The organism is Streptomyces sp. 135, from assembly GCF_020026305.1.
GTDB lineage: Bacteria > Actinomycetota > Actinomycetes > Streptomycetales > Streptomycetaceae > Streptomyces.
The window spans coordinates 4,546,542-4,601,228 of sequence record NZ_CP075691.1 but is presented as its reverse complement, the minus strand read 5'-3'; the positions used below and the strand labels follow the sequence as shown (position 1 = coordinate 4,601,228).

The window sequence follows — 54,687 nt, the reverse complement described above, 5'->3', positions numbered from 1 at the left end:
TGATGCGGGCGAGCGGTGACATCCCTCAAAGCTAAGACAGTCCGACCGCCCCGAAGCGGGCCCTCCGTCATGCCGTTGGTCACAAGGACGCGAGCGGACGACGTACGAGCACACGAGCGGAGGGAAGCACTCCGGGGAGTGCTTCCCTCCGTGACCTGCCGGCCTGCCGGCCTGCGGACCCGCTGACGTCAGTGGCGCGGGCCCTGCTTCCGGTCGCGCCACGACTCGCCCTTCATGCCGCCGCGCTCGCCCTTGACGCCCTTGACGCCCTTGACGTCGTCGTCGAACTCGATCTGCTCCTTGCGGACGGTGTCCGAGACCTCGCGGGTCTCCGTGACCCTCTCCGTCTCCAGGTGTACGCGTTCGACGGGCACGGTCTCCTTGCTCACCACGGGCCGCTCGGCGTGCAGGGTCACCTCGGTCTCGGCCTCGCCGATGTCGCCGCGCACCCGCTCGCCCTCACGGATCGGCTCCCGTACGACACGGACCTCCTCGTGGGAGACGGGGACGGACGTCGTGACGTCCTCGTTCACGACCGTCTTCCGCAGCCGGGCGTGCCCGACCTCTTGCTCCTCCGTGCCGATCCGCAGCCGCTCCTCGGAGCGCACCAGCTCTTCCTGGGCCTTCTCGTCCCTGCCCATCCCGGCGCGGGTGGCGAACTCCCGCTTGCCCGCACCGGCGCCCACGCCGGTCCCGGCCGCTCCGGCCGCCCCGGTGAGCGGGTGCTCCTGGGTGCCCGCGGTCCCTGTGCCGGTGCCGGTCGGCGCCATGCCGGGCGTGGTGCCGGGCCGGGCAAGACCGTAGTGGGCGTAGAGCTCATGCTCCTGGCCAGGGTCGAGGTGCTGGTCGGCATCCACCCGCGGGGCCTCCTTCACGGCCTCCTTGGTGGCCGTGACATGCAGGTCGTCTCCCCGCAGGCGCGCTCCCGCCAGTGGCACGAAGCTCTCCTTCATGCCGAACAGGCCGGTTTTCACGGTCACCCACTCGGGGCGGCCGCTGCGGTCGTCGAGGTAGACCCGTTCGATGCTGCCGATCTTCTCGCCGGTCCGGTCGTAGGCTGTCAGGCCCTTGAGCGCATCGGGGTTGGTGAAGGCCTCGCCCTGCGTCATGGGTGATCACTCCCTTGGAGCATGCGACGGGCAGAAACCAATCCGCCACGGGACGACGCACGCCTCATGTCCATCGCGCGCCGCCGGGGCCCGGCCCGCAAGGCGAGGAATCACGGAGCGGAATCACGGGGCGTACGGGGAAGACCCGGCAGGGCTTTGGCCGTGCCGGGCCCGGGGGCGGTCCGGGGGCCCGCATCCGCCGGGCGCCGATAGGGCCATTCGGGTGAACGCGTGGCCAGTACACCCACCCGGGATCCCGCTCAGGCCGGAGGACGCCGGCTCTGGAGGGCGCGGGCCAGGCGGGGCCCGAGGCTCTGCTTGAGGCGGCGCAGGGAGGGGAGCCGGCCGACGGTCTGGTCCAGGTGGTAGTAGAGCTGGGGCGGCACGTAGGGCAGCAGCGGGGAGTGGCGCTGGCCGAGCAGCGCGAACATCTGGCGGGGCTCCAGGCCGATGTACCGGGGCAGGTTCTCGTACCACTGGGCGCTGTGCCGGGCCGCGCTCTGCACCGAGAGGAGGGCCTGCTTGCGTTCCCGTTCGTAGCGCGCGAGAGCGGCCGGGAGCCCGGCCGGGCCGGTGGATCCCAGCGTCCGGGACAGGCAGACGGCGTCCCGCAGGGCGAGGCTCGTACCGGCCCCGATCGAGTAGTGCGTGGTGTGCGCGGCGTCGCCGATCAGCGCGAGGTTGCCGTGGGACCAGGCCTCGTTGGTGACGGTCGGGAAGGCCTGCCACTGGGCGTGGCTCTCGATGTCGGTGCGGCCGAGGAGCGCATGGCCGTCGAGCATCTCGGCGAAGAGGCTCTCCAGCAGGCGCAGGGCGTCGCCGTGGTCGAGCCGGTCGAGGCCGAGGCCGGTCCAGGTGGCCTCGGAGCACTCCACCACGCAGGTGCTGTGCTCGCCGCTGTAGCCGTACGCGTAGCACCAGATCCAGCCGTGCGCGGTCTCCACGAAGGCGAAGGTGAACGCCGTGAAGACGCGGGTCGTGGCGAGCCAGATGAAGCGGTTCGCGCCGGTGGTCACGCGGGTCCCGAAGTGGGCGGCGCTCTGCGTGCGGAGCCTGCTGTGCGCGCCGTCGCCCGCGACGACGAGGTCCGCGTCCGGCAGCTCCTCGCGGCCGCCGATCTCGACGCCGTACTCCAGGCGGACGCCCAGCTCCCGGGCGCGGTCGGCGAGGATGGTCCGCAGGCGGTGGCGTCCGATGGCGTGGCCCACGTCGCCGTCGTGGGCGGTGGTCCTGTCGCCCACGTACGCGAAGCCGCCGCGCCAGCTCACGGAGTGCTCGGCGATGGCGCGCGCGGACTCGGGGTCGTGGCCGCGGAGCTCCTCCAGGAGGTCCGGCCAGTACGTGACGCCCCAGCCGTAGACGGCGCCGGCCGCGTGCCTCTCGTGGACGGTGACCTCGTGGGCCGGTTCCCGCAGCTTGACGAGGATGGCCAGGTACAGGGAGGCGGGGCCTCCACCGACGCAATCGATCTTCACGCCGACCAACGTAGGCGCCGCCAGCCGCATTACAGCTGAACGGCGGCGCTGTGTCGCCCCCTGCCGAGGTCCGCCTCCCCCACTCAGGTGAGCGGCCGCCCCTGTCACCCTCCGCGACTGAATAGCGATCATGGGTGACATCTGGGCAGGATCATCCCGTCTCGGGATACGACGATCACGAGGAGAACGGACGTGTCGGTTCACCTCAGACTGCTGCTGTCGCTGGTCCTGGCCCTCGTCCCACTGCTGGCGTTCAGCCCCGCCGCCGCCGCGCCCACGGGCCCGGGCGGCACGCCCCGCAACATCGTCCACCAGATCGAGTGCGACTGGAAGTACGGCAGGTCCTGCGTCGTGGGCGGCGGCATGTCCTTCATGTGACGGCCGGCCGCCACACGCACCGCACGGAATACGTATCCGATTGCGCCGCCTGGCGTAGTCGGGGCGGCCACGGGATGCGTGCCGGGCCCGCCACAGGTGAGGTGGCGGGCATGGACCACGACATAGAGAAGGCGCCTTCCGCGCCTGTCACGCGCCGCGACGCCCTGCGCGTCGCCGCCGGACTCCTGGCCGTCGGAGCGGTCCCGCTGACCGCGCACCGGGCCGCCGCGTACCCGGGTGACATCGACGTCTGCACGGGTGGGTACGACGCCGAGTACGAGGCGGACCTCGCCATGGCGGAGGCCCTGTTCGAGGCCGAGGAGCACCGGGCCTTCGCCCCCGAGCGGCCGCCCGGCCGGTACACCCTCCCGCTGCGCCGCGGCTTCCGGGTCTCCGCGCGCTACGGCATCCGCGGCGACTGGCTCGCCGGGCACCACACGGGCATCGACCTGGCGGTGCCGACCGGGACGCCCGTGTACGCCGTGGGCGCGGGCGTCGTCGTACTGGCGCGCCGGTCGGGGCAGTACGGCAAGGCAGTGACGGTACGGATGCGCGACGGCCACTACGCCGTCTTCGCCCATCTGTCCCGCATCAAGGTCCGCCAAGGCGCCCGGATCCGCGCGGGGGCGCGCATCGGGAGCAGCGGGGCGACGGGGCGGGCCACCGGGCCCCATCTGCACCTGGAGATACGGGCGCGGCGCGGCTACGGCTCGGACATCGACCCGGTCCGCTATCTGGCCAGAAGAGGGGCGCCCCTCCTCTGACCGCCGACCGCCGATCTCACGCTCAGCCGGTCCAGAAGTCCCACCAGCGCGTCAGGACGAGCACTCCGATCGTGCCCAGGTGCAGCACCGGAAGCGCCCACGTGAACTCGTTCAGGAAGGCGCGCGCTCCGCGCGGGGCGGGCAGGAATCCGCGTCGCACGTTGTGCGACGTCACGTACCAGAACAGGACAGTGGTGGCGGCCCAGGCAAGGCAGCACCACAGGCAGAGCGAATTGATGCGGTACAGGGACTGGAATTGCAGCCACGTGCAGAACGCGACGCCAAAAAGCGCGCCCGCGTTGAACGTCAGCCAGTACCAGCGCGGGAAGCGGGCGCCCGCCAGCACGCTCACCCCGGCGACGATCACGACGGCGTAGGCGGCGAGGCCCAGCATGGGGTTGGGGAATCCGAACGCCGACGCCTGGGCGCTCTTCATGATGTTCCCGCACGCCACCACCGGGTTCATGCTGCACCCCGGCGTGTAGTCCGGGTCCTGGAGGAGCTTGAACTTGTCGAGCGTGATGACCCACGCCGCCAGCAGCCCCGCCGCGCCGGTGGTGACCAGGAGAAAACCGAACCACCGGCCCCCCTCGGGCCGGTGGTCGCCTTCCGGTGGCGTCGCGCCGTCCGCGCGGTGCGCCCCGGCTGCCTGGCGCGGAACGCGGCGCGGCAGGTCGGTGGTGCTCATCAGCGCGGTTCCGTTCCGGGCGCGGTCGCATCGGAGGGGTGCTGTTCACCGGCTGCTGAGGTCATGGAGGGAACGGTATAGACGCCGCGGGGCCGGTCCGGCTCCGTTGTCACCCATGTGGCCGATCCCTGGCCCGTCATCACACGATGGGGTCACACTGGGCGGGCCGGATACACCCGCCGGTCGAACTTACCTTCGTACGCTCCGTGTTGGCGTACGGACGGGGACACGCGCAAGGGCCGGCCTGTGGAAGAGGTGACCGGCCCTTGCGTCGCCCGGCCGCGGAGGGCCGGACGATGGCACGCGGATCGTTCTCCCCTTTCCGGCCGGGGCGATACACCGGGGAAAGGGAATGGCCGCGGGTTACGAGGCGGCGGGAAGCCCGCCGATGAGCTTCGTGGGGCCGCCAGTGGTGTTCATGCGGCCCGCGGCGTCCGAGACGGTGTTGACGACGGACGCGCCCTTCTTGGTGTCGATCAGGTTCGTGTCGCCCGGCTTGGGGTCCAGCAGGGGCTGGGTGGCGAGGGACTCGACTTCGCTGGTCAGGCGGGTGGGCGTCAGGTCGCCGGCGAAGGCGGGCGCGGCGGAACCGGCGATGGCGATCGAACCGGCGAGGACGGCAGCAGCCTTCAGGGCCTTCATCATGTTCCTTTCTTCGGCAACGCGTGTCGCCTATGGGGGCACCGTTCAGGCATCGATTGCCTGGCGTCTCACTTCACCGGGCCCAACGAGCACGGGCGAGTACGGAAACCCCCGGGTCCACAAACTTCCGCCGACCCCACTCGAATGAAGAAGACAAGGAACACGTCCCATTCTCATATCAACTGCCCGCCGGGAAAGGCCCTCAGGGTTTGGCGGCCTCGGGCACGGCCGGGGTCTGCGGCAGGGTTGTGGTCGGCAGGCCCTGGGACTCGGGTGCCTTCGGCAGTGGCGGCAGACCCGCCAGGTTGGGTGCGGGCATGTCGCCGACGAGCAGGGTGGCGGCGGTCATGTTGACGATGCCGGTGATGACCGTGGGTGCCTGTGCCCGGACGGCCGCGGCGTCGCCCGCCCCGGCGGCCCTGAGCAGCTTGGCGTCCGCCTTCTGGAGCGCGGCCAGGGCGCTCGCCCTGGGGTCGGCCGGCGCCTTGGTGTCGCGGGGGACGCTGCCGGCGGGCTGCTCGGGCAGCTGGACGACGGCGGGGTCGGCCGGGGCCACGGGCGTCTTCGTACGGGCGGCGGCCACCGCCCGCTTCATGGCCTCCCTGTGCTTCCTGACGTCCTCGGGGGAGAGCTTGTTGCCCGGCGCCTTGAGCACCGCGGTGAGCAGTTCCGTGGCCGGGGTGATGACCCCCGCGGCGTCGTGGAGCTGCTTGGCCTGGGCCAGCATCGTCTCCGGGGCCGGGGCGGGCGCACGGTGCTCGGTCAGGGTCTCGTCGTCGCGGGGTGTGTCGTCGCCGGAGAGGGCGATGGCGGTGCCGGCCGTGCCGAGGAGCAGCGTCGCGCACAGGGCGGAGGTCGCGATACGCCGTACGGGCAGAGCGCGCATAGGTGAGTCCCTTTCGGTGGTGCTTCGGATCTTGTGATCACCGTGGAAGCGGTGCACGCGGCCCGCAACCGAAGGACTCCGGTACGTGCTGCACGGCTCCGGGGCCGGGGCGCGTTCGCGCAGGTGGCTCCCGGGATGTGACGGGTGGTCGGCCGCTCGCGCCACCGGCCCCCATTCGGGGCACCGGGAGGCCTGTCGCCGCCCCCGGCACGCCGAACGGCCGCCCCCGCCGAGGCGGGGACGGCCGTTCGGTGACGACCTGTCAGACGTTGGCGCAGGCGTTGCCGAACGCCGGGTTCAGCAGAGCGATGACGTTCACGGTGTTGCCGCAGACGTTCGCGGGCACGTGGACCGGCACCTGGACGACGTTGCCGGAGACCACACCGGGGGAGTGGACGGCGGTGCCCTGCGCGCCGGCGTCGGCGGTGGCGACGCCCGCGCCCGCGGCCATCGCGGCGGCGGCGACGGCGGACAGGGCGAGGGCCTTGGTGGTACGCGACATGGAGTAGTGCTCCTTGTGAGGGTGTGCCGTACGGGCCGTGTGCCCGTACGTGGGATCAACTGCCGATCGGCACGGCGAGTTGTGCGCCCGGACGAGTGATGTGCGACAGCTCCGATTGCCGTGGCGGCAGCGCTGGTTGACGCGCCGACGGGGGGCCGTACCAGCTCACGGGGGCGCCTGCCGCACTCACGGCCGCCGGGCCGTTCCCGCCCTTCACGAATCCGACACACGTACGCGGGTTGACGGAGCGGCACCGCGCAGCCGTTACAGTTGCCCTCCTGAATCCGGCATTTCAGTCATATGTGTCGGACCATCGCATTCAATGCCAACCTCTCATCTCCGCTGTGGTCAGAGCTCTTCACACTTCGGAAGGCCAACGCCGTCATGCGCCACTCCCCGGGCCCGCGTCGCGTGTTCGTCACCGACTCCAGGGAGTTGCGCATGCCCCTGCCGCCGGCACCCCTCTCGCCACGGATCCTGCACGTCAGCCAGCCCGTGGACGGCGGTGTGGCACGGGTCGTCGTCGATCTCGCCCGCGCCCAGGCGGCGGCGGGCATGGACGTCCACGTGGCCTGCCCGCACGAGGGCTTCCTGCCCCGGGCGCTGAGCGGCGCCCCCGGCGGCGTGCGCGGCCACCCCTGGTCGGCGTCGCGCTCCCCCGGTCCCCGCCTGCGCGCCGAGGTCCGGGAGCTGAGCCGCGTCATCGACGCCGTACGGCCGACACTTGTCCACGCCCACAGCGCCAAGGCCGGGCTCGCCGCCCGGCTCGCCCTGCGCGGGCGGATCCCGACCGTCTTCCAGCCGCACGCCTGGTCCTTCGAGGCGGTCGGCGGGGCCACCGCCCTCCTGGCCCGGCTCTGGGAGCGGCACGCGGCCGGCTGGGCGACGCGCATCGTCTGCGTCAGCGAGGCCGAACGGCTCACCGGCGTCCGCGCGGGCGTCGACGGCTCCTTCTCGGTGGTCCCCAACGGCGTGGACGTCGACCGCTTCGGGCCCGGCGCGCCGCACGCGGCCCGCGCGCGGCTGCTGCCCGCATCCTTCGCGGGCGTCCCCCTCGTGGTGTGCGTCGGCAGGCTGTGCCGGCAGAAGGGTCAGGACGTCCTGCTGTGCGCCTGGGCCTCGGTGACCGAGCGGGTGCCCGGCGCCCGCCTGGTGCTCGTGGGGGACGGACCCGATGCCGCCCGGCTGCGCGCGGCGGCGGCCCCGTCCGTGGTGTTCGCCGGGGCCGCGCGGGACGCCGCCGACTGGTACCGGGCGGCCGACGTGGTGGTGCTGCCCTCCCGGTGGGAGGGCATGGCGCTGGCCCCGCTTGAGGCCATGGCCTGCGCCCGGCCGGTCGTCGTCGCCGATGTGGACGGCGCCCGGGAGAGCCTGCCGCCCGACGGCCGCGCGCACGCGCTCGTACCGCCGGAGGACCCCGCCGCGCTGGGCCGGGCCCTGGTCACGCTGCTGCGGGACGGGGAGCTGCGCGACGCGCTCGGCCGCCGAGGCCGCCGGCATGTCCTGGACCACCACGACGCGCGGCACGCCTCGGCCGCGATCGGCGTGGTGTACCGCGAGCTTCTGGGAGCGGAGCCCACCGAGGCCGCCGAGGCTCCCGACGCCCCCGACTACAGGGAGTGCACCACCCCGTGAGTGCGGAACGAACCGTCGCCTCCTCGTCAGGTCAGTCCCGGCGGGACACCCAGGCCCCGCCCGGCTCCTTCGTCGTCGCCCCCCGGGGAGCGGTGGGCGCGCGCGCCGACGCCCGCCCGCGGCCCCCCTCCCGCCGTCGGCGCCCGGTCGTCGCCCTGGTGGCCGCCGACTGCGCGGGGGCGCTGCTCGCGCCGCTCCTCCTCGACGATCCGGGGGCGTACGTGGCGCTGGCGCCGCTGCTGCTCGCCGTCGTCCTCGCCCTGAACGCGCAGGGGCGGCTGTACGCGTACACCGCGCTGCCCGCCACGCTCGACGAGGTGCCTTCGCTCGCCGGGCGGGTCGCGCTCGGCTGGGCCCTCACCGCCGTCCTCGCCCCGGCCCTGCCCGCCCCGGTGCCGCCGCTCCCCCTGTCCACGCTGGCCACGCTCGGCGCGGCCCAGTGTCTGCTGGCCGTCGCCGGGCGAGCCCTGGTGCACTGGCGGCGGCGGGCGAGCGCCGCGCGAAGACCCCGGCCGGTGCTCGTGCTCGGGCCGGGCGGTGAGGCGCGGGCCGTGGCGGCCGCGCTGCTGCGGCGTCCCCGCTGCGGGATGCGGCCGGTGGGCGTGGTGAGCGAGGCCGAGCGGCGAACCGACCACGAGACGGCCGGGGCGGCGGGGTCCGAAGCGGCGGGTGACGCCGCGGAGCCACCCGACGGGTCCGCCCCCGAACTGCCCGTGCTCGGCACCGAGGACGAACTCCACCGGGCCGTCATCCAGAACGACGTACGCACTGTGCTGCTGCTCACCGGCCGCGGCCCCGCGCTCGCGGGCATGGTGCCGGTGCTCGGCGGCCTCGGCTGCGACCTGTGGGAGATCGACCCGCGCCCCGCCGAGGCCCTGCCGCGGCAGGACGCCAGGCAGCGCGTCGCCGGGTTCGCCTGCCGTCCGCTGGCGTTCGCAGGGCACCGCGGGACGAGCTTCGGCAAGCGGCTGCTGGACGTCACGGTGGCGGGGGTGCTGCTCCTCGCGGCCGCCCCGGTGCTGCTGGTCTGCGCGCTGGTGCTGCGGACCGTGGAAGGGCCCGGCGTGATCTTCCGGCAGGAACGTGTCGGCAAGGACGGGCGGCTTTTCACCCTGCTGAAGTTCCGCACCCACCGGCCCGCCGACTCCCAGGAGGCGGCCACCCGGTGGAGCGTCGCGGACGAGCACCGCATGAACGCCTTCTGCCGCTTCCTGCGCAGCACCTCGCTGGACGAGCTGCCACAGCTGTGGAACGTCCTGCGCGGCGACATGAGCCTCGTCGGACCGCGCCCCGAACGCCCCTTCTTCGTCGAGCGGTTCAGCCAGACCTACCCGGACTACGCGCGGCGGCACCGGATGCCGACCGGTATCACCGGGCTCGCCCAGATCCACGGGCTGCGCGGGGACACCTCCATCGAGGACCGGTGCCGCTTCGACAACGCCTACATCGACAGCTGGACCTTCTGGCAGGACATGTGCATCCTGCTGCGCACCCTCGGCTGTCTCGTCCGCCGCACGGGGAGCTGAGCGCGGTGACCCCACGCGACGTCGTCCTGCGCGAGCTCGGGCGCAGCGCCCCGGTCCTGCCGGTGGTCCTGGTGATCGCGCTGCTCGCGCTGCCCGTGCCGGAATCCGGTGGCGAGGCGTCGGGCGGCGGCGGGACCGGGACGGTGGCCGACGCGGCCTCGGCCCTCCTCGTCGGCCTCTGCGCCGTCCATCTCGCACGCACCCGGCGGCGCCCGCTGAGCCGGACGGCCGCCGTGCTCCTCGGACTTCCGGTCGTCGGCGTCACCGTGGCCGCCTGCGGGGCCGCCTCCGCCGCGACCGGCGTCGCCGGGGCCGCGCGCTACCTCCAGATCTTCGTGCTGGTGCCCGCGGCCGTGCTCGTCCTGATCCGCGACGCGCGCCACTTCCGGGTGATCGCCTGGGCGTTCGTGGCGCTGGCGCTGTGGCAGGGCACCATCGGCGTACACCAGAACCTGACCGGCACCGGGGCCTCGTACATGGGCGAGGACATCCGCGCGGTGGGGACGTTCGGCTCCACGGACGTCATGGGGATGGCCACCGTCGTCTCCTACGGGATCGTCTGCGCCCTCGCGCTGGCCTTCCGCCCGCACGCGCCGCGCCAGCGGGGTGCGGCGGCGGTGTGCGCGGCCCTGCTGACCGTGCCGCTCGCCCTGTCCTTCAGCCGCGGGGCGTGGATCGCGACGGCGGCGGCCTGCCTCGGCGTCCTGCTGCTCGCGGGGGCGCGCCGGGCGGGCCGGGTCCTGCTGGCCGGGGGCGCGGCGGCCGTGGTCCTGGTCGCGGGGCTCGGCGTGGGCTCGGCCATGCTCCAGCAACGGCTCAGCAGCATCAGCCAGGTCACCGGGACGCCCGACCAGTCGGTCACCGACCGGTACACGATGTGGGCGGCTTCGGCCGACATGTGGCGCGAGCGGCCGGTGACGGGCGTCGGCCTCAAGGGCTTCCCCAACCACCGCGACAGCCACGCCTCGCTCGCCCTGTCCTCCGGCAGCGACACCGCCGGGGCGGGCAGCGGCTTCGTACGCCAGCCGCTCCTGTCCCCGCACAACATGTACCTGCTCGTGCTCGGCGAGCAGGGGCTGCTCGGTCTCGTCACGCTGGCCGGCGGCTGGGTGGCGCTGCTCGTGTGCGGGCTGCGGCGGTGGAAGCGCCGGTGCGCCCGGCCGGACGGGCCCGGCGGTCCTGAGCTGGACTGCGCGCTGCTGGCCTGCGGACTGCTGATCTGGCAGCTCGTCGACTTCGTGTACGCCGATATCGGCGGGCCCTCGACCGTGCTGACGGCCGTCGCGTTCGGCGTCGCGGCGTGGTGGGCGGTCGGCTCGCCCGCCCGGCCGCAGGAGCACTCGCAGGCGGCGGCAGGCCCGCGCGGGCTGCCGGGGGAGGCGGGCGCGCGATGACGACCGTGCCGCCCTCGGTGGCCGCGGAGCAGGCGCCGCCCCCACCCGGGACGGGGAAACCGGCCGCGAAGAGCGGCGGGTCGTTCCTCGCCAAGGCCTGGCTGGTCACCGCCGCGCTGTCGGTGGCCGGTTCGCTCCTCGGCCTCGTGCGGGACCAGACGCTGGCGCACTTCTTCGGCGCCGGGACCGACACCGACGCCTTCCTCGTCGCGTGGACGATCCCGGAACTGGCGGCGACGCTGCTCATCGAGGACGGCCTGGCCTTCTTCCTCGTACCGGCGTTCAGCCTGGCCCTCGCCCGCCGCGCGGACGACGCCGCCGGGGACCCGGTCCGGGCGCTCGTGCGGGCGTCGCTGCCTCGGATGTCGCTGTGGTTCGCCGCCGCGTCGCTGGTGCTCATGGCGGCGGCGCCGTACGTGGTGGCGCTGCTGGCGCCGGGGCTGCCCGACCGACAGGCCGCCGTGGACTGTACGCGGCTGACCGCCACCTGTGCCTTCACCTTCGGTCTCACCGGTTATTGCAGCGCGGCGCTGCGGGCACACCACCGGTTCGTCGCGCCCGCGACCGTGTACGTCGCCTACAACGCGGCCATCATCACCGCCCTGTTCGTGCTGGCGGCGCCCTGGGGTGTGCGGGCCGCGGCGGCGGGTGTCGCGGTGGGCGGCGCGCTGATGGTGGTCGTACAAGCGCCTTCTCTGTGGCGGGAGTTGAGGCGCGGTCCCGCCGCCGCCCCGGCCACCGAGGGGTCGGTGGCGGCCGCGACGCTCCAGACGGCGATCATCTGGACGGTCCTGCTCTTCGCGCTCTGCCGCCAGTCGCAGGTCCTCATCGAACGCTTCCTGGCCTCGTCGCTGCCCGCCGGGGCCATCTCGCATCTGAACTACGCGCAGAAGGTCGCGCAGATGCCGATGGTCCTCTCCCTGATGCTGTGCACCGTCACCTTCCCGGTGGTCGCCCGCGCGCTGGCGGCCGGGGAGACGGAGCGGGCCAGGGACCGCGTGGAGCGCGACGTCGTCCTCGCGGGCTGCGTGGTGCTGCTCGGCACCGCCGCGGTCATCGCCTCCGCGCCCGCCCTGATCGAACTGCTCTTCCAGCGCGGTGCGTTCACCGCGTGGGACACCGCCGTCACCGCGTCCGTCATGCGCGTCTACGCCCTCGGCCTGCTCGGGCACACGCTGGTGGGCGCGCTCGCCCGCGCCCACTTCTCCCTCGCCAGGACCACCTGGATCCCCTGCTACGCGATGTTCACCGGCATCGTCACCACCGCGGGCATCGGCTTCCTCACCGTCGGCACCTGGGGCGTCCACGGCATCGCCGCGGCCAACGCCACCGGCATCTGCGTCAGCGCGCTGCTCCTGCTGCGCGGCATGGGCCCGGACACCGTGCCCATCAGGACGCGGAGGCTCGCCGGGCAGCTGGGGCGCCTCGTGGCCGCCGCCGGGGGTGCCACGGCACTGGGCGCCCTGTGCGTGGAGCGGGTGGGGCAGCCGGCCCTCGCCGTCCTGGCGTCCGGCGCGGTGGTCACCGTCTCCTTCGTGCTGCTCGGCCTGCTCCTGCGCGCCCAGCCCTGGCCGTCCGCCCTCCGCTCCGTCACAGGAAAGCTGCGTCATGCCCGTTGACCTCACCCCGCCCGCCCCTTCCGCCGAGCCCCTCCCGCGGACCGGGCCGCCCCGGCCGTCCGCGTGGATCGCGATGTACCACTCCGTCGGGGACCCCACCGACGATCCGTACCGCGTCACCGTCTCCCCCGACCGCCTCGCCGCCCAGCTGCGCTGGCTGCGCCACCAGGGCCTGCGCGGGGTGTCGATGCGCCACCTCATGGACGCCTGCGCGCGGGGCGAGGAACGCGGCCTGGTGGGGCTCACCTTCGACGACGGCTACCGCGACTTCGTCGACCTCGCCCTGCCGCTGCTGCGGCACCACGACTGCACGGCCACCCTGTTCGTGCTGCCGGGCCGCCTCGACGGCGACAACGCCTGGGACCCGCTGGGCCCCCGCAAGCCGCTCCTGGGCGCCGACGGCATCCGGCACGCCGCCGCGAGCGGCGTCGAGGTCGCCTCGCACGGGCTGACCCACGTCGACCTCACCACCGCCGACGAGGAGACCCTGCACCGCGAGGTCAGCGGCAGCCGGGCGGCGCTGACCGGCCTGACCGGCACCGAGGTGGGGGGCTTCTGCTATCCGTACGGCCACGTCGACGAGCGGGTGGTCACCGCCGTACGGAACGCCGGGTACCGCTACGCCTGCGCCATCGCGCCCGGCCCGCTCACCGGTCCGTACGCGCTGCCCCGCGTGCACATCGGCCAGAACGACTCGGCCTCGCGCCTGCGCCTGAAGCTGTGGACGAACCGGCTCAGGCACCGCGCCCTGGACCGCTCGGCGGTCACCGGATGAAGGTCCTGCACGTCATCACCGGCCTCGGCGTCGGCGGCGCCGAACAGCAACTGCGCCTGCTGCTGCGCCACCTGCCGGTGCGGTGCGACGTCGTGACGCTGACCGACGCGGGCGCCGTGGCGCGCGGGATCATGGCCGACGGCACGCGCGTGACCGACCTCGGCATGTCCGGCAACCGCGACGTGGCGGCGCTGCCCCGGCTGGCCCGCGTCATCAGGGCCGGCCGGTACGACGCGGTCCACACCCACCTCTACCGCGCCTGCCTGTACGGGCGCCTCGCGGCCCGCCTGGCCGGGGTGCGCGCGGTGGTGGCCACCGAACACTCCCTCGGCGACTCGCAGATGGAAGGCCGGCCGCTCACGGCGGGCGTCCGCGCGCTGTACCTCGCCGGGGAGCGGCTGGGGCGGATGACGGTCGCCGTCTCCCCCGCCGTCGGACAGCGGCTGCACCGCTGGGGCGTGCCACGGCGGCGCATCCGGGTGGTGCCGAACGGCATCGACGTGGACCGCTTCCGGTTCGACCCGGCGGCCCGGGTCCGCACCCGGCGGTGGCTGCACCTGCCCGACTCCGCGTTCGTCATCGGGGGCGTGGGCCGCCTCACCGGCGGCAAGCGTTTCGACGTACTCCTGCACGCGGCGGCCCAACTGCCCGAGGACGTCGCCGTGCTGCTCGTCGGCGCGGGCCCCCAGGAGCAGGAGCTGCGGCAGCTGGCCCACCGCCTCGGCCTCGCCGACCGGGTGCGGTTCGCGGGCGAGGCCGCCCACGACGAGAGCGAGACCGGCGGGAACGGCGCCCCCGCCCTGCCCGCGCTCCTGTCCGCCATGGACGCGCTGGCCTCCCCCTCCCCCGAGGAGGCCTTCGGGCTCGCGCTCGTGGAGGGCCTGGCCTGCGGGCTCCCCGTGCTCTACGCCTCGTGCCCCGCCCTCGACGACCTGCCCGCCGACGCGCGGGCCAACGCCTCGTACCGCCCGAGCGACCCGGACTCCTTCGCGCAGTCCCTCTACGGCCTGCGCGGCGCCCGCCCCCCGCGCCGCTCGGCGCCCCCCTCGGTGGGGCACTACAGCATCGCCCGAAGCGCCGACCAGCTGATGCGCGTCTACGCGTCGGTTGTCTCCGGCCCGACCCTGGAGGTGAATCCTCGATGAGCGACTCCGTGAACGAGCGGTCGCGCGCCGACGCCCTGCGCGCCCGCCTGGCCCGGCTGCCCCGCTGGTGGCCCCTGCCGGCCTGCGCGGCGGCCGGCATCCTGGTGGGCGGCGGGTACGGCGTGTTCCAGACGCCGCAGTACACCGCCACCAGTTACGTCGTCGCCGTACCGCAGGCCAAGGCGGATCCGGCCACGGCGCTGGGGTTCGCCCAGGCGTACGGCCGTGTGGCCGCCCAGGTGGCCGTGCTGGGCGACGCGCAGGTGGAGGCGGGCATGACGGCCGCGGAGCTGCGGGACAGCGTGCAGGTGGCCACCTCCCCCGACGCGCCGATGATCTCGATCTCCGCACGGTCGGGGAAGCCGTCGGCGGCCGCCGTGACCGCGAACGCGGTGGCAAGGTCGCTCGCCACGAACGCCAACCACGCCAAGGACAGCACGCAGGTCAAACTGCTCACGTTCTCCCGGGCCCTTGAGCCCACCGAGCCGTCCTCGCTCTCCACCGGGGTGACGACCCTGGTCGGCGGCTGCGCGGGCGGCCTGCTCGGCGGGCTCGCTCTCCTGGTACGCCCCCGGGGCCGTACGGAGGCGCCCGCCGCCGCCTCGGTCCCCGGACCGGCGTCCGCCCTGGCCCGGAGCGCCACATGAGCACGGCGACGAGCACGGGCACGGCCACGGGTACGGCCACCGGTACGGCCACCGGCAGGGGTCTCCTCGTCACGCGGGTGTGCGCCGACGAGGGCGAGTTCGAGGCGCTGGCCGACCAGTGGGCGCGGCTGCACCGGTCCTGCGAGGCGGCCACGCCGTTCCAGAGCCACGCGTGGCTCTCCTCCTGGTGGCGGTCCTACGGACGGCGCGGGCGGCTGCGGGTGCTCCTGGTCCACGAGGGCGAGCGGCTCGTCGCCGCCGCCCCGATGATGCGGGTGGCCCGACCGCTGCCGGCGCTGAAGCCGCTCGGCGGCGCGATCTCCGACTTCTCGGACGTGCTGGTGGACGGCGACCTGCGCGAGGCCGGGACCGAGGCACTGGTGGCGGGCCTGCGCCCGCTGGCCTCGACCGCGCTGATCGACTTCGGGGAGGTCCGCCCCGGCGCCTGCGTCGAGGCGGTCCACGAACGGTGGCCCGGGCCGAAGCGGGCGCTGGCCGACTCCCCCTGCCTCGAACTTCCCCCGCTGCCCATGGAGGAGCTGCTCCAGCGGCTGCCGACGCCGCGGGCCCAGCGCACCCGCGCCAAGATGCGCAAGCTGGCGGCGCTGGGTGTGCAGGCGCGCACCGTGCCCGCCGAGGAGGTGGAGGCGTCGGTCGAGACCCTGCTGCGCCTGCACGAGTTGCAGTGGCAGGGCCGCAAGGTGACCTCCGAGCACCTTCAGCCGCGGTTCCGCGAGCACCTGCTGCGCTCGATGCGGCCCATGGTCGCGGCCGGTGAGGCGGTGGTGACCGAGTTCCACCTGGACGGCGAGGTGATGGCCGCCGATCTGACGCTGCTCTCCGGCACGCTGGCCGGGGGCTACCTGTACGGCGCGCATCCGCGCCTGCGGGAGCGCAAGGTGGACGTGGCGACGATGCTTCTGAACGCGTGCACCCGCCACACCGGCGGCGAACAGCGGCGCGCGCTGAGCCTGCTGCGCGGCGACGAGCCCTACAAGCACCACTGGCGGCCCGAACCGGTCACCAACCGGCGCTTCCTGCTGGCCCGCAGGCGGACGGCTCCCCTGCTGTCGGCGGCGCTCTGGGACGCGTCGGCCCGGCAGTGGGCGAAGGAACGGATGCGGGAGCGGGAGCGGGAGGCGCGGGACAAGCGGGAGGCGGGCCGTGGCGGCGGGGGCACCTCGTGAGGGCCCGCGCCGCCTGCCGCCGCCTCAGGAGCGCCGCGTCCCCTGCCACCAGTCGAACCGCAGGCACAGCTTCCCGCCCAGCCAGTACTCGACCCAGTCGCCGAGGGCCAGCGGTGAACACTCGGGCGGCGCCACCGGCTCGGTCGGCACAGTGGGCACGGAGGGCACAGTCGGTGTGCTGTCGCGCCCGGAGAGCAGATCGCGGTAGACCGCCGACGCGCCGGGGTTCGCCTTGCACTGCCATACGCCGTGCGGGCAGTAGTCGGTGACGGTGTTGTACAAAGGCTTCTTCTCGTCCATCCATTTCAGCATCCGGCGCATATATTCTTCGTTGTCGCCGTTACGGAAAAGTCCCCATTCCGGATAAGAGATGGGCTTCTTGTGCGCCGCCGCGAAGTCGACGTGGTCCTGGAGCCCGAAGGGCTCCTCGACCTGTTCGTCGAATGACATACCGCGCGGCTGGTCGTACGAGTCCATACCGATGATGTCGACCACGTCGTCACCGGGATAGCACTGCGTCCAAGGAACGGCGTCACGCCCTCTGTTGGGTGTGAAGTCGAACCGAAACCTCTGTCCGGCCACCGAGCGCATCGTGGTGACGATCCTGTTCCAGTACTTCTTCCAGGACTCCGGGTCCGGGCCACAGCGATGGGTGTAGGTCGTGCCGTTCATCTCCCAGCCCGGCACGATCACCGTGTCGGGCACGCCGAGGTCGACCAGGCGTTCGGCGAGCACCCGGAAGTGGTGGTCGAAGCGGCCCGCGGCGCCCTGCCGCAGCAGCCCGGCGACCTCGCGGTCGCTCACCCCCTCCTCGTTGCGTTCGAGCATCGGGACGTTGAGGACGAAGAGCCTGTCGTCCTTCTCCTTGCGCCAGGCGGCCCAGGCCTCCAGGAAGCGCGGGGCGCCCTCGATGTTGCTCCAGCGGTCGCCGGGGAGGTAGGTGTGGCCGACCCGCAGCTCGGCCCCGCCGAGCCACTCGCTGAGCTCGCTCATGCGCGCGACCCCGCGGGGCCCGTAGTCGAGATACGCCCCGAAGGCGGGCGCCTTCTCCGCGGGCGCCTTGTCGGCGGGAGCCGCCGGGAGCGCGGGGATCACCGGGCCCACGGAGGCCACCGGGGGCGGCGGAAGGGCCCCCGACGGATCGCCCTCGCGCGCGATGCCCGTCGTATGCGCCGGGGCGGAGGCGAGGGTCACCGCCGAAACGATCCCGACCGCGAGAAAGACGAACCGTCCACCGCGCCGCCGAAGCCCTGCATCCATAACCGCTCCTCTTTCTCAGCCACCCCGCACTGACACTCCGTCATACTTATTCCTATTACGCCAATCGAGTTTCTAATCCCGCGTTCCGCCACATCGCCCGTATGGACGATCGAGCAGCGAGGTCGAATGTGACTCCCCTGGATACAAGAATTCCCGCGGTCCTCCTGAGAATGGACCGCAATCCCTTCCATCACGGGACGCTGGGCGCCGTACGCTCCCTGGGGCGCGCGGGAGTGCAGGTGCACCTGGTGGCCGACGACCACGAGAGCCCCGTACGCCACTCCCGGCATCTGCACCGGATGCATCGGCCGCCCGCTCCGGGCGCCCCGCTCGCCGAGGTGGCCGCCACGCTGCGCCGGGTCACACGCCACTTCACGGCGCCCGCCGTGCTGATCCCCCTGGACGACGCAGGCGCCCTCGCGATCGGCGCCCTGCACGCCGAGCTGAGCGACCGCTATCTGCTGCCCCGCCCGACCGGCGACACCGCCGAGCGCGTCGCCGACAAGGAGAGCCTGGCGCAGGTGTGCGCGCGGGCCGGGGTCGCGCATCCGACGACACTGGCGCCGGAGTCCGCCGCCGACGCCGTGGGCGCCGTGGCCCGGCTCGGGATCCCCACCGTGGCGAAGTGGAGCCGCCCCTGGCTGCTCCCCCAGGACGCGGGGCTGCGCAGCACCACCCTGATCGGCTCCCCGCACGAGGCGGCGGCCCTGTTCGAGCGCGGGGCCGAGGCCGGCAGCCGCCTGCTGCTCCAGGCCTTCGTGCCCGGCGCCCGGGACGCGGACTGGTTCGTCCACGGATACGCCGGCCGGGGCGGCGTCGTACGCGGCGGCGGCACCGGCCGCAAGCACCGCTCATGGCCGCGCTCGGCGGGCCTGACGGTCAGCGGTGAGTGGGCCCACAACGCCGAACTGTGGTCGTCCGCGCAGCAGTTGATCGCCTTCCTGGGCTACCGGGGCGTGTTCGACCTGGACTTCCGCAGGGACACCGCGACCGGGGCGTTCCACCTCATCGACTTCAACCCGCGCCCCGGCGCCCAGTTCCGCCTCTTCGCCGACGGCGCGGGCACGGACGTGGTGCGCGCGCTGCACCTGGACCTCACGCACCGGCCCCTGCCCTCCCCGCACCCCCTTGAGGGCCGCACCTTCGTGGTGGAGAACTACGCCCCGCTCACCGCGCTGCGCTCCTTGCCCCGGCCCCGGCCCTGGCCGGGCGGGTCGGTGGCGGCACCGCCCGGCGAACTCGCCTGGTACGCGGGCGACGACCCCGCCCCCGGAGCGGCCATGCGCCGCCTGTGGCTGCGCCATGTGACGCGGCGCCTGCGGGACGGCGCGGGCCGCCTCGTGCGCAGGGCGCTCGCGGTCCTCTCCCGCGGGACCGGACCGGGCGGCCACGCCCCCGCCGTCGTGCCCGGCCAGTCGACCCGGGAGCGTGCCGTCACCGACGCGTGACCCGAGCCGTGCCGTGCCCCCACCGGCGGGGGCACGGCCGCGCTGATCGGGTGGAACCACGGCCGCCTCCAGGCGTGGCACGTCCCCGCGCGGTCAGGGGCCCCTACTGTCGCCTCAGGTGACGCGGAGACGGCACCCGGCCCGGCTTCCGTGCATGCGATGGTCCACGGAAGCCGGGCCACCAGGGCCCGGCCGCTCTTCTGAGTGACGTGGCGGGCGAACGGGTGAAGCCCGCGCACCGCGCGGCCCGTCAGGTGGTGCACTGAAAGCGCTTCATGGGACGGACCGGGTCGCTGCACCGCCAGCCGTCGGCAGCCATGCCGTGGGTGAGCGACATTCCCCGACGGGCCGACCGCCCCACCTCCCGCGCCGGCGGGGAAGCGATCGCGTCCAGACTTCCCCGTCGGCGGCTGCCGCTCCGGACAACTCCCCGGCTCACTCATGGCCCCCGCTCACTCAGAGATCCCGCAACGAAAAGCCCCGCCACCTGGCCGGTGTCGGGGCTCTCGTGCGGGGGCGTGCGGTCGGCACGCCCCTCAGGGGCGGTGCGGGCTACTTCCGGGCCGCCGCTGCGGCCCCACGGCGCCGGTAGAGGATCGCGCCGCCGAGCAGCAGCGCGGCACTCGCGGCGGCCGCGCCCAGGAGCGCCTCGTCCGTGCCCGTCTCGGCCAGCACGCCCTCAGGGGCGGCCGCCCGCTCCGGGCGGTCGGGCCGGGGCGTGTGCGGCTCGTGCTCCGGGTTCCGCGGCGGCACCACCTTGGAGGGCTCCTTGGGGCCGGGCTCGGTCCGGGGCCGGGGTTCCGGCTTCGGCTTCGGCTTCGGCTTGGTGGCCTCGGGCGGCGGGCCGTCGTCGTGCCGCGAGGAGACGTTGGCGCACTTGTTGCCCATGGCCGGGTTGGCCACGGACACCACGCCCGCGGTGTTGCCGCAGGCATTGACCGGCACATGGACGGGCGCCTGCACGTTGTTGCCCGACAGGACGCCGGACGACTTGGCCGCCACACCGTGCGCGGTGGCGCCACCGGAGGAGGAGCGGTGCTCGCCCCGGTCCCCGTGCGAGGGGTGGGAGTGGTGCTTCGCGGGCGGCGGCGTCGACACGTTGGCGCACTTGTTGCCCATGGACGGGTTGGCGACGCCGACGCCGTTCACGGTGTTGCCGCAGGCATTCACCGGGACGTGGACGGGCGCCTGCACGTTGTTGCCCGACAGGATGCCGGACGAGCCCACGGCCTTACCGTCCGCTTCGGCGTCCGCGAACGCGGCGGTGCCGGACAGGGACAGGATGCTCGTGGCAGCTGCGGCGGAGAGCATTCCTTTACTGAGAGCCTGTCGCAATTGAGTGGTCTTTCTCTGTGCGATGGGAGCCGGCCCCACGGCCGGGTGCCGCAGGGGGCGGCCGGGACACGACTGGGACAGCCGGGCCCTACGTCAGTCGTTGACGCACTTGTTGCCCATGGCCGGGTTGAAGAGCCCGACGACGTTGATTGTGTTGCCACAGGCGTTCACCGGCACGTGGACGGGCACCTGCACGACGTTGCCGGAGACCACGCCTTCGGAGCCGATGGCTTTGCCCTGCGCCCCGGCGTCCGCGAATGCCGGTGCGCCCATGCCCAGGGCCGCGACGGCACCGGCGACGATCGTCGCGCTCTTCTTCAGCTTCACAGCTTTTCCCTTCTTACGGGTCACGCCTAACCGGCGGCTGCGGCCGGGCGGGGAGTTCCTTTCCCGCACCGTGACCTGAGCTCTGCTTAACGAGTGAAGGGGATAGAGGAAACCGAGCCTTTGACGCACCGGGAAGGTTCACCCGAATGCCACGTGGATTCGTCAGCCACGGGGCCAGGGATCGCGCCCGATCAGGCTGTTCCATTCCGGGTCGGGCCGGCCGGGCACCGTCCGGCCCTGCTCGCACCAGCTCCGGAGCAGGGACCGGTAGAGCGGATCAGTACGGAAATCGGATCGGTAATCCGTACCGTAATTAGTACGGAAATCGGATCGGTAATCGGTGCGGGATTCCGGAGGCCGTCTGCTCGTCGGGATGACACCTTGCCGCTTCCAGGGGCCTGGACGGTCAGCCATAATTCCTCGTTCGACTCATTGAGAGAGGGAGCGTCATTGAGCGTGAGGGCTTCTCCCCCTTTGTTCCTTTCGGTGCCGTGGATGAAACAGCGCCATAGGCCGACCTCGGTAATCCCCGCAGGGGCCCGGCGTGCCGTGGGAGCCGGGAGGTTGGTCCCCGACGCCCCGTTCCGCTGGCCCCTTCCGTACTGTCACCATGCGGAGTCCGGGGTGCAGGGGGAGTCGTTCCCCTTCGGGGCGGGGCGGGAGGCGTACATGACCGAGGTGTTCTTGCGGCGACTGAGCCGTTGGCAGGCGGAGCAGCAGCGCGAGTCCGTCGCCAACCTCTATGTCGAGGCCTATCGGGGGATGGCCGGCGCCGAGTACCGCGACCGGCAGGGGTTCCTGCGGCGCTTCGAACACGACGTGCAGCAGCCCGACTTCGACATGGTCGTCGCCGACTCCGGGGGTCTGGTCGGCTGCCTCTACGGTTACCGCGCGGCGCCCACCGGCGAGTGGTGGGAGGGGTTCCGCGGCATCCTGCCCGCGGGCATCGAGGAGCAGACCGCTTCGGGGCGGGTGTTCCTGCTGAGCGAGCTGATGGTGGCGCCCGTCCGGCGCAGGGCGGGCGTCGCCACCCGCCTGCGGACGCTGCTGCTGACCCGGCACACCGCCGATGCCGTCGTCGCCGTCATCAAGCGGGACGACGACCAGGGGCGGGAGGTGCTGCGGGCCTGGGACTGGGCGAAGCTCGGCGAGTTCGACCCCGGCCGCGAGGGCTGGCTGCGGCCGCCTTCGCCACTGCCGTGAGCCCCGGCCGCGAGCCCCGGCCGCGAGGCGGCTAGCCGGCCTTGCTCGCCTTGAGGGAGTACATGAGCGGGATGCGCGGACGGTCGGCCGGGAAGCGGTAGACGCCGTCGCGGCCTTCGAGCGCCCTGAAGCGGGGGAAGAGCGTCGTGTCGTGCTCGCGCAGGAACTCGATGCGCAGCCCCGCCGCGGCGAGCGCGGAGACGACATCGCCGAGGGGGTGCTGCCACTCGACGCTGCGGTTGTGGACGGTGGGCGGGGCCGTGCCCGTGGCCGCGTCCCCCGCGTCCTTGTCCGAGCAACCGGCGTCCATGTCCGTGTAACCGGCCGGGTCGTCCTCGATCCAGGCGTCGCGCGCGAAGTAGTCGTGCTCGATACGGGAGCCCGTCGCGTCGTCGAGGATGTCGGTGAGCGGGTGGAACTCGGCGAGGTAGAGGAAGCCGCCGGGGGCGACGAGCGAGGCCGCGGTCTCGGCCCAGCGCCGGATGTCGGGGAGCCAGCAGAGCGCGCCCACTCCGGTGTAGACGATGTCGTACGCGGTGTCGGGCACCGCCGTCACGGCGTCGTACACGTCGGCGGCGACGAAGGTGGCCCGCTCGGGGCCGAGGCCCGCTTCGGCGGCGAGCTCGCGGGCCGCTTCGACGGCGCGCCCGGAGAAGTCGAGCCCGACGACGCGGGACGCGCCGTGCCGGGCCCAAGAGAGCGTGTCCATGCCGATGTGGCACTGGAGGTGCAGCAGGGACTTGCCGTGTACGTCGCCCACCTCGGCGCGCTCGAAGTCGCGCAGGGCGCTCTTGCCGGCACGGAAGCCGTCCACGTCGTAGAAGTCGCTCGCGAGGTGCAGCGGGACGCGTTCGTCCCAGCGCCTGCGGTTGGTCTCGCGCCAGTCGGCGGGCATCGGGGAGTACATGGTCGGAAAAGTTATCCACAGGCTGGGGAACCTCGCCAGCGAATTGTGGGCGGGGCCAGGCACTATGGGGGCATGAGCGAGACGGGTGCCGAGAAGGCCACGGGGTCAAGGTCCATGCCGGACTGGGAGAAGCGGTTCAGGGCGCCACGGGTGTCGCTGCCGGACTGGGCCGAGGACGCGCCGCGGCGTTCCCTGTTCGTGTCGAACGCGACGGGGACGTACGAGCTGTACGCCTGGGACAGGGAGACCGGCTCCCAGCGCCAGGTGACCGACAGGGCGAACGGCACGACGGACGGCGTCCTGTCCCCCGACGGCGAGTGGATCTGGTGGTTCAACGACAAGGACGGTGACGAGTTCGGCGTGTGGATGCGCCAGCCCTTCGCCGGCGGCCCGGACGAGCCGGCCGTGCCGGGACTGGACGCCTCCTACCCCGCGGGCCTGGCGCTCGGCAGGGACGGCGGGCCGGTGGTCGTCGGCCGTTCCACGGACGAGGACGGCACGACCATCCATGTCGTCCCGGCCGCCGCCGCGGATCCCGTCGAGGTGTACCGCCACCGTGAGTCGGCGGGCGTGGGAGACATCTCGCACGACGGCACGCTGATCGCCGTGGAGCACACGGAGCACGGCGACGCGATGCACTCCGCGCTCCGCGTGATCAGGCCGGACGGTTCCACGGTCGCCGAGCTGGACGACACCAAGGGCGGCTCGGTCGAGCTGGGCCTCGAGGTGCTCGGCTTCGCGCCGGTCGCCGGGGACACGCGCCTGCTGGTCGGGCACCAGCGGCGCGGCCGCTGGGAGCCGATGGTGTGGGACGTCGCGTCGGGCGAGGAGAGCGACCTCGACCTCGGCCTGCCGGGTGACGTGAGCGCCGAGTGGTATCCGGACGGTTCCGCGCTGCTCGTCGCGCACGGCTTCGAGGCGCGGGGCGAGCTGTTCCGCTACGACCTCGCCTCACGGGAGCTGGAGCGCATCGAGACGCCCGCGGGCTCGGTGTCGGGCGCGACCGCCCGCCCGGACGGCACCGTGGAGTACATGTGGTCGTCGGCCGCCGAGCCGCCGGTCGTGCGGTCGACGTCGGGCGGCGTCGTCCTCGATCCGCCCGGCATGAAGGCGCCGAGGTCCGTCCCGGTGGAGGACGTGTGGGTCGAGGGGCCCGGGGGCCGCGTCCACGCCCTCGTGCAGCGGCCCGCCGGGACTTCCGGGCCGCTCCCCACCGTCTTCGAGGTGCACGGCGGGCCCACATGGCACGACAGCGACTCCTTCGCGGCGGGCCCGGCGGCCTGGGTCGACCACGGGTACGCGGTGGTGCGGGTCAACTACCGCGGCTCGACGGGGTACGGCCGCGAGTGGACGGACGCCCTGAAGCACCGCGTGGGCCTCATCGAGCTGGAGGACATCGCGGCGGTGCGGGAGTGGGCGGTGACGTCGGGTCTCGCCGACCCCGACCGTCTCGTCCTCGCGGGCGGCTCCTGGGGCGGCTATCTCACGCTCCTCGGCCTCGGCACCCAGCCCGAGGCGTGGGCGGTGGGCCTGGCCGCGGTGCCCGTCGCGGATTACGTGACGGCGTACCACGACGAGATGGAGGCCCTCAAGGCCATGGACCGCACGCTGCTCGGCGGCACGCCGGAGGAGGTCCCTGAGCGCTTCGCCGCCTCGTCCCCCCTGACGTACGTGGACCGGGTCAAGGCCCCGGTGTACATCTCGGCGGGCGTCAACGACCCCCGCTGCCCGATCCGCCAGGTCGACAACTACGTGAACCGGCTGGCCGCGCGGGGCGCGGTGCACGAGGTGTACCGGTACGACGCGGGCCACGGTTCACTGGTCGTGGACGAACGGATCAAGCAGGTGGCCCTGGAGCTGGACTTCGCGGCGCGGCACCTTCCGGAGCAGCGGACCTCCTGAACCGCCGCTTCGCCCCACCCGCCCGCGGGCCCGCCTTGGACCGCCGGGCAACGGGCGGGTGGGAGTCGCCGCGGAGCGGCGGAATCCGCGGCGTGAAGCCGCGGAGCCGTCGGCCCGGCGGGCGGCCACCCCCCGCAGGGGCCCTACCCCACGGCTCAGCCCCCCGCAGGAGCCCCGTACCGTGGGGGTGTGTACCGGTTTCTGCTGACGCCCCGCTGGTGGGGGATCAACGTCTTCGTCGTGCTGGCCGTCCCCGTCTGCATCTTCATGGGTTCCTGGCAGCTCGGCCGCTTCGAGGACCGCGTGCAGGACCACGAGTCCGCCAAGGCCCAGGCCCACGAGCGGAGCGCGGACGGCCGGCGGGCCGAGGCCAGGCCCCTCGACGCGCTGCTGCCCGTCGATCAGGACACCTCGGGCGAGCAGGCCACGGCCACCGGCCGGTATGGCAGGCAACTGCTCGTGCCGGACCGGGAGTTGGACGACAAGCGCGGCTTCTACGTCCTGACCCTGCTGCGCACGGACGAGGGCAAGTCGCTCCCCGTGGTCCGCGGCTGGCTCCCCGGTGACGCGAGCGCCGCCAAGGCCCCGGCCGCCCCCAAGGGCGAGGTCACGGTGACGGGCGCGCTCCAGGCCTCCGAGAGCCCGGGGTCCAACGGGGTCAGCGCCGCCGGCGGCCTGCCCCGAGGCCAGCTGGGCGCGATCAGCTCGGCGTCGCTGGTCAATCTCGTACGCGACGACGTGTACGACGCGTGGGTCACGCTCACCGAGGCCGACCCCGGGATGAAGACGGTCCCGGCGGCCGCGCCGAGCAACACAGGCCTGGACCTGAAGGCCTTCCAGAACCTCGGCTACACCGGCGAGTGGTTCGTCTTCGCCGGCTTCGTCGTCTTCATGTGGTTCCGGCTGTTCCGGCGCGAGGCGGAGGTCGCCCGCGACACGCGCCTCGGCCTGCTGCCCGACGCGGCCCAAGCCGCGCCGGAAGCCGCCCCGAAGCCCTAGGGCCTGTCTGACCATTCGCGTCGTCGCCCGGAGGGCGGCCTCGCGGCGTCAGGTGCGTGCTCTCGGCGTGCCGGGCGTAGGGCCTCGTACTGGATGTACTTGGCTCTGCGCCCGGTGCGGCGAGTGGGGGCACCCCCTGCTCGAAGAGCTCGGGGGAGCGTGCATGGCGTCGCGAGGCAGGCGGGCATGGTCAGACAGGACCTAGCGGGGCCCGGCCTCAGGAAGTGGGCAGGATCCCGGTCCGGTAGACCGTGCCCGCGCACGCGTTGGGGACCGTCGCTCCCGCCGAGGGCGAGCCCGCCTCCGCGGTCAGGGTGACCACGACGCTGCCGTCGGCGACCGTGCCGTCCGTCCGTCCCAGCTGGGCCTCCATGCCCTCCGAGCCGCCCTCCGGCGTAGTGCCGCCTCCGCTGGGCGTCGGGTCGGGCGTGGGCTCGCCGCCGGTCGTCGGGCACGCCTCGGACGGCACCCAGGCGAAGCGCACCTCGTACGCCGCGCCGGGCTGGAGGACGATCGTGGCCGCCTCAAGGGAGGGGTCGGGCAGAGCCGTCGCGCCGTCACCGGCCACATGGGTGGCGACGGCGATCTTCGCGGGGTCCGCCGCGCCCTGCGGCGTCGCGCTGACGCCGCCCGCGGTCTGGACGGTGCAGCTGCTGCCGGAGATGTTGGTGACGCGGAAGCTGCCGTAGACCTTGTTGTCGGCCTCCGCCGGGCCCGCGCTGCCGGTGGCGCCGAGCTGGGCCGCGGCGCAGACGGGCGAGGTGGCGGCCTCGGAGGTGTCGGGGTCGGGCGATCCCGTACCGCCGCCGCCCGTGCCGCCCTTGCCCTTGCCTTCCCTCTTGTCCTTCTTGCCCTTCTTGTCCTTCTCCTTGGACTTGCCGGGCTTCTTGCCGGCGTCCTGCCGGCCCTTCTCGGGGTCCTTGCCCTGGCTGGAGCCGCCCTGCGCGTCCTGGCTGTTGCCCGCGATGGAGGGCCGGTCGTCCGAGCCGCCCCGGGAGTTGGTGACGTGCACCAGTGCCGGGACCGCGGTGCCGATGAAGAGCGCCGCCGCGGCGAGGCCGACGACGGCCTGGCGCTTGCGGGCCCTGCGGGCGGGGACCGCGTGCCGCAGATGGTCGAGGGAGCGCTCGCTCGGCTCGATCTCCCGCACGGCCTCCCGCATCATCCGCCGCAGCGCGAGCTCGTCCGAGCCGAGTCCGCCCGGATCGGGTTCGTCGGAGCCGGGTTCGTCGGGGCCGGGTCCGTCCGCCGGCCCGGTGCCGCCCGCGGGGCGAAGCCCGCCGGATCCGTCTTCGGGGCCGTGATTCACGTTTCCGTTCCCGCCATGCTGCTCAGATCCGCCCTGCTCGTCACGCTCGCGCTCGCTCATGCCGGCGCCTCCATGGCGACCCTGAGGGCCGCGATGCCGCGCGAGCCGTACGCCTTGACCGATCCCAGGGATATGCCCAGGGTCTCGGCGACCTGCGCCTCGGTCATGTCGGCGAAGTAGCGCAGCACGAGCACCTCGCGCTGGCGCCGCTGGAGGCCCCGCATCGCCTTGATCAGCTCGTCGCGCTCAAGGAGGTCGTAGGCCCCCTCCTCGGCGCTCGCCATGTCGGGCATCGGCTTGGAGAGCAGCTTGAGCCCGAGGATGCGCCGCCGCAGGGCGGACCGCGAGAGGTTCACGACGGTCTGGCGCAGATAGGCGAGCGTCTTCTCCGGCTCCCGCACGCGCTTGCGCGCCGAGTGGACCCGGATGAACGCCTCCTGCACGACGTCCTCGCAGGAGGCCGTGTCGTCCAGGAGCAGCGCGGCGAGGCCGAGCAGCGACCGGTAGTGGGCGCGGTAGGTCTCGGTGAGATGGTCGACTGTGGTGCCCGCGGTCATCGTGTCGTCAGCGCCCTCACGCTGCGCCGGGATGGCGGCGGGCCGCGCTGCGGGCATGGGCGCGATCACCGGCATACCGCCGGTCGCGCGGGTACGACGAGGGGGACGCAGCGCTGTCGCGCCTCTCGCCTGTACCGCTGTGAAGTCGAGTACCTCTGCCACGCCTGTTGGACACGCTTCCCCCCGTCAGGGTTGTACGAGTCCGGCATCGCGTTTGCGGCGAGTCGCGCGGGCACCGCTTGTGACGATGCATCAAATGCCCCCATGCGTACCAGCTCTTCCCCTATGCCCCATTTATTGCGGCGCTCAGGCCACCCCGAAGGGCGCCCGCTAAAGACGCCCCCCGCCCCGCTGCCGGTTGCAGTGATCGGGCGCGAAATCATCGAACGCGGAGAGGATCCAGTTCAAGCGCCCTTGGCCCCCGAGTTGGACACAGAACTTACACAGACCTCACAGCGGCTCCGGCCCTGGGGCGGCCTACCGCTGCCGGGCCTCAGCCCGCCGTGAACTCCCCGGCCACCAGTTCCGCGATCTGCGCGGTGTTCAGGGCGGCTCCCTTGCGCAGGTTGTCCCCGCACACGAAGAGTTCGAGGGCGGTCGGGTCGTCCAGCGCGCGCCGCACCCGGCCCACCCAGGTCGGATCGGTGCCGACCACGTCCGCGGGCGTCGGGAACTCCCCGGCGGCCGGGTTGTCGAACAGCACGACCCCCGGCGCGGTGGCGAGGATCTCGCGCGCGCGATCGACCGTGACCTCGTCCTCGAAGCGGGCGTGGACGGTCAGGGAGTGCGTCGTGATGACGGGGACGCGTACGCAGGTGGCGGCGACGCGCAGGCCCGGCAGCCCGAGGATCTTGCGTGACTCGTCCCGGACCTTCATCTCCTCGGAGGACCAGCCGTCCTCGCGCAGCGACCCGGCCCACGGCACCACGTTCAGCGCCACGGGCTCCGGGAAGGGCCCCGTGTCGTCGCCGACGGCCCTGCGCACGTCCCCCGGGCTGGTGCCGAGTTCGGTGCCGGTCACGAGTTTCAGCTGGCGCCGCAGCGTCTCCACGCCGTCCCGCCCGGCCCCGCTCACGGCCTGGTACGAGGAGACGATCAGCTCGCGCAGCCCGAACTCGGCGTGCAGCGCGCCGACGGCCACGATCATCGACAGGGTCGTGCAGTTCGGGTTGGCGACGATGCCGCGCGGCCGCACGCGCGCGGCGTGCGGATTGACCTCGGGCACGACGAGCGGCACGTCCGGGTCGAGCCGGAAGGCCGCGGAGTTGTCGACCACGACGACGCCCTTGGACGCGGCGAGCGGCGCCCACTGCGCGGCCACCTCGTCGGGCACGTCGAACATGGCGACGTCGACCCCGTCGAAGACGTCCTCGGACAGGGCAAGGACCTCGACCTGCTCACCGCGCACGGCCAGCTTGCGGCCGGCCGAGCGCGGTGAGGCGACGAGTCGGATCTCGCCCCAGATGTCGGCGTGCTGCGACAGGATCTGGAGCATGACCGTGCCGACGGCCCCGGTCGCTCCGACGACCGCGAGCGTCGGCTTGCGGCTCATCGGCCGGTGCCTCCATAGACCACGGCCTCGTCCGTGTCGGAGTCCAGGCCGAAGGCGGTGTGGACGGCGCGCACGGCCTCGTTCACGTCATCGGCGCGCGTGACGACCGAGATGCGGATCTCGGAGGTCGAGATGAGCTCGATGTTGACGCCCGCGTCGCTGAGCGCCTCGAAGAAGGTCGCGGTGACGCCCGGGTTGGTCTTCATGCCGGCGCCGACCAGGGAGATCTTGGCGATCTGGTCGTCGTAGCGCAGGGAGTCGAAGCCGATGGCCGAGCGGGTCTTCTCCAGGGCGTCGATGGCCTTGCGGCCCTCGGCCTTGGGCAGGGTGAAGGAGATGTCGGTCAGGCCCGTCGAGGCGGCCGACACGTTCTGCACGACCATGTCGATGTTGACCTCGGCGTCCGCGATCGCGCGGAAGATGGCGGCGGCCTCGCCCGGCTTGTCCGGCACGCCGACGACCGTGATCTTGGCCTCGGAGGTGTCGTGCGCGACACCGGAGATGATGGCCTGCTCCACCTTGCGGTCCCCTTGCTCGGAATGTGCGTCGTTGCTGCTGCTGACCCACGTGCCCTGGAGCCCGCTGAAGGACGAGCGCACGTGGATCGGGATGTTGTAACGGCGTGCGTACTCCACACAGCGGTGGAGCAGCACCTTGGACCCGGAGCTGGCGAGCTCCAGCATGTCCTCGAACGAGATCCAGTCGATCTTCCGCGCCTTCTTGACCACACGCGGGTCGGCGGTGAAGACACCGTCCACGTCCGTGTAGATCTCGCAGACCTCGGCGTCGAGGGCGGCGGCGAGGGCGACGGCGGTCGTGTCCGACCCGCCGCGGCCCAGGGTGGTGATGTTCTTGCCCTCCTGGCTGACGCCCTGGAACCCGGCGACGATGGCGATGTTGCCCTCGTCGATCGAGGTCCTGATGCGCCCGGGGGTGACATCGATGATCCGCGCCTTGTTGTGGACGGAGTCGGTGATGACGCCTGCCTGGCTGCCCGTGAACGACTGCGCCTCGTGGCCCAGGTTCTTGATCGCCATGGCGAGCAGCGCCATGGAGATCCGCTCACCCGCGGTCAGCAGCATGTCGAATTCACGCCCGGCAGGGATCGGGGATACCTGCCCGGCAAGATCGATCAACTCATCCGTCGTGTCGCCCATCGCCGACACCACGACAACGACCTGATGGCCGTTCTTCTTGGCGTCGACGATTCTCTTGGCGACCCGCTTGATGCCCTCGGCATCGGCTACGGAGGAGCCTCCGTACTTCTGCACGACAAGGCCCACGTGCGCTCCTCGCTCAATTCCGTTGTGCGGTCGGCTCAGTTTAACGAGCGACCGAAATTCGCCTCGCAGATATCACATCGTGAGATGTCCCGCTCACGAGGTGATCACCACGGGCATACGTTCCCGCTTGTCGGGTCATACGTTCCGGCCGCCCGGCTGGGCACATGCCCGCTGCGGAGCGCTGCACTCCGGAAAGTGGGGCGGGTCACATACCCCTATTTGACCGTCCGCAGGCCCAGCGGCCCCGCGATCTCCTCCGCCATCACCTTGCCCGCCTCCTCGGCGAGCGAGTCCTCCATCAGGTCCTCGTCCGTGTCCAGGCCGTCCAGGTCCTCCAGGGGCTGGTTCAGGCGGACGTGGGCCACCAGGGACTGGAGCGCGCGCAGCGCGGCGGACGCCGTGCCTCCCCAGTTCGAGAAGTACGAGAACTGCCACCACCACAGGGCCTCGGTCGTGCGGCCCGCGCGGTAGTGGGCCAGGCCGTGGGAGAGGTCCGCGACGACGTCCGCGAGGTCGTCCGAGATCCGCGCGGGCACGGGGGCCTTGCGGGGCTCGTAGGGGTCGAAGACCTCGGAGTAGACGTCGATGGGGGCCAGCAGCTCCGCGAGGCGCTCACGGAGGCCGTCCACGTCCTGCTCGGGGCCGAGGTCCGGTTCGTACCGCTCCTCGGGGACGATGTCCTCGTGCGCGCCGAGGCGGCCGCCGGCGAGGAGCAGCTGGGAGACCTCCAGGAGCAGGAAGGGGATCGCCGAGTCCGGCTCGGCGCCCCTCGCGACCTCGCGGACCGAGACGATGAAGCTCTCGATCTGATCGGAGATCTGTACCGCGAAATCGTCCGGATTGTCGGTCACGGTGTTCAGCGTGGCGTCAGACATCTAGGAGTCGTCTCCCCTCGAAAGCGCGGCCCAGGGTGACCTCGTCCGCGTATTCCAGATCTCCCCCGACAGGGAGCCCGCTGGCCAGGCGGGTGACCTTCAGGCCCATGGGCTTGATCATGCGGGCGAGGTACGTCGCCGTCGCCTCGCCCTCCAGGTTCGGGTCGGTGGCCAGGATCAGCTCCGTGACCGTGCCGTCCGCCAGGCGCGCGAGGAGTTCCCGTATGCGCAGATCGTCCGGGCCCACGCCCTCGATGGGGCTGATCGCCCCGCCGAGGACGTGGTACTTCCCGCGGAATTCGCGGGTCCGCTCGATCGCCACGACATCCTTCGGTTCCTCCACGACGCAGATGACCGAGAGGTCGCGGCGCGGGTCGCGGCAGATGTTGCAGAGCTCTTCCTGCGCGACGTTCCCACAGGTCGCGCAGAAGCGGACCTTGTCCTTCACCTCAAGGAGGGCGTGCGCCAGGCGGCGTACGTCCGTGGGCTCCGTCTGGAGGATGTGGAAGGCGATCCGCTGCGCGCTCTTGGGACCGACGCCGGGCAGCCTGCCCAACTCGTCGATGAGGTCCTGAACCACGCCTTCGTACAACGGAACGCCTTTCCTCAAGGTCCGTAAGGGACGGTGCCGACTCTCTACGTACGGTAGATGGCCGAGGGGTTTCTTAGAAGGGAAGGCCCGGGATGCCTCCGCCGCCGAGGCCCTGGGCCAGCGGGCCGAGCTTCTGCTGCTGGAGGGTCTGCGCGTTCTCGTTGGCCGCCTGGACGGCCGCGACCACGAGGTCGGCCAGCGTCTCGGTGTCCTCGGGGTCGACGGCCTTCGGGTCGATCACCAGGGCGCGCAGCTCACCGGAGCCGGTGACCGTCGCCTTGACGAGGCCGCCGCCCGCCTGGCCGTCGACCTCGGTGCGCGCCAGCTCCTCCTGCGCGGTCGCGAGGTCCTGCTGCATCTTCTGGGCCTGCTGGAGCAGCTGCTGCATGTTGGGCTGGCCACCACCGGGGATCACGATCAGCTCCTGGTTTCTCACGGGTGTGATGAGCGGGTACAACGGGCGGGGTATCCGCCTGAAACGAGCCTACGTGGTCGGGGGTGCCGTCGCCCCAGCACTCTTTCGAGTGAGAGTCGCCGTCTTCCTATACCTGATCAAGCACCTCTTCCAGGCGGAAAAGCTGCGAAACCGGGCCCCCGGCCACCCATTGGGCGGTAGGACTTGAGCCAGCCCCATCGGCACGGGATGTCGCGCCGCCGCAGGGAAAAGGCCGCAGTGAACAGCCAGGGAATGTCACGGATCTCGTAGAGGAGTGCCGGGTGAGCCAGCCGGAGATGCAGCCCGAGGGGGTGCCCCCCGAAGGGCAGGGTGCGGGGGCCGGTCCGGGCGGGGGCGGGCAGCGGCTGGGGGACCTGACCGGGCGGGCCTTCCCGCACGGCGACTGGGGCGAGCCCGCCGCGCGGCTCGACGAGCTCTACCGGTGGGTGGAGCGGGGCGCGCTGGACACCGCCGAGTGGTACCTCACCGACCGGGGCTGGAAGCGGCGCGGGGCACGGCTGCTGCGGGCGGGCGCCGCGCTGGGCGCCGTGGGCGCGGGGGTGCTGCCGCTGCTCGACCTGGCGGGGGCCGTGAGCGGCGTCGCCACGTGGGGGTTCGTCTCGCTGCTCGCCGGGGCGGCGTGCATGGGGTGTGACCGGTTCTTCGGGCTCACGTCCGGGTGGATGCGGGACGTGGCGACCGCGCAGGCCGTGCAGCGGCGGCTCCAGGCGCTCCAGTTCGACTGGGCGTCCGAGAGCGTGCGGGAGGTGCTCGGGCCCACGGAGGGCACCGCCGGGGAGGCCGCCGAGCGGTGCCTCGGGGTGCTGCGGAAGTTCTCCGAGGACGTGACGGAGCTGGTGCGGGCGGAGACGTCGGACTGGATGGTGGAGTTCCGGGCGGGGCCCGTGCCGCTGGTCATGCGGGCGGTGGCCCCCGGCGGCCCGGCCCGGGAGACGCCCGCCGCCCCCGGCCGGTTTCCGCTGCCGCCGGGGGCACGGCCGAACATGCCGAGGCAGCGGCCGCCGGAACCGAGGTAGCGGGCCTCTTCCCCGACAGCCGTGACCCTCAGCTGTAGATGATCATCGATCCCTGTGCCAGGCTCCGGGTCGTGGCCGCGTGCAGGCCAAGCCAGACGTGGCGCTCCCTGGCGTAGGGGCTCTCGTCCACAGGGATCGGGGCCGCCGGCTCCTCCAGGGAGGTGGGGGCCGCGGGTGGGGTCGGGGCCACCGGGGGGTTCGCCGGGTCGATGCCGATGGACGGGGCCACGAACTCCAGCTCGCGCAGGAGTGCCTGGGAGGAGCCCAACGGGCCGCCGCCCGCCAGGAGTTCCTCGTTGGACAGCGGCGCGGGGAAGTCCACGGGGACGTACGCACCCGCGTGGTCGTAGTGCCAGACCAGGTGCGACTGCTGGGCCGTGGCGTCGAACATCTCCAGCAACTGTTCGTAGTCGCCGCCCAGTTCGTCGACCGGCGTGACCTCAAGGCCGCAGATGCGCAGGAGGTAGGCGCGGCGCAGGAAGTGCAGCGCGTCGTAGTCGAAGCCCGCGACCGGGGCGACGTCGCCGGACAGGCCCGGCATGTAGGAGAAGACGGGGACCGGCGGGAAACCCGCCTCGTGCAACGCCTTGTCGTAGACGGCGAGTTCTTCCGCGAAGGGGTTGTCGGGACTGTGGCACAACACATCGACGAGCGGGACCAGCCACAGGTCGCAGGCCAAGAAGGACTCCTCGGGTCAGGTCGGACGGTACGTGCGTCGTACGCAGCCGTGCGTTGCCTCGCGTGCAGGCAGCGTAGTCGTGCCCGGGGCGCGCTAGCTGCCCCCGTGCAGGTCCCATACCCACACGCCGTTCACCCACTGTCCCGGGCGGCCGACGAGTGCGTCCACGGTCGTGCGCAGCTGGCCGTCGTTCGGCTGCGGGGGCAGGACGAGGACGCCCGCCTTCCAGAACTTCAGGTCCTCGCGGGCCGCCGCGCGCCAGGCGGGGGTGACCTGCGGGATACGGCCGCTCTCGCTGACCTGGCGCAGGAGGTTCGAGGTGTTGCGGGGCGAGGGGCCGTAGATGCCGACGCGGTCCGGGCCCCAGGGGCCGTTGAAGTAGCCGCCGGGCAGCCGGAAGCCCAGGCCGGCGGTGGTCTGCCAGTGCAGGGCCTCGGCGTGGGCGGCGTCCGGCACGGGGATCGGTACGAGCGTCTCGTCCTTCCCCAGGTGGTCGCGCCAGGTGCCCTGCGCGATGTACGGCGGCACCTCCACGCGGTCCACGGCCTTCAGCGGCGCCGGCACGATCGGCAGCAGGGCGACGGCGACGGCCGCGAGGCCCGCGTACCGGGCGGCGCCCAGACCCTCGTACGCGGGAGCGCCTTCGTACGTGGGAGCGTCGTCGTACGCGGGAGCGGGCCGGGGTGCCAGCAGGCGGGCGAGGGCCAGTGCGAGGAGCATGCCGAGCGCCGGGGCGCACACCATGCCCACACGCGACTCGATGACGGACTCGAAGAGCGGCCGGTCGGAGAGCAGCGCCCACGGTCCCGGCAGGACGACGTCGGTGAGCGGGACGCGGAACTTCTGGCCGAGCGAGAGCAGGGCGGCGCCGAGCACCGTGGCGGCGAGCGCCTTGACCACCGCGTGCTCCCACAGCCGTACGACGACGGCGAAGGTGAGCGCGATGAGTGGCCAGCCGTAGAAGGCGTTCTGCTCGGTGGGGTTCATCGCGAGGGCGTCGGCGGTGTCCTTGCCGCCCGCCAGCGAGCGTTCGGCGAAGGAGAGGAAGGCGAGCGGGCTGTTGTTCGCGTGGTCGCCGTGCAGGACGCTCTTGTAGCTCTGCGGGCCGAAGAACTGCCAGTACAGGGGAAAGGCGACCAGCGGGAGGGTGACCGCGAGGGCGATGCCGAGGCCGCGGGCGAGCGGGCGCCAGGAGGTGCGTGCCACGTCCCGGCGTACGACGGCGTAGGCGGCGGCGAAGAGCAGCATGCCGAGCGCGGCGAGCAGCAGCGGCTCCTCGCCCAGGAAGATCTGGTACGTCGTGCAGAGGCCGAGGACGACGCCGTCGCGGACGACACGGGTGCCCTCGCAGAGCCGCAGCGCCCTGTCGATGATCAGCGGGATCATGAACAGGACGATGAAGTTCGGGTGGGCGTTGGCGTGGCTGATCATCGGGGGCGCGAAGGCGGCGAGGCCCGCTCCGACGGCGGCGGCGCCCCGGTGCGGGACGAGCCGTTTGACGATCAGCCGGTACCAGGCGACGGCGGTGGCGGCGAGGCCGCCGGTCATCGCCACGTTCAGGGCGAGGGCGGGGCCGAAGAGCCAGGTGACGGGGGCGAGGGGGACGGAGAGGCCGAGCATGACCGTGTTGGCCATGAGGTTCACGCCGTCGGGGAAGTTCTGGAGGGTGGTGAACAGCGGGTTGTCGAGATGGCGGACGTTCTCGGCCGTCACCGCGAAGAACCACTCCCACTGGTTCTGGTCCTGCATGGAGTCGATCAGGTAGCGGTGGTCCGGTGACGTCCAGCGGCCCGAGTACAGGGCGAACGACAGGGCCAGGAAGCAGAGCGTGACCAGGAGGTCGGCGCGGCGGACCGCGCGGGCCTTGAGGGCGGTCAGTTCGGCGAGGACCCTCACGTAGTCCAGGGGGCGCACCTTCGAGCCCTCCTGGTGGGACCAGCGCACGGGCACCTCGGCGACCGGCCAGCCCGCCCGGCGGAAGTACTGGAGTATCTCGACGTCTATGCCCCAGCCGCGCAGCCGGGACGCGGCGAAGGCCTCGCGGGCACGGTCGCCGTCGAAGAGCTTGAAGCCGCACTGGGTGTCGCGGATTCCGGGGACGGCGACCGAGCGTATGAGGAAGTTGCCGGTGCGGCCGAGCAGCTCGCGCAGGCGGTGCTGGTGGGCGCCGATGGTCGCGCCGGGGCGGGCGCGGGAGCCGATCGCCGCGGTGGGGCCCTCGGCGAGCGCCTTGTCGAGGTGGCCGAGCTCCTCTATCGGCGCGGCGAGGTCGGCGTCGGTGATCAGGACGCGGCGGCCGTAGGAGGCGAGGACGCCGCGGCGCAGGGCGTGGCCCTTGCCGCGGTTGCGCTCGCCGCGCAGCAGATGGACGCGCGGGTCGGCGGCGGCCGCCTCGGCGGCGATCTCCGCGGTGCGGTCGGTGGAGCCGTCGTCGACCACGATCAGCTCCCAGACGCCTTGGTCCGAGGCGTCCAGGTGCTCCCGGATGGCGTCCAGGGTGGGGCCGAGCCGCCGTTCCTCGTTGTACGCGGGGACGACGACCGTCAGGTCGGTGCCCATGGCGGTGCCGATGTCCGCGCCCACGCGGCTGTCCGTGCTCATGCGGCGGCCAGCCGCTCGATGAGGGACAGGGAGTGCGCGTTGTACTCCTTGACGATGGCGTGGGCGTCCGCCGGGTCGCGGCGCACCAGGGCGTCGACCAGCTCGGTGTGCCGGGACCAGAGCGCCCCGCGCAGGTCACCGCCGCCGCCCTCGCTCCAGCGGCGCAGATGGGTGACGGCGCAGACCCAGGACTTCACGCGCAGGCGGTGCAGGAAGTCGGAGAGGTGGGGGTTGCCGAAGAGGGCGCTCAGCTCGCGCCAGAAGCGGAGGTCGTAGCCGATCAGGACGTTCAGGTCGCCGGCGCAGGCCGCGCGGGCGGCCTCCTCGCCTCGGCGGCGTACGGAGAGCAGGGCGTCGGCCAGGTCGTCGCGGGGCCCGCCCTTCGCCACCTCCGCCACGAGCTCGCGGAACATGCCGTCGGCCACCAGGCCGCGGGCCTCCAGCATGCCGCGGTAGTCGTCCAGCGTGTGCTCGTGGACGCGGAAGCCGCGGTGCTGGTCGGCGTCGAGGAGGCCCTGCGCCGTGAGGTTCACCAGGGCCTCGCGGACCGGGGTCGCGGAGACGCCGTACTGCTCGGCGATCTCCTTGACGGTGAACTCCTGCCCCGGCTCCAGACGGCCGGCCAGGACCTCGTCGCGGAGGGCGTCGGCGATCTGCTGGCGCAGCGTGCTGCGGATGACGGCGGGGCCGTCGGGTCCGGGCATGGTGGTGGGCCTCCCCCGCGGGGTCTGACGTGGTCGTCGCTCGTGGTCGCTTACGAGCACGTCAGACTACGCGGTGAGACCACCACCGGCCCGGCGGCGGCTCTTCCCCGGGGGCCGGGCGGGGGCGGCGGACATGGTCACTCGGGGGCGGACGTGCGCCACGTCCTCCCCCGCAGGGGCAGGCACCGCCCAGCCTGAAGCCGCGCGGGGGCACGGGGGCGGAGGGCCGTGTGCCGACTCGCGGGGGCGGACGTGCGCCACGTCCTCCCCCGCAGGGGCAGGCACCGCCCAGCCTGAGGCGGGCGGGGCGCGGTGCGCACAGGGGCGGACGGGAGCGCGCCGACCCGCAAGGGACCGCCTGCCCCACGCCCTCCCCGCAGGGAGTCAGGGCACCGCCCAGCCTGAGGCGGGCAGGGCGCGGTGCGCACAGGGGCGGACGGGAGCGCGCCGACCCGCGAGGGCGGGCCGACGCCATGTGCTCACCCCCGGGCATCAAAGCCCGCCCAGCACGCGGCGGGGACACGGGGGCCGAGGGGGCCGCGCCCCCTCACGAGACGGAACTACGCCACGTGTTCGTCCGCAGCCGTCAGAGCCTCGTCCAAGGCCGCGAGGCCCTCCTTGGCCTCGGATTCCGTGATGGTGCACGGGGGGACCACGTGCGTGCGGTTCATGTTGATGAACGGCCACAGGCCGTTCTTCTTCGCGGCGGCGCCGAACGCCGCCATGGGGGCGTTCGCCTCGCCCGTGGCGTTGTAGGGCACCAGCGGCTCGCGGGTCTCCCTGTTCCTGACCAGTTCCAGGGCCCAGAACATGCCGACGCCGCGCACCTCGCCGACGCTCGGGTGGCGCTCGGCGAGGTCGGCGAGGCCGGGGCCGATCAGCTCCGCGCCGAGCCGGGCCGCGTTGTCGAGCACGCCCTCGTCCTCCATGACGTGGATCGTGGCGACGGCGGCGGCGCAGGCCAGGGGGTGGCCGGAGTAGGTGAGCCCGCCCGGGTAGGGGCGCCGGGCGAAGGTCTCGGCGACCGCGCCGGATATCGCGACGCCGCCGAGCGGGACGTAACCGGAGTTGACGCCCTTGGCGAAGGTCATCAGGTCCGGTACGACGCCCTCGAAGTGGTCCACGGCGAACCACTTGCCGGTCCGCCCGAAGCCCGCCATGACCTCGTCGAGGATGAAGACGATGCCGTACCGGTCACAGATCTCGCGGACGCCCGCGAGGTAGCCCGGCGGCGGCGTCATGATGCCCGCGGTGCCGGGGATGGTCTCCAGGATGATCGCCGCGACAGTCTGCGGGCCCTCGAAGGCGATGGTGTCCTCCAGGTGCTGGAGGGCACGCTCGCACTCCTGCCGCTCGTTCTCCGCGTAGAAGCGGGAGCGGTAGAGGAACGGCGCCCAGAAGCGGACCACGCCCGCCGAGCCGGTGTCGGAGGCCCAGCGCCGCGGGTCACCGGTGATGTTGATGGCCTGCTGGGTGCCGCCGTGGTACGAGCGGTAGGCGGAGAGCACCTTCGCGCGGCCCGTGTGCAGACGGGCCATGCGGACGGCGTGCTCGACGGCGTCGGCGCCGCCGTTGGTGAAGAAGATCTTGTCCAGGTCGCCGGGGGTCCGCTCGGCGATGAGGCGTGCGGCCTCGGAGCGGGCCTCGACGGCGTAGGCGGGCGCGAACGTCGTCATCGTCGCCGCCTGCTCCTGGATCGCGGCGACGACCTTCGGGTGCTGGTACCCGATGTTGGTGTAGACGAGGCCACTGGTGAAGTCGAGGTAGCGGTTCCCGTCGTAGTCCCAGAAGTACGAGCCCTCGGCGCCGGCGATGGCCGGCGGGTCGATGAGCTCCTGGGCTGACCAGGAGTGGAAGACATGTGCGCGGTCCGCGGCCTTCACGGCGGCGCCGGCCTGCGGGTTCGGCTGAGGGGTCATGGGCCCGAGGGTAAATGTCCGCCCACCGGACACGACATGGGCGTCCTGTCTGGCCTGCGAAGCGGAACCCGACACTGTGTCGCATGGCCGGGGCTTACCGGGGCGGGCAGGTGGCCGTCGCGCGGCGGGCAGCCGGTGGCAGACGCACGGCCAGGCAGTCGGTGGCGACGCATGGCGGGGGCAGCCTGCCGCAGTCGTGACGGAGCGACGGGGGACAGTGGCATGGCGGGGGCGGCCGGCGCGGACATACGGCGGGTCGGTCCGTGGCAGACGCAGCCTGCCGCACTCGCACGGTCGGGGGCCGCCATGGCTTTGCCGAGGGGGGCTCAGTCGTCGTCCCTGTCTGCCGTCACCTTGGCGTGCGGGACGCCGTCCGACGCGCAGCGGATCTCGTACGGCAGGTCGTCCCGCTCGTCGTCGTCACCGGGCTCCGCCTCCAGGCGGGCGACCGCCGCGGGGCCGCGCTCCACGTCGTCGTCGATGTGGAACCCGTCGGCGGGGCTCCAGGAGACGAGGAAGACGGTGCCGTCCGCGCGGCACTCCACGGTCGCCGCGCCGCCGGTGAACCGGACGGTGGACCGCTCGGGAGCGGACGGCTTCCCGGTGGGCTTCCGCGGTGGGGTGGAGTCGCCGCCACGGGACCTCTCCGGTGCCGCTGGTGACTCCGAGGCCTTCGCCAGAGCCCTCCGCACCGCCGCCTCGTCCAGCGGGCGGCTGTGCGCCACGTCGCCCCGGCTGTCCGCCCCCGCCAGCTGCCACGCGCCCAGCGCCCCCGCCGCCGTGCCCACGGCCACCCACGCCGCCGTGACGACGGCGCTCCGCCACTTCCTCATCCCGCCACTGTGCCGCATCGTTTCCTGACGCCCGGTCAAGACCCCGACAAGCCCCCGGCACAGCCCGCATCCCGGCCCTGACTACGGTGGTTGTATGGCGCATCTTCTCGTCGTCGAGGACGACCCCCAGCTCCGCGGCGCGCTGGTACGGGCCCTGCGCGACAAGGGGCACGCGGTGGCCACCGCGCCCAGCGGCATGGCGGGCCTGGACGCCGCCGTCACCAGCAGGCCCGACCTGGTGGTCCTGGACCTGGGCCTGCCGGACGTCGACGGGGCGCAGGTCCTGCGGATGCTGCGCGCGGTCAGCGACGTCCCCGTCATCGTGGCGACCGCCCGGGACGACGAGCCGGAAATGGTGGCCGTCCTGGAGCAGGGCGCCGACGACTACATCGTCAAACCCTTCGGCGCCGCCCAGTTGGACGCCCGCGTCAAGGCGGTCCTGCGGCGGCTCGGCGTGAGCGGGACCGAGGAGCCGCTGTGCGTCGGCGGTCTGCGCGTCGACCCGGCGGCGCGCGAAGTCACCCTGGACGGCGCGCCGATCGACCTGACGCCCCGCGAGTTCGACCTCCTCGCCCACCTCGCCCGCCGCCCCGGCCAGGTCGTCTCCCGCCGCGAACTGCTCGCCGAGGTCTGGCAGCAGCCCCTGGGCGGCGCCGACAAGACGGTGGACGTCCACCTCTCCTGGCTCCGCCGCAAGCTGGGCGAGACGGCACAGCGCCCCCGCTATCTGCACACGATCCGCACGGTGGGCGTGAAGCTGACACCACCGGGCGAGCCGCCTCCGGACGAGCCGCCACCGGACGATCCCGGGGCCCCTGGGGACACGCACTGATGCGCCGCAGCCTCCTCCTCCTGACGGCGGCGACCACGGCGCTCGTCCTCACCGCCCTCCTCGTCCCCCTCACCCTGCTGACCCGCACCCACGCCGCCGACCGCGCCACGGCCGAGGCCACCGCGCGCGCCCAGTGGGTGGCCCATGCCCTCGGGCCCGCGCTGGCCACCGCCGGCGAGCGGGAGACCGCCGAGCAGACGGTGGAGAGCGTCAACGGCCCGGATCTGCCCAGGACTTCGCTGATCCTGGCCGACGGCACGGTCATCGGGCCGCGCGTCCAGAAGGGCGCCGCCGCCACCGCCCCGGTCCGCCTCGCCCGCACCGGCCGTGCCTTCACCTATGAGCCCGAGTCCGGCGGCCGCCTGGTCCTGGTCCCCGTGCAGGGCGCGAAGAACGGCACGGCGGTGGTCCAAGTGACGCTCACCGAGCATCAGTTGTACGCGGGTACGCTCGCCTCCTGGCTGGTCCTCGCGGGCATCGGCGTGGGTCTCGTACTCCTCGGGCTCCTGCTGGCCGACCGGCTCGGCGCCCGGCTGGTCGGCGCCACCCGCCGCCTCGCCGGCACGGCGGACCGGCTGGCCGCGGGCGACCTGACGGCGCGGGCCACCGAGGAGGGACCGCCCGAGCTGCGCCTGATCGCGGGTGAGCTGAACCGCCTCGCGGCCCGCATCGACGGACTGCTCACCGCCGAGCGGGAGAACGCCGCCGATCTCGCCCACCGTCTGCGCACCCCGCTCGCCGCGCTGCGCCTGGACGCGGAGACCCTGCGGGACCCGGACGAGGCGGACCGCATCGCGGCGGACGTCGCCGCCCTTGAGCACAGCGTCGACGAGGTGATCCGCAAGGCGCGGCGCCCCCTGCGCGAGGCCCCGCGCGCGGACCTGGCGGCGGTGACGCGTGAACGGGCCGCCTTCTGGGCGCCCTTGGCCGAGGACCAGAACCGCGCGACCGGCACCACGACGCCCGCCCACGAGGTCCCGGTCCCGGTACCGGCCGACGAACTGGCCGCCGCCCTGGACGCGTTGATCGGCAACGTCCTCGACCACACACCCCACCGCACGCCCTTCACCGTCACGGTCCGCCGCACCGCCTCCGGCGAGGCGGAGCTGACCGTCGCCGACGAGGGCCCCGGCTTCCCCGGCACCGCCTCCCCCGACCGGGGCACCAGCGGCGCGGGCTCCACGGGCCTCGGCCTGGACATCGCCCGCCGCACCGCTCAGGAGGCGAACGGCCGCTTCGAGGCGGCGAGCACGGCCGACGGCGCCCGGGTCACGCTGACGTTCCCTCCCGCACCGGAGACGGGAACCCCGGGCGCGGGAACGCCGTCCGCACCGCCCGCGCCCACTTGTTGATCCCCAGCTCGGGCCGGACCGCCGCGTACCCCCCGCAGTACTTGGTGAACTCCGCCGCCCGCACCCCGAAGCGGTGCAGCACCCGGTCGGCGTCGGTCAGGTGCCCCTTGGTCTTGGTCTCCACGAGGACGAGTCCACTGTCGGCGGCGGCGGCGCGTCCGGTCATCGTGTCCCGTACGACGAGACCGGCATCGCAGGTGATGCGCTGCCCGTCGGCGACGAACGTGGCCCGCTGGTAGTCGGTGACGAGCGAGGCGGTGAGCCCCTCCGGAGCCGCTATCCCGTATGAACCCCTCAGCACCCCGGCCAGGAAGCCCTGCCGCGCCTCGTCCAGGGCGTGGTCCTCGGCTTCGAGCCGCTGGCGGTGCTTGACGGTCTCGCCCCGCCCGCTCTTGAGCTTGATCTCGAACTGCCGCTCCCCGCTGTCCCGGTAGACCCGCTCCCGTATGCGGTAGCGCAGCCGCCTGCCCTGCCGGTGGTCGTGGAAAGTACCGAGGTCAGGGGTGTCGTAGTACGTCGAGTGGTACCGGAACCAGCGCTTCCCGCCGATGCTGAGCGCCCGGAAAGGCCCGCTGGCCCGCCGGGGATCGGTCAGCAGCGCCGCGAAGTCCTCGAAGACCTCCACGGGCACGAGATAGCTGTTGTCGTAGCGGGCGAGCAGCTGCGCCCGGGCGTTCACCTCGTCCAGCGCGATGGGGTGCGCGGCGAGCGCGGCGCGGCCGATGGCGCGTACGGCGGGGTTCACACGGTCTCCTTCGGGTGGCTGGGGGCGATCGTGCGGGACCGGGTCGTGCGTCGTCGTCGCGGTTCCTCGTGGGGACGTCGGGCCGTCTTCCGTAGGAACTCCCCGGACCGTACCGAAGGTTCCGGCTGACGGAAGCGGACTTCCAGGATCATGAGGTCGCGTACGTAGTCGATCTCCCGCACCGTCCAGCCGAGCGGCTCCCCGAGACGCCGCGCCAGCTCCGCGCGGAGGACGGTCTCCTCGCGGTACACGGCGTCCAGCGTGACCACGGCGCGCCGGTCGCAGGCGAAGAGGCGGGGGTGGTCGGCGCCGTACATGACCACGAGCAGCACGGCCGAGAGCCCGGCGGCGACCGGCAGGCTCAGCGCGGGCAGGCCGCAGAGCAGGCCGAGCACCAGGGTGATGAAGTAGTACGCGACTTCCTGGTGCTGCAACGCGTCGGAGCGCAGCCGCACGATCGAGAGCACCCCGAAGAGCCCGAAGCCGAGGGCGAGGCCGCCGTCGCCGCCGACCGTCCCGAGCCCCGCGACGACCGCGAACAGGGCGACGTTCAGGGCGAGATACGCCGGGACCAGCTCGCGCCTGCGGTGCCGCGGATAGAAGACGCCGAAGGTCAGCAGCGCGACGGCGGCCAGGTCGAGCGCGAGGTGGGCGCTGAGGGTCAGTGTGCCGTCCATGACCGGGACGGTAGGGAGGGCCGGGTTAAGGCCGCCCCTGCCGGACGTTAACGAACCTGTCGGGACCGGCCCCCGAACCATTGACAGCATGCTGCCTTTTCGACAGCATGCTTACACACACGCTCGCGTACATCCCTCTCCCGGAGGCACGCATGTCCCGCAAGCCCGTGCACCTGGCCGTCTACGACACCTTCGCCGACTGGGAGACCGGTCACACCACGGCGTGGCTCGCCCGCGTCGGCTACGAGATCCGCACGGTCGGCCCGTCGGCCGCCCCCGTCACCTCCATCGGCGGTCTGCGCGTCCAGCCCGACCTGTCACTGCCCGAACTGCGCCCCGAGGACAGCTCGCTGCTGATCCTGCCGGGCGCGGACCTGTGGGACACGGGCGACGACCTCGCGCCGTTCGCCCGCACGGCCCGCGCGTTCCTCGACGCGGGCGTGCCGGTCGGCGCGATCTGCGGCGCCACGGCGGGGATCGCCCGCGAGGGGCTGCTCGACGACCGGGCGCACACCAGCGCCGCGCCCATGTACCTGGCGGCCTCCGGCTACAAGGGCGGCGAGCGGTACACGGAGGCCGACGCGGTCACCGACGGCGACCTGATCACGGCGGGACCGACCGAGCCGGTCGCGTTCGCGCGGGAGATCTTCGGACGGCTCGGCGACGTTTTCGAGGGCGAGAAGCTCGACGCGTGGTACCGCCTCTTCCACGACTCGGACCCGGCGGCGTACGAGACGCTGAACGCGTAGGCGGGACAAGGGACATGGACGACGACACGCGACGCCACGCCCAGCAGGACCTGCTGAGCCGCGCCGCCCTCACCGTCTTCCGGCTGAACGGCCAGTTCCTCGCGCGGTCCGAGGAGTTGGCGCGGCCGGCGGGACTCACCGCCGCCTGGTGGCAGGTGCTCGGGGCCGTACTGCGCGAGCCGCTGCCGGTGGCGGGGATCGCCCGCGCGATGGGCATCACGCGCCAGAGCGTGCAACGCGTGGCGGACCTCCTCGTGGCCAAGGGCCTCGCCGAGTACGTGCCGAACCCCGCGCACCGCCGCGCCAAACTGCTGCGCCCGACGGAGAGCGGCAGGGCGGCGGTGGCGAGGATCGACCCGGCCCACGCGGAGCTGGCGGGGTGGCTGGCGGCGGTGCTCGGAGAGGCGGAATTCGCCGACGCGGTACGGGTGTTGGAGCGTCTGTCCGAGGTGCTGGACGCGCTCGCGGCCCCGGAAACGGAACCCGCCCCGGCCGCCGGCGCGGAACCTCTTACGGAACCCGTTACGGAACCGTAGAGAGCGGGGCGGCCGCCTCTGTCGTAGTGCCGCACGATCCCGCCGAGATCGAGCAGGCCGCCGCCGAGGACGTACGCCGCGCGGACGCCACGCTCGTCGACCTGCAGGAGCGCGGCCTCGCCGATGACCAGGACGTCGCTCCCGCCGAGATCGAGGCCGCCCGCCTCCATCTCGGCGGGCGGCGCCGCCCTCTGGTGGCACAAGAAGAAATGCCCGGAGCAGCCCGCGTACGTGAGCCGTATCCCCCGATAGACCCCCGTGCGTGGCCCTGAGGAGGGTCGCATACGGGACCGGTGAGCGCAGACAGCCCGTGCGCGGGCCCGTGGGCTGCTGCCGCCCACGGAGGCCGAGTAGACCCCCGAGGCCGGCGCGCACCCCAGCTGGCGGTACTGCCGGGAGTGTGGTGATCCGTTGCCGGTGATGATGGCGGCGGCTGCGGTGTTCTGCTCAAGTCGGTGCAGGTCGTGGCGGTGGCGGAGGGTGAAGCAGGCACACTCACCGCCCTCGCAGCAACCCTCATACGCCACCGCCGAATGACCAAATGAAATGGCCTCTTAGCAGGTCAGCCGACGTTCGGCGCTTTCGTAGGTGGCGAGGTTGGAGTCGACGGCCACGACGGTCTTGTAGGTGTAGGTGCCGGAACCCGTGCAGGTCCACCACGCCATCTTGGTGCCGCTCTCAAGCGGGGTCCAGTCCACTTCCTCCCAGCCGTACCAGCGGTGACGCTGGAGGGAGATGGTGGCATCTGTGCAGCCGCTGCGGGTCTTGCCGGCCTTGCCGATGATCTCGCTGATGCCCTTGTAGGGGGCCGATATGCTGTAGCAGTTCCGGTCCCAGTCCGAGGCGGCGGCCGGAGTGGCCGGCATCAACAGCGTGGCTGCGCAGGCCAGTGCCACGGCGACGGATGACTTTCCGGCGATCCCGAGAGTGCTCATGACAAATGTTCCTGTCTGCGAAAACATGCGGGGTGCGAGATGTGGGAACACTCTTTCACCGGGGTCGAGACAAGATCAAGCCATAGCCTGGGCACCGTCGAACTCATCTGTACTGCGGCGACTTCGCGTCCAGCGTCCCTGCGCGCACCCAGCAAGGCAAGCGTCGCCGGTCTGCGGCGGGGCCGCCGGCCGTCTCACGGATGTGTCACAGATTCCGTCGACGGCTGCGGAGAAAGCGCCCATGATGTGGGCTCTACGTAGGTGAGAACTCGTCTGATGGACCGCGTGGACGGCCCGTAGAGTTCTCAGCCTGTTGCACACCAATGGGGGAGGTCGGTGCGGCGATGGAGAAGCTCGGGCCCGGGGATCCGCAGCGAATCGGCGCGTACCGGCTGCTGGCGCGGCTCGGCGCCGGCGGCATGGGGCAGGTCTATCTCGCGCGGTCCGGCAGGGGCCGCACGGTCGCGGTCAAGCTGGTCCGCGAGGAGCTGGCCGAACAGGAAGAGTTCAGGAACCGCTTCCGGCAGGAAGTGCGGGCCGCGCGGCGGGTCGGTGGCGCCTGGACGGCGCCGGTCCTCGACGCGGACACCGAGGCGGCGATCCCCTGGGTCGCCACGGGGTACGTCGCCGGGCCCTCGCTCCAGAGCGTCGTCTCGCGCGACCACGGGCCGCTGCCGGAACGGTCCGTGAGCATCCTCGGAGCCGGGCTGGCCAACGCCCTCAAGGACATCCACGCGGCGGGCATCGTCCACCGCGACCTCAAGCCGTCGAACGTCCTGGTCACGATCGACGGCCCGCGCGTCATCGACTTCGGCATCGCCCGCGCCCTGGAGACGGTCACCGACGGCGGCCTGACCCGCACCGGCGCGCTGGTCGGCTCGCCGGGCTTCATGGCGCCCGAGCAGGTGCGCGGCGACCGCATCACGCCGGCCTGCGACGTGTTCTGCCTCGGCTCCGTCCTCGCGTACGCGGCGTCGGGCGCGCTGCCCTTCGGTACGGCCAACAGCGGCGTGCACGCCCTGATGTTCCGCATCGCCCAGGAGGAGCCGGACCTGTCGGGGCTCCCCGAGAACCTGGCCGAGCTGATCGCGCTCTGCCTGCGCAAGGACCCCGCGTCCCGGCCCACCCTCGACGACGTCCTGGAGCGGACGGGCGCGCAGGACACCCTCAGCGAGGGCGGCCGCACGCTCGATCCCTGGCTGCCGGGTGCGCTCGTCGCTCAACTGGGGCGCCGCGCCGTGCAGTTGCTGGACACGGAGGACCCGGATGAGGCGGGGGACGCGGGGTCGCCCGCCGGGGGCAAGGGCGAGGGTGCGGTAGCCGTGGCAGGGGCTGGGGCTGCCGCGGCCGGGGCCTCCGCGGGCGGTTCCTCCCAGGGCCCCGAGGACGGCCGCGCCTCGCAGAACGGGGACCCCAGGCGGCCCGGCCCGGACAAGGCGGGCCCCGCGGCCCCCGAAGACCCGCCCACGCCACCGCCGCCGGGAACTCCCGGCGCCGCGCCCCTCGACCACCTGCCCACCATGGTCGCCGGCCAGGCCCCGCCGCCCGCGCCGCCGCCAGGCACCCCCTCGTACGGCTACCCCCAGCACGCCCAGCAGCACCCGCAGCACGCCGCGCACCCTCCGCACTCCCAGCCCGGCGCCTACGGCTACCCCCAGCAGCCCCCGCCCGGCTACGGCCCCACGCCGCCCTACGGCCCCGGCCTCTACACCCCCGTGCCCGCCCCGCCGTCCGAGCCGCCGCCGCGCCGCAGCGGCCGTTCGACCGCCGCGCTGGTCGCCGTCGCGTTGATAGTGGCCATAGGAGCGGGCGGCACCGTCTACGCCGTCATGAACGGCGAGAGCGGCGAGGAGAAGAACGACGCCAGGAACTCCGCGAGCAGCGACCCGTCGGACCCGGACCCCACCTCGCCGACACCGGACCGGACCAGCCAGGACCCGACCAGCCCCGACCCGTCGCCCTCCACCGAGGACGACGCCGAGGAGGGCGCCGTGCCGGACAAGTTCCTGGGCACGTGGTCCGGCGGCCTCGACAACAAGCACGGCCACCACACGCGCCGTCTCACCCTCCAGCAGGGCGAGAAGGGCGACACGACCCTGTCCCTGACGGCGGAGGGACCGCTGGAGACCGGCGGCACCTACCGCTGCGTCTTCCAGGGCAAGCTGGAATCCGCGTCCGACGAACGGCTGCACATCGGCCCCACCGAGATCACGGTCGGCGAGCCCATGTCGGCCTGCACCCCCGGCGAGCCCAGCGTCGTGACGATCCTCGGCAACGGCAAGCTGCGCCGCGCGAACACGGACGGCAGGGGCGAGTTGACGTACGACAAGGCCGGCTGAACACCGGTCCGGCCGAACCGGCCGAACCGGCTGAACCCGCGGCGAACAACGTCCGACGGTCCGGCGAAGGCGGCCCACGGCTCGCGCGGGCCGCCTACCGTCACCGCCCATGGAGTGGTTGAGCACCGAAAACACCATCGCCGTGCTCACGGCCGTCCTCGGCCTGCTCGCGACCGTCGGCGCGCTCTGGTACGAACGCCGGGTGCCGAGGCGGAAACGTATCGGCTACCGCGTCCAGATGGACACGGCCATAGGCGACAACGTCCGCACGGGCGGCGCCAACGCCCGCCTCGGCCTGTTCGACGAGACCCCCGAGATGTCCGACGCCACGCTCGTCCTGCTCCGCGTGGAGAACGACGGCTCGCAGTCCGTGTCCGACGCCGACTACACCGGGCGGGCCCTGCACGGACTCACCGCCGTCTTCACCGGCCGCACCATCCGCGGCCTCGCGGTGACCGCGCCGACCGGCGCCGACCACCTCATGGAGCACTTCACGGCGGGCGCGGGCCTGCGGTACGAGGGCAGCACGCTGCACATCCCGCGCGTCCCGCTCAACAGGGGCCAGCACTACAAGCTCCTCGTGCTCCTCACCGGCGGGCCCGTGGGCAGCGAGGTCATCATGTCGGGCGGCATCCAGGCGGGCGAAGTGGTGCCGAACCGCTCGACGACGCCCGACGACAAACCGCCGCTGTTCTCCCGGCCCGCGCAGCTCCTGACCGTCCTGCTCACGCTCTCCGTCGTCACGCTGGCCTCGATCATCGTGCTGCGCGACGCGGACCCGCCGCCCATCGAGTGCGCGACGGGCGAGCTGACGGTGCTCGGCTCGACGGCGTTCGCACCGGTCGCCGAGGAACTGGCGGACAAGTACGAGAGAGACTGTCCGGGCTCCGACATCACGGTGAGCGCGCACGGCAGCGCGGCGGGCGTGCGCGAACTGGACGACGAGGGCAAGCAGTCCACCGGCGAAGGCCGTACGACGGGGAAAGGCTCCCCTCCTCTCCTCACGTTCTCCGACGGCCCGAAGTCCGACGGTTTCCCGCGCCTGGCCGAGACGCGGGTCGCGGTCTCCGTCTTCGCGCTGGTCCTCAACGACCGCGTTCCGATACGCAATCTGACGCGGCCGGCGGTGCGCCGCCTCTACCGCGGCGACGTACGCAACTGGAAGGAGCTCGGCGGCCCCGATCTCCCGGTCGTCCTGGTGAGCCGCGGCTCCAGCTCCGGGACGCGCGACACGCTCCAACGCCGGGTCCTGGGCGGCGCCTTCGAGATCAAGGCCTCCTCGAACGACTGCCTCAGCAAGGACGACCCGTCCGTGCCCGTGACGCGCTGCGAGCTGGACTCCACCGAGCAGGTACTGGACGCGGTGGGGCGCATCCCCGGCGCCATCGGCTACAGCGAGCTGCGCGCCGCCGAGGGGCTCAGGGGCCTGCACCGCCTCCACCTGGACGGCCACGAACCGTCGGCCGAACAGCTGCGCAGAAGCGGCTATCCGTACCGCGAGATCGAGTACGCCTACACCTACGGGCAGCCCCCGGCGGACTCCCTGGCCTCCAGCTTCCTCGCCTACGCGCGTGGCACGGGCCTGGACGTCATCCGCACCCACGGGCACCTGCCGTGCGCGACGCCGGAGGGGCTGCGGATCTGCGGGGACGAGGCCGCGGGGTGAGGGGGCGGGGCGGGGCCCACAGCTCGGGCCCCGCCCCGCCGTATCTCACGGCAGCCGGATCGTGCGCACCAACGGCATGTCCGCGTACAGATCCGGGTCAGTCGTCACCACGGGCCGCCCGTCCGGCCAGTCGGGCGTCGGCCGGGACAGGTGGACCGCCTGCCCCAGTCGCCACTCGACGCCGTCACGCAAGAGCGCGCCCAAGGCCGAGGCTCCGGCGAAGTCCAGCTCGACGATCTCGGCGGCGGGCAGCGCGCCCACGTGCTCGGCGAGCCCCTTCCGCATCCCGTCGGCCGCCGCGAGGCAGAGCGCCGGTACGTAGACATGCCGGGTGGGCCCGTGCTCGGTGTTGGAGATGAACTGGGAGGCGAGCCGGTTGCCCGACCCCAGGGCGAGCAGGGCGGTCTGGTCGTAGATCACCGCCGTCGACCCGCTCACAGGCTGTCCACGGGCCGACCGGCCTCCAGGTCCTGCCAGGCCTTCTCGGCCCTGTCGTGGTCCTCGTCCGTCAACGTCACGCCGAAGTGCGTCTCGCAGTACGCCTTGGCCTCCTCGTACCGCTTCTGAAGCTCCTCCTTGGTGGGCGTGGCGCCCGCCAGCTCGGCGATCAGGTCACGCATGGTCATACCGCGCTCGCGGGCGAGCACCATGAGCCGGTCGCGCACAGCAGGGTCAACCTTGACGGTGGTGTCAGCCATGACGACAGTATACCTCCGGTATACCGTCTCGGCCGCTCAAGCAACGTGGTCATTCCGTTCCTTTCGGTGGGTGGACCCGGCCGCGCGGATGCGGGCCGGGAGGCTGGTGCCTGGCCTCAGGCGAGCAACGGCACGCTCCCGCCGCGCAACGCCGCCCTGGCCGCCATCCCGCCCCGCAGCGCCGCCGCGACGAACCCCGGCTCCCCCGGCGCCCGCCTCCTCGCCCTCGCGGGGCGCCAGGGCGGGGCGGGGAGCGGCAGCTTCCGGCGCAGCCGGTCCTGAGCAGCGCGGCCGCCGAGTACACGCGCGGCGGCAGCCCCTGCGTCAGCGCGGCCCGCACCGCCGCGTCGCTCGCGCCCACCGCCCACCACTCCTCGACGAGCGGCGCGAGGCGGACGGCCTCGGCGGCACCGATCGCGAGCCGGGGCTCGCGCCTCCCGAGGGAGGCCAGCAACTGGGCGGCCCGGCCCGGCGGTTTGTCACCACTCGGCGGCTCATCGCCGCTCGGCGGCGGCTCCGGGGAGGGAGGTTTTTCTTCCCTGGTCTTTTCTCCCGAAGGGAGAGGGCCCGCCGCCGCGGAGGGCGACACGCCGGGGGCCAGGTTTTGAACTTTTTCCGCGTCACCCTCCGGGGGCGTCTCGTCGTACGGAGTATCGAAGACCTCGTAGACGGTGAAGAGTTGCTTCGTCTCCGGGTCCTTGCGGACGACTCGCTTCAGGTACCGCGATTCCTCCAGCTCACGCAGGGCGGCGGCGACCCGCATCCGCCCCTCCTTGCGCTGCTCGGCGAGCGAACGGACCGTGGCGCGGGCGCCGTTCGGGAGGCTGAGGAGGTACATCAGTACGCCTGCCGCGCACCAGGAGATGGACCTGTCGCGGAGAAGAGAGTTGGCGAAGCTGGAGAACGCGCGCGTGGGCGTCGTACGATGGATACGCATCTGGAGGTGTTTGCTCCGGGTGTCGAGCCCCCAGGTGTTCCAGCACCGTGGGGGCAATTTCATGCGCTGCCGAGCGGCCGCGCTGCTGGCGGTGACTCTATGCCCACGCAAAGCGACGCCCGCAAGCCAGAACTGCCGTTTCAGCAGGTCGCGTTCATCGACTTCACTCGTGCGAGTTAAGTGCGGCACGCAGCAGCAGGGTGTGGACGCGGCGGTCCGGGCCAGTGGGACGGTAGCGCCAATTGAGCGGCCAGGTATGGCCCTCCAGTGCGGGCACCGGTACGTACGAGACGTGGCCCTGCCCGGCCGTCAGACGGGTGACCCCGTCCGGCCACGACCGGTGAGACGTACTGCCGACCGCCACGAGGAAGTACACCGCGCGGCGCCCGTTCTCCTCCTGGACGATCGGCCCCGGATCGCCGCCCGTGAGCCACGCCAGCTCGTCGGCGATGTCGCGGCCGGGGTCGCCGTCGACCCGTACGGCGTCGAACTGGACGCCCGCCTTGCGGAGTTGGAGGCCGGACGCCGGGATCCAGTCGGCCTGCACGTTGTGCGTGTTCATGGGTTCAGCCAAGCGGCGCCGGGATAGCTTTTCCATGACTCTGAGTCGACTGCCGTGCACGGTCGGATACGGGCCGTGTGTGGTTGAGGCCGGTTGAGATCGGTTGAGATCCGGTGAGTTCGGAATACTTTCGGAGGTGACCGCGATGGCGCGGTCCGCGAACAAGGACGAGGCGGGCGGCGTCACGCATCTCGTCGCCGCCCTGGCCAGGGCCCTGCGGGAACAGCAGCGGCTGTCCCAGACCGAGGTGGGCGCCATGACGGGGTACACGGGGTCCGCGATCAGCGCCATGGAGACATGCGCGCAGCCGGCCAGCGACCAGATGCTGGTCAAGTTGGAGGAGGCGATCGGCTGCGGCCTGGGGGTGTTCGACAAGGCGCGGCAGTACGTCTTGATGGACAAGTACCCGCCGCAGTTCAAGAACTTCTCTCTGATGGAGGCGCAGGCGGTGACGCTGTGCTCGTACCAGACATACGTCGTTGACGGCCTCTTCCAGAGCGAGGAGTACGCACGTGCGCTGATCTGCGGCGGCTACCCGAAATTGCCCGAGGCCAAGGTCGACGAGCTGGTCGAGGCACGCATGGCCCGCAAGGCGCTCTTCGACCGCGAGCCGACCGCGATGATCGAGCTGATCCTCGACGAGTCCGTACTACGGCGGCCGTTCGGCAGTTGGGACATCCTGCGCGGGCAACTCCGCTCGCTCGCTGAGGACGCGCAGCGGGACAATGTCAGCATCCAGGTGCTGCCCTTGGAGCGCGGGTTACGCGGCACTCACGCTGGAGATCGAGGCCCCATGATTCTGGTGGAGACCAAGGAACACCACCACGTGGTCTACCTGGAGATCGAGGACGAGAGCCACCTTGTCAGTGATCCCGCCAAGGTGTCCCAACTCGCCCACCGTTATGCGAAGATCCGAACACAGGCTCTGAGCCCGGACGACTCGCTGAGCCTCATCGAGCGGCTGGCGGGAGAAGAACGGTCATGAGCAGCACTCTGCGGTGGTTCAAGTCGAGCTACAGCGACAGCGGCGGCGGCCAATGCCTCGAAGTCGCCTATGAGTGGCGCAAGTCGAGCTACAGCAACGACAGCGGCGGGGCCTGCGTCGAGATCGCCCCCTGCCCCCAAGCCACCACCTCCACCACCCACATCCGCGACTCCAAGAACCCCGGGGGCCCCGCCCTCTCCGTCTCGGCGGACGCCTGGACCGCGTTCCTCTCCTGGGCCGAGTAGGCCTCCCCCGCGCGGTGGAGGCGGACCGGCCCCGGAGGTGATCCACCGGGCCGGGGTCACGGCGAGGCTTGCGGCATGACCACAGCAGCCGCACACGTCGCCCCCGCCTGGACCCTCCGGGCCGCCCACGCGCTGTCCCTTCTCGCGCTCCCCGTCTGCGTGTGGCGGCTGCCCTTCGCCTTCGGTTACGGGATGGGCGGGGCGGCCCCGGATCAGGTGTGGTGGAACACGCCGTACGTGCTCGGGCTGAGCGTGCTCACCGAGCTGGCCGCACTGCTCGGCCTCGGGTTCGTGCGCCGCTGGGGCGAGGTCTTCCCGGCCTGGGTCCCCCGCCTCGGCGGGCGACGCGTACCGCCCGCCGCCGTGATCGTTCCGGGGACCCTCGCGGGGGTGCTCTTCAGCGTGCTGTGCGCCGACTGGCTCGTCCTGGCCTTCACCGAGGGCCCGCGAGGCTGGCCCTACGCCGACGGCTGGAACGTCCTCGCGATGACGGTGAGCGGGCTGATGACACTGTGGGGACCGCTGCTGCTGGTCCTCACGGTGGCGTACTACCGGCGTCGGCGGTAGGCCCCGCCATCGGCATGGTCAATTGCGGTACCGGCGGAAGTCACCTGTCTCCACCGACCACGGGCCCAGCTGGACGGTGTCGCCGAACTTGTAGCGGCGGGGGGCGTCCGCGTAACGCGGCTCCCCTGCGGAGGTGTCCGTGCCGGAGTGCACCGTGATCATGCCGTCGCGGGGGTCGACGATCACGTACATCGGGATGCCCATGCGCGCGTAGTCGCGGAGCTTCGTGAGGTGGTCCTCGCTCGCGCAGGGCGGTGACACCACCTCGAAGGCGACGGAGACGTCCGGGGCGAAGGCGGCGAAGTCGTCGTGGACTCCACGCTCGTACACCTCCCGCTCCATGACGAGCACATCCGCGGTCCGGCACATGCCGAGGCCCGGGTGGTCGACCCGGCATGCGGCGGCGGTGAACAGCGTCGGGTCCTGGTTCCCGAGCTGCACCCCGATCTCGGCGATGACCTCTCCACGCGTGATGGTCGGAAACACCGCGCGCACCGTGATCTCGCCGTTCGCGATGTCCGCCCGCACCGGATCGCCGTGGTTCTCCGCCACCGCCTCGAATGCCTCGGCAAGCTCCCTGAGCCGCCGGTATGCGCTGCTGACCGTCATACCGGGCAGTGTCGCGCGGCATGCGCGAGGGGTGGGTCGCACTCCAGCGCGACCCACCCCGTTGAGTGAGCTGAGTGAGCCGAGCCCCGGTCCCGGGGCGGGCGGCTCAGACGAACGAGTTGA

57 protein-coding genes (2 of these 57 running past the window's edge) are annotated in these 54,687 nt (G+C 72.7%); 25 read left to right on the top strand and 32 right to left on the bottom strand.

Annotated features, from left to right (window positions below):
* The 3 genes from KKZ08_RS20730 to KKZ08_RS20720 form a co-directional block, all read right to left on the bottom strand.
* Window positions 1-22, bottom strand: partial view of a DUF6401 family natural product biosynthesis protein gene (locus KKZ08_RS20730; protein ID WP_223775886.1) — the 5' portion only. Its footprint begins 275 nt before the window's first position; only the first 22 of its 297 coding nucleotides appear in the window; it begins with the start codon at window positions 20-22; its stop codon lies off the left edge, out of view.
* Between the two features lie 166 nt (window positions 23-188).
* The gene (locus KKZ08_RS20725; protein ID WP_223775885.1) at window positions 189-1,109 is read right to left on the bottom strand and encodes a PRC and DUF2382 domain-containing protein; all 921 of its coding nucleotides are present in this window, start codon (window positions 1,107-1,109) and stop codon (window positions 189-191) included.
* A 260-nt stretch (window positions 1,110-1,369) separates the two neighbouring features.
* Window positions 1,370-2,584 (bottom strand): FAD-dependent monooxygenase, encoded by a 1,215-nt coding sequence (locus KKZ08_RS20720; protein WP_223775884.1) that lies wholly within the window; start codon window positions 2,582-2,584, stop codon window positions 1,370-1,372.
* Window positions 2,585-2,776: 192 nt separating this feature from the next.
* On the opposite strand from KKZ08_RS20720, the gene KKZ08_RS20715 reads away from it, so the two are divergent.
* On the top strand, window positions 2,777-2,962 hold the full coding sequence (locus KKZ08_RS20715; RefSeq protein WP_223775883.1) for a hypothetical protein: 186 nt from the start codon (window positions 2,777-2,779) through the stop codon (window positions 2,960-2,962).
* A 110-nt stretch (window positions 2,963-3,072) separates the two neighbouring features.
* Window positions 3,073-3,726, top strand: coding sequence for a M23 family metallopeptidase (locus KKZ08_RS20710; RefSeq protein ID WP_223775882.1), 654 nt, complete (start codon window positions 3,073-3,075; stop codon window positions 3,724-3,726).
* A 22-nt stretch (window positions 3,727-3,748) separates the two neighbouring features.
* Here the strand turns inward: KKZ08_RS20710 and KKZ08_RS20705 are convergent, their stop codons facing one another.
* From KKZ08_RS20705 to KKZ08_RS20690, 4 genes are all read right to left on the bottom strand, one after another.
* Window positions 3,749-4,414 carry a vitamin K epoxide reductase family protein gene (locus KKZ08_RS20705; RefSeq protein WP_223775881.1) on the bottom strand — a complete coding sequence of 222 codons (666 nt, stop codon included), beginning with the start codon at window positions 4,412-4,414 and terminating at the stop codon, window positions 3,749-3,751.
* A gap of 363 nt (window positions 4,415-4,777) precedes the next feature.
* Entirely contained in the window at window positions 4,778-5,059 is a 282-nt protein-coding gene (locus KKZ08_RS20700) for a hypothetical protein (RefSeq protein ID WP_320590372.1), read from the bottom strand.
* A gap of 199 nt (window positions 5,060-5,258) precedes the next feature.
* Complete coding sequence (locus tag KKZ08_RS20695; RefSeq protein WP_223775880.1) at window positions 5,259-5,942, bottom strand: hypothetical protein; 684 nt, start codon at window positions 5,940-5,942, stop codon at window positions 5,259-5,261.
* A gap of 262 nt (window positions 5,943-6,204) precedes the next feature.
* Window positions 6,205-6,444, bottom strand: coding sequence for a chaplin (locus KKZ08_RS20690; RefSeq protein WP_223775879.1), 240 nt, complete (start codon window positions 6,442-6,444; stop codon window positions 6,205-6,207).
* A gap of 441 nt (window positions 6,445-6,885) precedes the next feature.
* Here KKZ08_RS20690 and KKZ08_RS20685 point away from each other — a divergent pair, with 441 nt between their 5' ends.
* From KKZ08_RS20685 to KKZ08_RS20650, 8 genes are read left to right on the top strand one after another with little or no spacing between them, the layout of a single operon-like run.
* Complete coding sequence (locus KKZ08_RS20685) at window positions 6,886-8,079, top strand: glycosyltransferase (RefSeq protein ID WP_223775878.1); 1,194 nt, start codon at window positions 6,886-6,888, stop codon at window positions 8,077-8,079.
* Entirely contained in the window at window positions 8,076-9,605 is a 1,530-nt protein-coding gene (locus tag KKZ08_RS20680; protein ID WP_223775877.1) for an exopolysaccharide biosynthesis polyprenyl glycosylphosphotransferase, read from the top strand. Before KKZ08_RS20685 ends, KKZ08_RS20680 begins: the two co-directional genes overlap by 4 nt.
* Window positions 9,606-9,610: 5 nt before the next feature.
* The gene (locus KKZ08_RS20675) at window positions 9,611-10,999 is read left to right on the top strand and encodes an O-antigen ligase family protein (RefSeq protein WP_223775876.1); all 1,389 of its coding nucleotides are present in this window, start codon (window positions 9,611-9,613) and stop codon (window positions 10,997-10,999) included.
* Window positions 10,996-12,618, top strand: a complete 1,623-nt coding sequence (locus KKZ08_RS20670; RefSeq protein ID WP_223775875.1) for a lipid II flippase MurJ — start codon at window positions 10,996-10,998, stop codon at window positions 12,616-12,618. The genes KKZ08_RS20675 and KKZ08_RS20670 overlap by 4 nt, the downstream gene beginning before the upstream one ends.
* Window positions 12,608-13,393 carry a polysaccharide deacetylase family protein gene (locus KKZ08_RS20665; RefSeq protein WP_223775874.1) on the top strand — a complete coding sequence of 262 codons (786 nt, stop codon included), beginning with the start codon at window positions 12,608-12,610 and terminating at the stop codon, window positions 13,391-13,393. The genes KKZ08_RS20670 and KKZ08_RS20665 overlap by 11 nt, the downstream gene beginning before the upstream one ends.
* Window positions 13,390-14,538, top strand: coding sequence for a glycosyltransferase (locus KKZ08_RS20660; RefSeq protein ID WP_223775873.1), 1,149 nt, complete (start codon window positions 13,390-13,392; stop codon window positions 14,536-14,538). Before KKZ08_RS20665 ends, KKZ08_RS20660 begins: the two co-directional genes overlap by 4 nt.
* A complete protein-coding gene (locus KKZ08_RS20655; protein WP_223775872.1) occupies window positions 14,535-15,185 on the top strand; it encodes a lipopolysaccharide biosynthesis protein in 651 nt (216 codons plus the stop codon). Before KKZ08_RS20660 ends, KKZ08_RS20655 begins: the two co-directional genes overlap by 4 nt.
* Window positions 15,182-16,372, top strand: a complete 1,191-nt coding sequence (locus KKZ08_RS20650) for a GNAT family N-acetyltransferase (protein WP_223775871.1) — start codon at window positions 15,182-15,184, stop codon at window positions 16,370-16,372. The genes KKZ08_RS20655 and KKZ08_RS20650 overlap by 4 nt, the downstream gene beginning before the upstream one ends.
* A 24-nt stretch (window positions 16,373-16,396) precedes the next feature.
* Here the strand turns inward: KKZ08_RS20650 and KKZ08_RS20645 are convergent, their stop codons facing one another.
* Entirely contained in the window at window positions 16,397-17,632 is a 1,236-nt protein-coding gene (locus KKZ08_RS20645) for a glycosyl hydrolase (RefSeq protein ID WP_223775870.1), read from the bottom strand.
* Between the two features lie 128 nt (window positions 17,633-17,760).
* Here KKZ08_RS20645 and KKZ08_RS20640 point away from each other — a divergent pair, with 128 nt between their 5' ends.
* The gene (locus tag KKZ08_RS20640) at window positions 17,761-19,080 is read left to right on the top strand and encodes an ATP-grasp domain-containing protein (protein WP_223779126.1); all 1,320 of its coding nucleotides are present in this window, start codon (window positions 17,761-17,763) and stop codon (window positions 19,078-19,080) included.
* A 552-nt stretch (window positions 19,081-19,632) separates the two neighbouring features.
* Here KKZ08_RS20640 and KKZ08_RS38855 read toward each other — a convergent pair.
* Both KKZ08_RS38855 and KKZ08_RS20630 read right to left on the bottom strand, forming a co-directional pair.
* Window positions 19,633-20,391, bottom strand: coding sequence for a chaplin (locus KKZ08_RS38855; RefSeq protein WP_223775869.1), 759 nt, complete (start codon window positions 20,389-20,391; stop codon window positions 19,633-19,635).
* A 117-nt stretch (window positions 20,392-20,508) separates the two neighbouring features.
* Window positions 20,509-20,736: a chaplin gene (locus KKZ08_RS20630; protein ID WP_223779125.1), complete on the bottom strand. Its 228-nt coding sequence runs from the start codon at window positions 20,734-20,736 to the stop codon at window positions 20,509-20,511.
* Between the two features lie 675 nt (window positions 20,737-21,411).
* Here KKZ08_RS20630 and KKZ08_RS20625 point away from each other — a divergent pair.
* Window positions 21,412-21,945, top strand: coding sequence for a hypothetical protein (locus tag KKZ08_RS20625; protein ID WP_223775868.1), 534 nt, complete (start codon window positions 21,412-21,414; stop codon window positions 21,943-21,945).
* Between the two features lie 31 nt (window positions 21,946-21,976).
* On the opposite strand, the gene KKZ08_RS20620 is transcribed toward KKZ08_RS20625, so the two are convergent.
* Entirely contained in the window at window positions 21,977-22,852 is an 876-nt protein-coding gene (locus tag KKZ08_RS20620) for a class I SAM-dependent methyltransferase (protein ID WP_223775867.1), read from the bottom strand.
* Window positions 22,853-22,924: 72 nt separating this feature from the next.
* Here KKZ08_RS20620 and KKZ08_RS20615 point away from each other — a divergent pair, with 72 nt between their 5' ends.
* Complete coding sequence (locus KKZ08_RS20615) at window positions 22,925-24,754, top strand: prolyl oligopeptidase family serine peptidase (protein ID WP_223775866.1); 1,830 nt, start codon at window positions 22,925-22,927, stop codon at window positions 24,752-24,754.
* Between the two features lie 189 nt (window positions 24,755-24,943).
* Window positions 24,944-25,753 carry an SURF1 family protein gene (locus KKZ08_RS20610; protein WP_223775865.1) on the top strand — a complete coding sequence of 270 codons (810 nt, stop codon included), beginning with the start codon at window positions 24,944-24,946 and terminating at the stop codon, window positions 25,751-25,753.
* Between the two features lie 217 nt (window positions 25,754-25,970).
* Here the strand turns inward: KKZ08_RS20610 and KKZ08_RS20605 are convergent, their stop codons facing one another.
* The 7 genes from KKZ08_RS20605 to KKZ08_RS20575 form a co-directional block, all read right to left on the bottom strand.
* Window positions 25,971-27,122 carry a hypothetical protein gene (locus KKZ08_RS20605; RefSeq protein WP_223775864.1) on the bottom strand — a complete coding sequence of 384 codons (1,152 nt, stop codon included), beginning with the start codon at window positions 27,120-27,122 and terminating at the stop codon, window positions 25,971-25,973.
* Entirely contained in the window at window positions 27,119-27,781 is a 663-nt protein-coding gene (locus KKZ08_RS20600; protein WP_223775863.1) for a SigE family RNA polymerase sigma factor, read from the bottom strand. The genes KKZ08_RS20605 and KKZ08_RS20600 overlap by 4 nt, the downstream gene beginning before the upstream one ends.
* A 331-nt stretch (window positions 27,782-28,112) precedes the next feature.
* Window positions 28,113-29,171, bottom strand: a complete 1,059-nt coding sequence (locus tag KKZ08_RS20595; protein WP_223775862.1) for an aspartate-semialdehyde dehydrogenase — start codon at window positions 29,169-29,171, stop codon at window positions 28,113-28,115.
* Window positions 29,168-30,454, bottom strand: coding sequence for an aspartate kinase (locus tag KKZ08_RS20590; protein ID WP_223775861.1), 1,287 nt, complete (start codon window positions 30,452-30,454; stop codon window positions 29,168-29,170). The genes KKZ08_RS20595 and KKZ08_RS20590 overlap by 4 nt, the downstream gene beginning before the upstream one ends.
* 215 nt (window positions 30,455-30,669) lie before the next feature.
* A complete protein-coding gene (locus tag KKZ08_RS20585) occupies window positions 30,670-31,329 on the bottom strand; it encodes a DUF5063 domain-containing protein (protein WP_223775860.1) in 660 nt (219 codons plus the stop codon).
* Window positions 31,322-31,921 carry a recombination mediator RecR gene (gene recR / locus KKZ08_RS20580; RefSeq protein ID WP_125514107.1) on the bottom strand — a complete coding sequence of 200 codons (600 nt, stop codon included), beginning with the start codon at window positions 31,919-31,921 and terminating at the stop codon, window positions 31,322-31,324. Before recR ends, KKZ08_RS20585 begins: the two co-directional genes overlap by 8 nt.
* 73 nt (window positions 31,922-31,994) lie before the next feature.
* Window positions 31,995-32,336: a YbaB/EbfC family nucleoid-associated protein gene (locus KKZ08_RS20575; RefSeq protein WP_223779124.1), complete on the bottom strand. Its 342-nt coding sequence runs from the start codon at window positions 32,334-32,336 to the stop codon at window positions 31,995-31,997.
* A 302-nt stretch (window positions 32,337-32,638) separates the two neighbouring features.
* On the opposite strand from KKZ08_RS20575, the gene KKZ08_RS20570 reads away from it, so the two are divergent.
* Window positions 32,639-33,394, top strand: a complete 756-nt coding sequence (locus tag KKZ08_RS20570) for an SLATT domain-containing protein (protein ID WP_223775859.1) — start codon at window positions 32,639-32,641, stop codon at window positions 33,392-33,394.
* Window positions 33,395-33,422: 28 nt separating this feature from the next.
* Here the strand turns inward: KKZ08_RS20570 and KKZ08_RS20565 are convergent, their stop codons facing one another.
* From KKZ08_RS20565 to KKZ08_RS20545, 5 genes are all read right to left on the bottom strand, one after another.
* On the bottom strand, window positions 33,423-34,073 hold the full coding sequence (locus KKZ08_RS20565; protein ID WP_223775858.1) for a hypothetical protein: 651 nt from the start codon (window positions 34,071-34,073) through the stop codon (window positions 33,423-33,425).
* A gap of 93 nt (window positions 34,074-34,166) precedes the next feature.
* Window positions 34,167-36,674 carry a dolichyl-phosphate beta-glucosyltransferase gene (locus KKZ08_RS20560; protein ID WP_223775857.1) on the bottom strand — a complete coding sequence of 836 codons (2,508 nt, stop codon included), beginning with the start codon at window positions 36,672-36,674 and terminating at the stop codon, window positions 34,167-34,169.
* Complete coding sequence (locus KKZ08_RS20555; RefSeq protein ID WP_223775856.1) at window positions 36,671-37,378, bottom strand: GntR family transcriptional regulator; 708 nt, start codon at window positions 37,376-37,378, stop codon at window positions 36,671-36,673. Before KKZ08_RS20555 ends, KKZ08_RS20560 begins: the two co-directional genes overlap by 4 nt.
* Window positions 37,379-37,938: 560 nt before the next feature.
* On the bottom strand, window positions 37,939-39,297 hold the full coding sequence (locus KKZ08_RS20550; protein WP_223775855.1) for an aspartate aminotransferase family protein: 1,359 nt from the start codon (window positions 39,295-39,297) through the stop codon (window positions 37,939-37,941).
* 326 nt (window positions 39,298-39,623) lie between these two features.
* The gene (locus KKZ08_RS20545; RefSeq protein ID WP_223775854.1) at window positions 39,624-40,130 is read right to left on the bottom strand and encodes a hypothetical protein; all 507 of its coding nucleotides are present in this window, start codon (window positions 40,128-40,130) and stop codon (window positions 39,624-39,626) included.
* Window positions 40,131-40,224: 94 nt separating this feature from the next.
* On the opposite strand from KKZ08_RS20545, the gene KKZ08_RS20540 reads away from it, so the two are divergent.
* Both KKZ08_RS20540 and KKZ08_RS20535 read left to right on the top strand, forming a co-directional pair.
* Window positions 40,225-40,962 (top strand): response regulator transcription factor, encoded by a 738-nt coding sequence (locus tag KKZ08_RS20540; RefSeq protein ID WP_223775853.1) that lies wholly within the window; start codon window positions 40,225-40,227, stop codon window positions 40,960-40,962.
* Entirely contained in the window at window positions 40,962-42,314 is a 1,353-nt protein-coding gene (locus tag KKZ08_RS20535; protein WP_223775852.1) for a HAMP domain-containing sensor histidine kinase, read from the top strand. Before KKZ08_RS20540 ends, KKZ08_RS20535 begins: the two co-directional genes overlap by 1 nt.
* Here KKZ08_RS20535 and KKZ08_RS20530 read toward each other — a convergent pair.
* Both KKZ08_RS20530 and KKZ08_RS20525 read right to left on the bottom strand, forming a co-directional pair.
* Window positions 42,232-43,059 (bottom strand): VTC domain-containing protein, encoded by an 828-nt coding sequence (locus KKZ08_RS20530; RefSeq protein WP_223775851.1) that lies wholly within the window; start codon window positions 43,057-43,059, stop codon window positions 42,232-42,234. The genes KKZ08_RS20535 and KKZ08_RS20530 overlap by 83 nt on opposite strands.
* Window positions 43,056-43,736 carry a DUF4956 domain-containing protein gene (locus KKZ08_RS20525; RefSeq protein WP_223775850.1) on the bottom strand — a complete coding sequence of 227 codons (681 nt, stop codon included), beginning with the start codon at window positions 43,734-43,736 and terminating at the stop codon, window positions 43,056-43,058. Before KKZ08_RS20525 ends, KKZ08_RS20530 begins: the two co-directional genes overlap by 4 nt.
* 152 nt (window positions 43,737-43,888) lie before the next feature.
* On the opposite strand from KKZ08_RS20525, the gene KKZ08_RS20520 reads away from it, so the two are divergent.
* The 3 genes from KKZ08_RS20520 to KKZ08_RS20510 are packed head-to-tail and all read left to right on the top strand — an operon-like array spanning window position 43,889 to window position 45,293.
* A complete protein-coding gene (locus KKZ08_RS20520; RefSeq protein WP_223775849.1) occupies window positions 43,889-44,485 on the top strand; it encodes a type 1 glutamine amidotransferase family protein in 597 nt (198 codons plus the stop codon).
* A gap of 14 nt (window positions 44,486-44,499) precedes the next feature.
* Entirely contained in the window at window positions 44,500-45,021 is a 522-nt protein-coding gene (locus KKZ08_RS20515) for a MarR family transcriptional regulator (protein ID WP_223775848.1), read from the top strand.
* A gap of 26 nt (window positions 45,022-45,047) precedes the next feature.
* A complete protein-coding gene (locus tag KKZ08_RS20510; RefSeq protein ID WP_223775847.1) occupies window positions 45,048-45,293 on the top strand; it encodes a hypothetical protein in 246 nt (81 codons plus the stop codon).
* A gap of 282 nt (window positions 45,294-45,575) precedes the next feature.
* On the opposite strand, the gene KKZ08_RS20505 is transcribed toward KKZ08_RS20510, so the two are convergent.
* Complete coding sequence (locus KKZ08_RS20505) at window positions 45,576-45,956, bottom strand: hypothetical protein (protein ID WP_223775846.1); 381 nt, start codon at window positions 45,954-45,956, stop codon at window positions 45,576-45,578.
* 344 nt (window positions 45,957-46,300) lie between these two features.
* Here KKZ08_RS20505 and KKZ08_RS20500 point away from each other — a divergent pair, with 344 nt between their 5' ends.
* Together KKZ08_RS20500 and KKZ08_RS20495 are read left to right on the top strand one after the other, a co-directional pair.
* Entirely contained in the window at window positions 46,301-48,295 is a 1,995-nt protein-coding gene (locus tag KKZ08_RS20500; protein ID WP_223775845.1) for a serine/threonine-protein kinase, read from the top strand.
* 109 nt (window positions 48,296-48,404) lie between these two features.
* Window positions 48,405-49,961: a substrate-binding domain-containing protein gene (locus tag KKZ08_RS20495; RefSeq protein WP_223775844.1), complete on the top strand. Its 1,557-nt coding sequence runs from the start codon at window positions 48,405-48,407 to the stop codon at window positions 49,959-49,961.
* 45 nt (window positions 49,962-50,006) lie between these two features.
* On the opposite strand, the gene KKZ08_RS20490 is transcribed toward KKZ08_RS20495, so the two are convergent.
* The 4 genes from KKZ08_RS20490 to KKZ08_RS20475 all read right to left on the bottom strand — a co-directional run bounded on the left by KKZ08_RS20490 (window position 50,007) and on the right by KKZ08_RS20475 (window position 52,158).
* Window positions 50,007-50,399 (bottom strand): hypothetical protein, encoded by a 393-nt coding sequence (locus tag KKZ08_RS20490; RefSeq protein ID WP_223775843.1) that lies wholly within the window; start codon window positions 50,397-50,399, stop codon window positions 50,007-50,009.
* Window positions 50,396-50,659 carry a hypothetical protein gene (locus tag KKZ08_RS20485; protein WP_223775842.1) on the bottom strand — a complete coding sequence of 88 codons (264 nt, stop codon included), beginning with the start codon at window positions 50,657-50,659 and terminating at the stop codon, window positions 50,396-50,398. The genes KKZ08_RS20490 and KKZ08_RS20485 overlap by 4 nt, the downstream gene beginning before the upstream one ends.
* A 49-nt stretch (window positions 50,660-50,708) precedes the next feature.
* The gene (locus KKZ08_RS20480) at window positions 50,709-51,596 is read right to left on the bottom strand and encodes a hypothetical protein (protein WP_223775841.1); all 888 of its coding nucleotides are present in this window, start codon (window positions 51,594-51,596) and stop codon (window positions 50,709-50,711) included.
* Between the two features lie 163 nt (window positions 51,597-51,759).
* Entirely contained in the window at window positions 51,760-52,158 is a 399-nt protein-coding gene (locus KKZ08_RS20475) for a hypothetical protein (RefSeq protein WP_223775840.1), read from the bottom strand.
* A 145-nt stretch (window positions 52,159-52,303) separates the two neighbouring features.
* Here KKZ08_RS20475 and KKZ08_RS20470 point away from each other — a divergent pair, with 145 nt between their 5' ends.
* The 3 genes from KKZ08_RS20470 (at window position 52,304) to KKZ08_RS20460 (ending at window position 53,955) form a co-directional block, all read left to right on the top strand.
* Window positions 52,304-53,143, top strand: a complete 840-nt coding sequence (locus tag KKZ08_RS20470) for a Scr1 family TA system antitoxin-like transcriptional regulator (protein ID WP_223775839.1) — start codon at window positions 52,304-52,306, stop codon at window positions 53,141-53,143.
* A complete protein-coding gene (locus KKZ08_RS20465; protein ID WP_223775838.1) occupies window positions 53,140-53,388 on the top strand; it encodes a DUF397 domain-containing protein in 249 nt (82 codons plus the stop codon). The genes KKZ08_RS20470 and KKZ08_RS20465 overlap by 4 nt, the downstream gene beginning before the upstream one ends.
* Before the next feature lie 75 nt (window positions 53,389-53,463).
* Complete coding sequence (locus KKZ08_RS20460) at window positions 53,464-53,955, top strand: hypothetical protein (RefSeq protein ID WP_223775837.1); 492 nt, start codon at window positions 53,464-53,466, stop codon at window positions 53,953-53,955.
* 18 nt (window positions 53,956-53,973) lie between these two features.
* Here the strand turns inward: KKZ08_RS20460 and KKZ08_RS20455 are convergent, their stop codons facing one another.
* Window positions 53,974-54,564 (bottom strand): Uma2 family endonuclease, encoded by a 591-nt coding sequence (locus KKZ08_RS20455; RefSeq protein ID WP_223775836.1) that lies wholly within the window; start codon window positions 54,562-54,564, stop codon window positions 53,974-53,976.
* A 106-nt stretch (window positions 54,565-54,670) separates the two neighbouring features.
* Window positions 54,671-54,687, bottom strand: the final stretch of a protein-coding gene (locus tag KKZ08_RS20450) for an adenylosuccinate synthase (RefSeq protein ID WP_223775835.1). Its footprint extends 1,267 nt past the window's final position; 17 of the gene's 1,284 nt are visible here — the last part of the coding sequence; its start codon lies off the right edge, out of view — the gene reads right to left on this strand; the stop codon is at window positions 54,671-54,673.

Bases quoted from the DNA above. Each gene is read 5' to 3' on its own strand.
- KKZ08_RS20725 (WP_223775885.1), bottom strand. From the start codon at position 1,109: ATGACGCAGGGCGAGGCCTTCACCAACCCCGATGCGCTCAAGGGCCTG.
- KKZ08_RS20710 (WP_223775882.1), top strand. From the start codon at position 3,073: ATGGACCACGACATAGAGAAGGCGCCTTCCGCGCCTGTCACGCGCCGC.
- KKZ08_RS20705 (WP_223775881.1), bottom strand. From the start codon at position 4,414: ATGAGCACCACCGACCTGCCGCGCCGCGTTCCGCGCCAGGCAGCCGGG.
- KKZ08_RS20700 (WP_320590372.1), bottom strand. From the start codon at position 5,059: ATGATGAAGGCCCTGAAGGCTGCTGCCGTCCTCGCCGGTTCGATCGCC.
- KKZ08_RS20695 (WP_223775880.1), bottom strand. From the start codon at position 5,942: ATGCGCGCTCTGCCCGTACGGCGTATCGCGACCTCCGCCCTGTGCGCG.
- KKZ08_RS20690 (WP_223775879.1), bottom strand. From the start codon at position 6,444: ATGTCGCGTACCACCAAGGCCCTCGCCCTGTCCGCCGTCGCCGCCGCC.
- KKZ08_RS20685 (WP_223775878.1), top strand. From the start codon at position 6,886: ATGCCCCTGCCGCCGGCACCCCTCTCGCCACGGATCCTGCACGTCAGC.
- KKZ08_RS20670 (WP_223775875.1), top strand. From the start codon at position 10,996: ATGACGACCGTGCCGCCCTCGGTGGCCGCGGAGCAGGCGCCGCCCCCA.
- KKZ08_RS20665 (WP_223775874.1), top strand. From the start codon at position 12,608: ATGCCCGTTGACCTCACCCCGCCCGCCCCTTCCGCCGAGCCCCTCCCG.
- KKZ08_RS20660 (WP_223775873.1), top strand. From the start codon at position 13,390: ATGAAGGTCCTGCACGTCATCACCGGCCTCGGCGTCGGCGGCGCCGAA.
- KKZ08_RS20655 (WP_223775872.1), top strand. From the start codon at position 14,535: ATGAGCGACTCCGTGAACGAGCGGTCGCGCGCCGACGCCCTGCGCGCC.
- KKZ08_RS20650 (WP_223775871.1), top strand. From the start codon at position 15,182: ATGAGCACGGCGACGAGCACGGGCACGGCCACGGGTACGGCCACCGGT.
- KKZ08_RS20645 (WP_223775870.1), bottom strand. From the start codon at position 17,632: ATGGATGCAGGGCTTCGGCGGCGCGGTGGACGGTTCGTCTTTCTCGCG.
- KKZ08_RS38855 (WP_223775869.1), bottom strand. From the start codon at position 20,391: ATGCTCTCCGCCGCAGCTGCCACGAGCATCCTGTCCCTGTCCGGCACC.
- KKZ08_RS20625 (WP_223775868.1), top strand. From the start codon at position 21,412: ATGACCGAGGTGTTCTTGCGGCGACTGAGCCGTTGGCAGGCGGAGCAG.
- KKZ08_RS20620 (WP_223775867.1), bottom strand. From the start codon at position 22,852: ATGTACTCCCCGATGCCCGCCGACTGGCGCGAGACCAACCGCAGGCGC.
- KKZ08_RS20615 (WP_223775866.1), top strand. From the start codon at position 22,925: ATGAGCGAGACGGGTGCCGAGAAGGCCACGGGGTCAAGGTCCATGCCG.
- KKZ08_RS20605 (WP_223775864.1), bottom strand. From the start codon at position 27,122: ATGAGCGAGCGCGAGCGTGACGAGCAGGGCGGATCTGAGCAGCATGGC.
- KKZ08_RS20595 (WP_223775862.1), bottom strand. From the start codon at position 29,171: ATGAGCCGCAAGCCGACGCTCGCGGTCGTCGGAGCGACCGGGGCCGTC.
- KKZ08_RS20585 (WP_223775860.1), bottom strand. From the start codon at position 31,329: ATGTCTGACGCCACGCTGAACACCGTGACCGACAATCCGGACGATTTC.
- KKZ08_RS20560 (WP_223775857.1), bottom strand. From the start codon at position 36,674: ATGAGCACGGACAGCCGCGTGGGCGCGGACATCGGCACCGCCATGGGC.
- KKZ08_RS20555 (WP_223775856.1), bottom strand. From the start codon at position 37,378: ATGCCCGGACCCGACGGCCCCGCCGTCATCCGCAGCACGCTGCGCCAG.
- KKZ08_RS20550 (WP_223775855.1), bottom strand. From the start codon at position 39,297: ATGACCCCTCAGCCGAACCCGCAGGCCGGCGCCGCCGTGAAGGCCGCG.
- KKZ08_RS20545 (WP_223775854.1), bottom strand. From the start codon at position 40,130: ATGAGGAAGTGGCGGAGCGCCGTCGTCACGGCGGCGTGGGTGGCCGTG.
- KKZ08_RS20540 (WP_223775853.1), top strand. From the start codon at position 40,225: ATGGCGCATCTTCTCGTCGTCGAGGACGACCCCCAGCTCCGCGGCGCG.
- KKZ08_RS20535 (WP_223775852.1), top strand. From the start codon at position 40,962: ATGCGCCGCAGCCTCCTCCTCCTGACGGCGGCGACCACGGCGCTCGTC.
- KKZ08_RS20525 (WP_223775850.1), bottom strand. From the start codon at position 43,736: ATGGACGGCACACTGACCCTCAGCGCCCACCTCGCGCTCGACCTGGCC.
- KKZ08_RS20520 (WP_223775849.1), top strand. From the start codon at position 43,889: ATGTCCCGCAAGCCCGTGCACCTGGCCGTCTACGACACCTTCGCCGAC.
- KKZ08_RS20515 (WP_223775848.1), top strand. From the start codon at position 44,500: ATGGACGACGACACGCGACGCCACGCCCAGCAGGACCTGCTGAGCCGC.
- KKZ08_RS20505 (WP_223775846.1), bottom strand. From the start codon at position 45,956: ATGAGCACTCTCGGGATCGCCGGAAAGTCATCCGTCGCCGTGGCACTG.
- KKZ08_RS20500 (WP_223775845.1), top strand. From the start codon at position 46,301: ATGGAGAAGCTCGGGCCCGGGGATCCGCAGCGAATCGGCGCGTACCGG.
- KKZ08_RS20495 (WP_223775844.1), top strand. From the start codon at position 48,405: ATGGAGTGGTTGAGCACCGAAAACACCATCGCCGTGCTCACGGCCGTC.
- KKZ08_RS20485 (WP_223775842.1), bottom strand. From the start codon at position 50,659: ATGGCTGACACCACCGTCAAGGTTGACCCTGCTGTGCGCGACCGGCTC.
- KKZ08_RS20480 (WP_223775841.1), bottom strand. From the start codon at position 51,596: ATGCGTATCCATCGTACGACGCCCACGCGCGCGTTCTCCAGCTTCGCC.
- KKZ08_RS20475 (WP_223775840.1), bottom strand. From the start codon at position 52,158: ATGAACACGCACAACGTGCAGGCCGACTGGATCCCGGCGTCCGGCCTC.
- KKZ08_RS20470 (WP_223775839.1), top strand. From the start codon at position 52,304: ATGGCGCGGTCCGCGAACAAGGACGAGGCGGGCGGCGTCACGCATCTC.
- KKZ08_RS20465 (WP_223775838.1), top strand. From the start codon at position 53,140: ATGAGCAGCACTCTGCGGTGGTTCAAGTCGAGCTACAGCGACAGCGGC.
- KKZ08_RS20460 (WP_223775837.1), top strand. From the start codon at position 53,464: ATGACCACAGCAGCCGCACACGTCGCCCCCGCCTGGACCCTCCGGGCC.
- KKZ08_RS20455 (WP_223775836.1), bottom strand. From the start codon at position 54,564: ATGACGGTCAGCAGCGCATACCGGCGGCTCAGGGAGCTTGCCGAGGCA.